54 protein-coding genes and 1 pseudogene (1 of these 55 running past the window's edge) are annotated in these 56450 nt (G+C 72.3%); 36 read left to right on the top strand and 19 right to left on the bottom strand.

Translation table 11 applies throughout. The features are described 5' to 3' along the window. Positions 1-782: the start of a transketolase gene (gene tkt, locus ABZ573_RS27855; RefSeq protein WP_358121974.1), read on the bottom strand. The gene continues 1357 nt to the left of window position 1, outside the view; only the first 782 of its 2139 coding nucleotides appear in the window; the start codon lies at positions 780-782; its stop codon lies off the left edge, out of view. Between the two features lie 265 nt (positions 783-1047). On the opposite strand from tkt, the gene ABZ573_RS27850 reads away from it, so the two are divergent. The 3 genes from ABZ573_RS27850 to ABZ573_RS27840 all read left to right on the top strand — a co-directional run bounded on the left by ABZ573_RS27850 (position 1048) and on the right by ABZ573_RS27840 (position 3639). Further along, positions 1048-2007, top strand: a complete 960-nt coding sequence (locus ABZ573_RS27850; RefSeq protein ID WP_151453353.1) for a heme o synthase — start codon at positions 1048-1050, stop codon at positions 2005-2007. Positions 2008-2372: 365 nt separating this feature from the next. Further along, complete coding sequence (locus ABZ573_RS27845; RefSeq protein WP_132240329.1) at positions 2373-2705, top strand: hypothetical protein; 333 nt, start codon at positions 2373-2375, stop codon at positions 2703-2705. Between the two features lie 10 nt (positions 2706-2715). Continuing rightward, entirely contained in the window at positions 2716-3639 is a 924-nt protein-coding gene (locus ABZ573_RS27840; RefSeq protein WP_358121972.1) for a hypothetical protein, read from the top strand. Positions 3640-3694: 55 nt separating this feature from the next. On the opposite strand, the gene ABZ573_RS27835 is transcribed toward ABZ573_RS27840, so the two are convergent. Next, the gene (locus tag ABZ573_RS27835; RefSeq protein WP_192581298.1) at positions 3695-4657 is read right to left on the bottom strand and encodes a COX15/CtaA family protein; all 963 of its coding nucleotides are present in this window, start codon (positions 4655-4657) and stop codon (positions 3695-3697) included. Positions 4658-4755: 98 nt separating this feature from the next. Here ABZ573_RS27835 and ABZ573_RS27830 point away from each other — a divergent pair, with 98 nt between their 5' ends. The 9 genes from ABZ573_RS27830 to ABZ573_RS27790 all read left to right on the top strand — a co-directional run bounded on the left by ABZ573_RS27830 (position 4756) and on the right by ABZ573_RS27790 (position 12009). Next, positions 4756-5514: an ArsR family transcriptional regulator gene (locus ABZ573_RS27830; protein WP_151453356.1), complete on the top strand. Its 759-nt coding sequence runs from the start codon at positions 4756-4758 to the stop codon at positions 5512-5514. Next, a complete protein-coding gene (gene sufB, locus ABZ573_RS27825) occupies positions 5511-6941 on the top strand; it encodes a Fe-S cluster assembly protein SufB (protein WP_151453357.1) in 1431 nt (476 codons plus the stop codon). The genes ABZ573_RS27830 and sufB overlap by 4 nt, the downstream gene beginning before the upstream one ends. 141 nt (positions 6942-7082) lie before the next feature. Continuing rightward, entirely contained in the window at positions 7083-8225 is a 1143-nt protein-coding gene (sufD, locus tag ABZ573_RS27820) for a Fe-S cluster assembly protein SufD (RefSeq protein ID WP_151453358.1), read from the top strand. Continuing rightward, a complete protein-coding gene (locus tag ABZ573_RS27815; protein ID WP_151453359.1) occupies positions 8225-8551 on the top strand; it encodes a non-heme iron oxygenase ferredoxin subunit in 327 nt (108 codons plus the stop codon). The genes sufD and ABZ573_RS27815 overlap by 1 nt, the downstream gene beginning before the upstream one ends. Beyond that, positions 8551-9324 carry a Fe-S cluster assembly ATPase SufC gene (gene sufC / locus ABZ573_RS27810; RefSeq protein WP_151453360.1) on the top strand — a complete coding sequence of 258 codons (774 nt, stop codon included), beginning with the start codon at positions 8551-8553 and terminating at the stop codon, positions 9322-9324. Before ABZ573_RS27815 ends, sufC begins: the two co-directional genes overlap by 1 nt. Before the next feature lie 32 nt (positions 9325-9356). After that, positions 9357-10661, top strand: a complete 1305-nt coding sequence (locus tag ABZ573_RS27805) for a cysteine desulfurase (RefSeq protein ID WP_358121968.1) — start codon at positions 9357-9359, stop codon at positions 10659-10661. Positions 10662-10703: 42 nt separating this feature from the next. Beyond that, a complete protein-coding gene (sufU, locus tag ABZ573_RS27800; RefSeq protein ID WP_151453362.1) occupies positions 10704-11180 on the top strand; it encodes a Fe-S cluster assembly sulfur transfer protein SufU in 477 nt (158 codons plus the stop codon). Further along, positions 11177-11623, top strand: coding sequence for a metal-sulfur cluster assembly factor (locus tag ABZ573_RS27795; protein ID WP_327029049.1), 447 nt, complete (start codon positions 11177-11179; stop codon positions 11621-11623). The genes sufU and ABZ573_RS27795 overlap by 4 nt, the downstream gene beginning before the upstream one ends. Before the next feature lie 176 nt (positions 11624-11799). Further along, positions 11800-12009 carry a hypothetical protein gene (locus tag ABZ573_RS27790; protein WP_358121965.1) on the top strand — a complete coding sequence of 70 codons (210 nt, stop codon included), beginning with the start codon at positions 11800-11802 and terminating at the stop codon, positions 12007-12009. Here ABZ573_RS27790 and ABZ573_RS27785 read toward each other — a convergent pair. The 3 genes from ABZ573_RS27785 to ABZ573_RS27775 form a co-directional block, all read right to left on the bottom strand. Next, positions 11958-14348 carry a sulfatase-like hydrolase/transferase gene (locus ABZ573_RS27785; protein ID WP_358121963.1) on the bottom strand — a complete coding sequence of 797 codons (2391 nt, stop codon included), beginning with the start codon at positions 14346-14348 and terminating at the stop codon, positions 11958-11960. The genes ABZ573_RS27790 and ABZ573_RS27785 overlap by 52 nt on opposite strands. A gap of 132 nt (positions 14349-14480) precedes the next feature. Then, on the bottom strand, positions 14481-15503 hold the full coding sequence (locus ABZ573_RS27780; protein ID WP_358121961.1) for a formylglycine-generating enzyme family protein: 1023 nt from the start codon (positions 15501-15503) through the stop codon (positions 14481-14483). Next, the gene (locus ABZ573_RS27775; protein WP_358121959.1) at positions 15500-17098 is read right to left on the bottom strand and encodes a sulfatase; all 1599 of its coding nucleotides are present in this window, start codon (positions 17096-17098) and stop codon (positions 15500-15502) included. Before ABZ573_RS27775 ends, ABZ573_RS27780 begins: the two co-directional genes overlap by 4 nt. A gap of 584 nt (positions 17099-17682) precedes the next feature. Between ABZ573_RS27775 and ABZ573_RS27770 the strand changes: the two genes are divergently transcribed. Further along, on the top strand, positions 17683-18246 hold the full coding sequence (locus tag ABZ573_RS27770) for a hypothetical protein (RefSeq protein ID WP_358121957.1): 564 nt from the start codon (positions 17683-17685) through the stop codon (positions 18244-18246). Between the two features lie 157 nt (positions 18247-18403). On the opposite strand, the gene ABZ573_RS27765 is transcribed toward ABZ573_RS27770, so the two are convergent. Both ABZ573_RS27765 and ABZ573_RS27760 read right to left on the bottom strand, forming a co-directional pair. After that, positions 18404-19369: a CU044_5270 family protein gene (locus ABZ573_RS27765; protein ID WP_358121955.1), complete on the bottom strand. Its 966-nt coding sequence runs from the start codon at positions 19367-19369 to the stop codon at positions 18404-18406. A gap of 18 nt (positions 19370-19387) precedes the next feature. Continuing rightward, a complete protein-coding gene (locus ABZ573_RS27760; protein ID WP_358121953.1) occupies positions 19388-19957 on the bottom strand; it encodes a sigma-70 family RNA polymerase sigma factor in 570 nt (189 codons plus the stop codon). Positions 19958-20326: 369 nt separating this feature from the next. Here ABZ573_RS27760 and ABZ573_RS27755 point away from each other — a divergent pair, with 369 nt between their 5' ends. Beyond that, positions 20327-20938, top strand: a complete 612-nt coding sequence (locus ABZ573_RS27755) for a tyrosine-type recombinase/integrase (protein WP_358121951.1) — start codon at positions 20327-20329, stop codon at positions 20936-20938. A gap of 193 nt (positions 20939-21131) precedes the next feature. On the opposite strand, the gene ABZ573_RS27750 is transcribed toward ABZ573_RS27755, so the two are convergent. Beyond that, positions 21132-21686: a nucleotidyltransferase family protein gene (locus ABZ573_RS27750; RefSeq protein WP_358121949.1), complete on the bottom strand. Its 555-nt coding sequence runs from the start codon at positions 21684-21686 to the stop codon at positions 21132-21134. 187 nt (positions 21687-21873) lie between these two features. Here ABZ573_RS27750 and ABZ573_RS27745 point away from each other — a divergent pair, with 187 nt between their 5' ends. The 5 genes from ABZ573_RS27745 (at position 21874) to ABZ573_RS27725 (ending at position 25826) form a co-directional block, all read left to right on the top strand. Further along, positions 21874-22245, top strand: a complete 372-nt coding sequence (locus tag ABZ573_RS27745; protein WP_358121947.1) for a VOC family protein — start codon at positions 21874-21876, stop codon at positions 22243-22245. Between the two features lie 538 nt (positions 22246-22783). Beyond that, a complete protein-coding gene (locus ABZ573_RS27740) occupies positions 22784-23116 on the top strand; it encodes a PadR family transcriptional regulator (protein WP_358121945.1) in 333 nt (110 codons plus the stop codon). Continuing rightward, complete coding sequence (locus ABZ573_RS27735) at positions 23113-24171, top strand: hypothetical protein (protein WP_151453371.1); 1059 nt, start codon at positions 23113-23115, stop codon at positions 24169-24171. Before ABZ573_RS27740 ends, ABZ573_RS27735 begins: the two co-directional genes overlap by 4 nt. Before the next feature lie 243 nt (positions 24172-24414). Then, on the top strand, positions 24415-25041 hold the full coding sequence (locus ABZ573_RS27730) for a LysE family transporter (RefSeq protein WP_358121942.1): 627 nt from the start codon (positions 24415-24417) through the stop codon (positions 25039-25041). Between the two features lie 131 nt (positions 25042-25172). After that, positions 25173-25826, top strand: coding sequence for an acVLRF1 family peptidyl-tRNA hydrolase (locus ABZ573_RS27725; RefSeq protein ID WP_327029041.1), 654 nt, complete (start codon positions 25173-25175; stop codon positions 25824-25826). A 157-nt stretch (positions 25827-25983) separates the two neighbouring features. Here ABZ573_RS27725 and ABZ573_RS27720 read toward each other — a convergent pair whose 3' ends face one another. Continuing rightward, positions 25984-26901 (bottom strand): neutral zinc metallopeptidase, encoded by a 918-nt coding sequence (locus tag ABZ573_RS27720; protein ID WP_151453376.1) that lies wholly within the window; start codon positions 26899-26901, stop codon positions 25984-25986. A 245-nt stretch (positions 26902-27146) separates the two neighbouring features. On the opposite strand from ABZ573_RS27720, the gene ABZ573_RS27715 reads away from it, so the two are divergent. Then, the gene (locus tag ABZ573_RS27715; protein WP_151453374.1) at positions 27147-28751 is read left to right on the top strand and encodes an ABC-F family ATP-binding cassette domain-containing protein; all 1605 of its coding nucleotides are present in this window, start codon (positions 27147-27149) and stop codon (positions 28749-28751) included. Between the two features lie 228 nt (positions 28752-28979). Here ABZ573_RS27715 and ABZ573_RS27710 read toward each other — a convergent pair whose 3' ends face one another. Continuing rightward, positions 28980-29579 carry a cadmium resistance transporter gene (locus ABZ573_RS27710; RefSeq protein ID WP_358121940.1) on the bottom strand — a complete coding sequence of 200 codons (600 nt, stop codon included), beginning with the start codon at positions 29577-29579 and terminating at the stop codon, positions 28980-28982. A gap of 210 nt (positions 29580-29789) precedes the next feature. Between ABZ573_RS27710 and ABZ573_RS27705 the strand changes: the two genes are divergently transcribed. The 3 genes from ABZ573_RS27705 to ABZ573_RS27695 all read left to right on the top strand — a co-directional run bounded on the left by ABZ573_RS27705 (position 29790) and on the right by ABZ573_RS27695 (position 32927). Beyond that, positions 29790-30017 (top strand): helix-turn-helix domain-containing protein, encoded by a 228-nt coding sequence (locus tag ABZ573_RS27705; RefSeq protein WP_007462679.1) that lies wholly within the window; start codon positions 29790-29792, stop codon positions 30015-30017. Between the two features lie 46 nt (positions 30018-30063). Then, a complete protein-coding gene (locus ABZ573_RS27700) occupies positions 30064-30831 on the top strand; it encodes an enoyl-CoA hydratase/isomerase family protein (RefSeq protein WP_151457493.1) in 768 nt (255 codons plus the stop codon). Positions 30832-30947: 116 nt separating this feature from the next. Continuing rightward, entirely contained in the window at positions 30948-32927 is a 1980-nt protein-coding gene (locus ABZ573_RS27695; RefSeq protein ID WP_358121999.1) for an ABC transporter ATP-binding protein, read from the top strand. Positions 32928-32974: 47 nt separating this feature from the next. Here the strand turns inward: ABZ573_RS27695 and mug are convergent, their stop codons facing one another. The 6 genes from mug to ABZ573_RS27665 all read right to left on the bottom strand — a co-directional run bounded on the left by mug (position 32975) and on the right by ABZ573_RS27665 (position 37380). Beyond that, the gene (gene mug / locus ABZ573_RS27690) at positions 32975-33544 is read right to left on the bottom strand and encodes a G/U mismatch-specific DNA glycosylase (RefSeq protein WP_225852529.1); all 570 of its coding nucleotides are present in this window, start codon (positions 33542-33544) and stop codon (positions 32975-32977) included. Between the two features lie 110 nt (positions 33545-33654). Beyond that, positions 33655-34422: an SDR family oxidoreductase gene (locus ABZ573_RS27685; protein WP_327029038.1), complete on the bottom strand. Its 768-nt coding sequence runs from the start codon at positions 34420-34422 to the stop codon at positions 33655-33657. Positions 34423-34519: 97 nt separating this feature from the next. Further along, positions 34520-34966, bottom strand: a complete 447-nt coding sequence (locus tag ABZ573_RS27680; RefSeq protein ID WP_151457342.1) for a hypothetical protein — start codon at positions 34964-34966, stop codon at positions 34520-34522. Further along, complete coding sequence (locus ABZ573_RS27675; protein ID WP_358121936.1) at positions 34963-35781, bottom strand: DUF692 domain-containing protein; 819 nt, start codon at positions 35779-35781, stop codon at positions 34963-34965. The genes ABZ573_RS27680 and ABZ573_RS27675 overlap by 4 nt, the downstream gene beginning before the upstream one ends. Next, positions 35778-36689 (bottom strand): TIGR04222 domain-containing membrane protein, encoded by a 912-nt coding sequence (locus ABZ573_RS27670; RefSeq protein ID WP_151457344.1) that lies wholly within the window; start codon positions 36687-36689, stop codon positions 35778-35780. Before ABZ573_RS27670 ends, ABZ573_RS27675 begins: the two co-directional genes overlap by 4 nt. 118 nt (positions 36690-36807) lie before the next feature. After that, the gene (locus tag ABZ573_RS27665; RefSeq protein WP_151457345.1) at positions 36808-37380 is read right to left on the bottom strand and encodes a TetR/AcrR family transcriptional regulator; all 573 of its coding nucleotides are present in this window, start codon (positions 37378-37380) and stop codon (positions 36808-36810) included. 109 nt (positions 37381-37489) lie between these two features. On the opposite strand from ABZ573_RS27665, the gene ABZ573_RS27660 reads away from it, so the two are divergent. The 3 genes from ABZ573_RS27660 to ABZ573_RS27650 all read left to right on the top strand — a co-directional run bounded on the left by ABZ573_RS27660 (position 37490) and on the right by ABZ573_RS27650 (position 40247). Next, entirely contained in the window at positions 37490-38356 is an 867-nt protein-coding gene (locus ABZ573_RS27660; RefSeq protein ID WP_327031253.1) for a carbon-nitrogen hydrolase family protein, read from the top strand. A 59-nt stretch (positions 38357-38415) separates the two neighbouring features. Beyond that, entirely contained in the window at positions 38416-39060 is a 645-nt protein-coding gene (locus ABZ573_RS27655; protein ID WP_151457346.1) for an HAD-IA family hydrolase, read from the top strand. Between the two features lie 251 nt (positions 39061-39311). Further along, a complete protein-coding gene (locus ABZ573_RS27650; RefSeq protein ID WP_327029037.1) occupies positions 39312-40247 on the top strand; it encodes an RIO1 family regulatory kinase/ATPase in 936 nt (311 codons plus the stop codon). A 45-nt stretch (positions 40248-40292) separates the two neighbouring features. Here ABZ573_RS27650 and ABZ573_RS27645 read toward each other — a convergent pair whose 3' ends face one another. After that, on the bottom strand, positions 40293-40541 hold the full coding sequence (locus ABZ573_RS27645) for a DUF2630 family protein (protein ID WP_132240301.1): 249 nt from the start codon (positions 40539-40541) through the stop codon (positions 40293-40295). 82 nt (positions 40542-40623) lie between these two features. Between ABZ573_RS27645 and ABZ573_RS27640 the strand changes: the two genes are divergently transcribed. The 9 genes from ABZ573_RS27640 (at position 40624) to ABZ573_RS27600 (ending at position 52650) form a co-directional block, all read left to right on the top strand. Continuing rightward, positions 40624-41538, top strand: a complete 915-nt coding sequence (locus ABZ573_RS27640) for a GNAT family N-acetyltransferase (protein ID WP_327029036.1) — start codon at positions 40624-40626, stop codon at positions 41536-41538. A 243-nt stretch (positions 41539-41781) separates the two neighbouring features. After that, positions 41782-43107: a cytochrome P450 gene (locus ABZ573_RS27635; RefSeq protein ID WP_151457156.1), complete on the top strand. Its 1326-nt coding sequence runs from the start codon at positions 41782-41784 to the stop codon at positions 43105-43107. A gap of 53 nt (positions 43108-43160) precedes the next feature. Next, positions 43161-44036 (top strand): terpene synthase family protein, encoded by an 876-nt coding sequence (locus tag ABZ573_RS27630; RefSeq protein ID WP_327031252.1) that lies wholly within the window; start codon positions 43161-43163, stop codon positions 44034-44036. Then, a complete protein-coding gene (locus tag ABZ573_RS27625; RefSeq protein WP_358121932.1) occupies positions 44033-45607 on the top strand; it encodes a prenyltransferase/squalene oxidase repeat-containing protein in 1575 nt (524 codons plus the stop codon). The genes ABZ573_RS27630 and ABZ573_RS27625 overlap by 4 nt, the downstream gene beginning before the upstream one ends. Before the next feature lie 154 nt (positions 45608-45761). Next, positions 45762-48353, top strand: a complete 2592-nt coding sequence (locus tag ABZ573_RS27620; protein WP_358121930.1) for a nitrate- and nitrite sensing domain-containing protein — start codon at positions 45762-45764, stop codon at positions 48351-48353. Between the two features lie 91 nt (positions 48354-48444). After that, positions 48445-48867 carry a roadblock/LC7 domain-containing protein gene (locus ABZ573_RS27615; RefSeq protein ID WP_091629996.1) on the top strand — a complete coding sequence of 141 codons (423 nt, stop codon included), beginning with the start codon at positions 48445-48447 and terminating at the stop codon, positions 48865-48867. Between the two features lie 5 nt (positions 48868-48872). Further along, a complete protein-coding gene (locus ABZ573_RS27610; protein ID WP_358121927.1) occupies positions 48873-49259 on the top strand; it encodes a DUF742 domain-containing protein in 387 nt (128 codons plus the stop codon). Next, entirely contained in the window at positions 49240-49851 is a 612-nt protein-coding gene (locus tag ABZ573_RS27605; RefSeq protein WP_132240296.1) for an ATP/GTP-binding protein, read from the top strand. Before ABZ573_RS27610 ends, ABZ573_RS27605 begins: the two co-directional genes overlap by 20 nt. Positions 49852-50562: 711 nt before the next feature. Continuing rightward, a complete protein-coding gene (locus ABZ573_RS27600) occupies positions 50563-52650 on the top strand; it encodes a hypothetical protein (RefSeq protein WP_358121925.1) in 2088 nt (695 codons plus the stop codon). A gap of 55 nt (positions 52651-52705) precedes the next feature. Here the strand turns inward: ABZ573_RS27600 and ABZ573_RS27595 are convergent, their stop codons facing one another. Continuing rightward, the gene (locus ABZ573_RS27595) at positions 52706-55561 is read right to left on the bottom strand and encodes an aconitate hydratase (RefSeq protein ID WP_358121923.1); all 2856 of its coding nucleotides are present in this window, start codon (positions 55559-55561) and stop codon (positions 52706-52708) included. A gap of 159 nt (positions 55562-55720) precedes the next feature. Here ABZ573_RS27595 and ABZ573_RS27590 point away from each other — a divergent pair, with 159 nt between their 5' ends. Continuing rightward, positions 55721-56077, top strand: coding sequence for a VOC family protein (locus tag ABZ573_RS27590; protein ID WP_132240294.1), 357 nt, complete (start codon positions 55721-55723; stop codon positions 56075-56077). Positions 56078-56356: 279 nt separating this feature from the next. On the opposite strand, the pseudogene ABZ573_RS27585 reads toward ABZ573_RS27590, so the two are convergent. After that, positions 56357-56450: pseudogene (locus ABZ573_RS27585) on the bottom strand (phytochelatin synthase); the annotation flags it as partial.

Below are 56450 nucleotides of genomic sequence, written 5' to 3'. Positions count from 1 at the left end.
GTCTCGGCCTTTGCCGCCAGCAGCGCCCGGTGCAGGGCCTCCACGTCCTCGTGGTAGTCGCCCTGGTCGGCGTCGCCGGCACGCCAGTCGACGGTCTGCACGTGCCAGCCGTACGCCTCGTAGCGGGCCGCGACGTCCTCGCTCTTGGCGATGCGGGTGTCGTCCTCGATCGAGATCTCGTTGTCGTCGTAGATCACCGTGAGGTTGCCGAGCTGCTGGTGCCCGGCGAGCGCGCTGGCCTCGTGGCTGATGCCCTCCTCGATGTCACCGTCCGAAACGATGCACCAGATGTCGTGGTCGAAGACCGACCGGCCCGGCTCCGCCTCCGGGTCGAACAGGCCGCGCTCACGGCGGGCCGCCATCGCCATGCCGACCGCGTTGCCGAGGCCCTGCCCGAGCGGCCCGGTGGTGGTCTCCACGCCTGGGGTGTGCCCGTGCTCCGGGTGGCCCGGGGTCAGCGAGCCCCACTGCCGCAGCGACTTGAGGTCCTCCAGGGCCAGCGGGTAGCCGGAGAGGAAGAGCTGGATGTAGAGGGTGAGGCTGGAGTGACCCGCGGAGAGCACGAAGCGGTCCCGGCCGGGCCAGTTCGGGTCGGCCGGGTTGTGCCGCATGACCCGGTTGAAGAGCAGGTACGCCGCGGGCGCGAGGCTCATCGCGGTGCCCGGGTGGCCGTTGCCGGATTTCTCCACGGCGTCCATGGCCAGCACGCGGACGGTGTCGACGGCCCGGCGGTCGAGGTCGGACCAGTTGAGTGCGGGGTGCTCGGGTCGGTTGGCAGCCACGATGGTTGTGCTCCTCGGCAGATGGGCGGAACCCTCAGTGATGACCCTATCGAGCGGTCCTAAACGTCCGCCCAGGGATCTCTGCATGCCGGTCTGTACTGGTCCGCGCCGGTGCGCGGTGGTGCCCCGACGGTGTGACGGCCCGCACCGTTGTCGGGTCGCCCGGGCAGCCAAAACGACGACGCGTAGTCTGTGGTCCGGCGTGTGGCCCCAGTCGGGTCCGGCCGATCCGACCTCCCCTGCCGACGCCGGAAGGTGGCAATCCGTGAGCATGATCACCGAGCGCCCCGTCAGCAACTCTGCCGGGCAGCCGCCGGTGCGGACTGCGGCGGAGGCGTCGGCGGTGGCCCGCCGGGACGTCCGCGCGGTGGTCGCGGCCTACGTGACGCTGACCAAGCCGCGGATCGTCGAGCTGCTCCTCGTCACCACGGTGCCGGCGATGATGCTCGCGGACGGCGGGATGCCGTCGCTCTGGCTGGTGGCCGTGGTGCTGGTCGGCGGCTCGCTCGCCGCGGGCGCGGCCAGCGTCATCAACTGCTACATCGACCGGGACATCGACCAGTTGATGCGGCGCACCAAGCGCCGCCCGCTGCCGACGCACACCGTGACACCGCGCAACGCGTTGATCTTCGGGCTGGTGCTGGCGGCGGTGTCGGTCGCGATGATGGCGGCGTTCACCAACCTGCTGGCCGCCGGGCTCACGCTCGCCGCGATCGTCTACTACGACGTCGTCTACACCCTCTGGCTCAAGCGCACCACGACGGCGAACACGTTCTGGGGCGGGGCCTGCGGGGCGGCGCCGGTGCTGATCGGCTGGGCGGCGGTCACCGGGACGCTCTCCCCGGCCGCGTGGGCGCTCTTCGCGGTGGTCTTCTTCTGGCAGATGCCGCACTTCTACCCGCTGGCGATGAAGTACAAGGACGACTACGCCCGGGCCGGCATCCCGATGCTGCCGGTGGTGGCCTCCACGCGGCGGGTCAACGCCGAGATCATCGGCTTCGCCTGGCTGACCGTGGCGTCCTCGCTGGCCGTGTGGCCGCTGGGGATGAGCCTCATCTACGGCGTGCCCGCCGTGGTGGTCGGTGCCATCTTCGTGGTGGAGGCGCACAAGCTCGCCCGCCGGGTGGCGCGGGGGCAGGCCGTCAAGCCGATGCGGCTGTTCCACTGGTCGACGACATACCTGACCATCCTCTTCGCCGCCGTCGCGCTCGACGCGCTGATCTGACCCGGCTGCGCCCGCCGCTCCGGCGGGTCGCCGCGCCGAACCGGGTTCCGGCCTGGTCCCGTCCCGCCCCGGTCCCGGCCGGGGGCCGTGCCGCCCGGTCCCGACGGCCCGGAGGCCGTACCGGCAAATCATCATCGTGTATGGCTTGTCCGGGTTTCTTGTCACATCGGTGACGCCGTCGGTATGGTTCCAGAACCGCTCGGATGCCCTGGGCCGGCCCGGTTCGGGCCGCCCTTTTGGCGGGATAAGTCCGGACAAGAACGGGCATTCCGCCTGTGGTTCTCCTTAAACCTGCGGGTAATTGGCATCACAAAAGGTTCATGGTTCTCGCCCGCCCGGGTGCAAGTCTGCTTACGCTTCCCGACATGGCAGATGGTTCCGATACGACGCTGACGGCCGAGCAGACCCCCGGGCAGGCCCCGCAGGGCCTGGTCGCGGGCATCAAGTCGTTCGCCGCCGGTCACGGCGGGGCGAAGGCGGTCATCGAGTACGTCGGCAAGCGTGGCGCGCGCATCGTCCTCGTGGGCGAGGACGGGGTGTGGGGCGACCAGTTCGCCGACGACACCGTCGTGGCGCGGCAGGCCTGCGCGAAGGCGGGAGTCACCGTCGAGAACGCCTGGGAGCGTGAACTGATGGACCAGATGCGTCCGAGCAACGACCTCTGGCGGTCGATGGCCCGGCGCACGATGGCCCGTTGACATAAACAACTTGACCGATCAACACCAGCCGACCCGGGGGAAACCCCGGGTCGCTCTCGTCACCTGTGCCGACCTGCCCGACCTCGACCCCGACGACCGGCTGCTGCTCGACCCGCTGGCGCGCCGCGGCGTGACCGCCGAGGCGGTGGACTGGGCCGACCCGACCGCCGACTGGACCGCGTACGACCTGGCGGTGCTCCGGTCGCCGTGGGACTACGCGCTGCGCCGCGACGAGTTCGTCGCCTGGGCGTCGCGGGTGCCCGCCCTGGCCAATCCGGCCGACGTGGTGCGCTGGAACACCGACAAGCGGTACCTGGCCGAGCTGTCGGCGGCCGGGGTGCGCACCGTGCCGACGTCCTGGGTCGCGCCGGGGGAGGACTGGCGACCGCCCGCCGCCCACGGCGAGTACGTCGTCAAGCCGGCCGTCAGCGCGGGCAGCCAGGACACCGGCCGCTACGACCTGGCCGATCCGCACCACCGGGAACTGGCCGTGGCGCACGTGCGGCGGCTGTCGGACGCCGGGCGGCTGACCATGGTGCAGCCGTACCTCGACGCGGTCGACACGGCCGGCGAGACGGCGCTGCTCTTCCTGGCCGGACCGGACGGCCCGACGTTCAGCCACGCCATCCGCAAGGGCCCGATGCTGATTGGCCCGGACCTCGGCGCCGACGCGCTGTACCGGCCCGAGGAGATCACCGCCCGCACCGCCACCCCGGAGCAGTCGGCGGTGGCGGAGCGGGCCCTCGCGGCGGTGCCCGGCGGGCCGGGACGGCTGCTCTACGCCCGGGTGGACCTCATCCCGGACCCGGACGGCGTGCCGGTCCTGGTGGAGCTGGAACTCACCGAGCCGTCGCTGTTCCTCGGCCACGCCGACGGCGCCGCCGACCGCCTGGCCGACGCGATCCTCACCCACCTGGGCCGCGCCGCCGGCTGACCGTCGGGGCGGGTGGGGGAGCGCTCAGGTGCACAGCCGGCTGGGCCGGGCGCGGTCAGGCGGCGACGGGGACGGCCCAGTCGGCGTCGTCCGGGGCCGGGGCCGGCCCGACCGGGCGGCGCTCGCGGGTGGACCACTGCACCGAGAGGGTGGCCAGCAGCACCAGGCAGGAACCCAGCATGTGCGCGCCCACCAGCAGCGCCGGCAGGTTGGTGAAGTACTGCACGAACCCGATGAGGCCCTGGCCCAGCTCGACTGCGACGAGCACCAGCGCGGCCCGCGCGGCCCGCTGCGCGCCGACCGCGCGGAAGGCGAAGACCAGCGCCACGGACAGGCCGATCAGCAGGAAGACGCTGTCGGCGTGCACCTGGGAGATCGTCTCCGGGTCGAGCCCGTTGCGGGCGGCGCCGTGGTCGCCCGCGTGCGGGCCGCTGCCGGTCACCCAGGTGCCGATCACCAGCACCGCCGCGCTGACCACGGTGGTGATCGCGGTGAGGGTCCGCAGCGGGGCGGGCACGACGGCCTCCGCCGGGCCCACCGGGTCCTTGATCCGCCGCCACAGCGCGTACGCGGCCGCGATCACCAGCATCGAGGCGAGGAAGTGCAGGCCGACCACCCACGGGTTGAGGTCGGTGAGCACGGTGATCCCGCCGATGACCGCCTGTGCGGGGATGCCGAGGAGCACGGCGACCGCGAGCGGGACCAGGTCCCGGCGCCGGGGGAGGTGCAGCAGCACGGCCAGCAGGACCGCCAGCGCGATGAAGCCGACGGCGAAGGTGAGCAGGCGGTTGCCGAACTCGATCACTCCGTAGATGCCCATCTCCGGTGTCGTCACGTACGACTCCTCGGTGCACCGGGGCCAGGTGGGGCAGCCGAGGCCGGACCCGGTGAGCCGGACGGCCCCGCCGGTGACGACGATGCCCACGTTCGCGATGATCGAGGCGAGCGCGAGACGGCGCAGCAGGGCGGTGGAGACCGGGAACCGGACGGATTGCTTCACGGCGCAAATCCTACGCACCGTAGTGGAGCCCGATCGGGTGACTCCGTCCGTGCGGTGGTTCGGATCACCGCGACCCGGGTTTGCGGGCCCCGGACGAATTACGTAACGTTGGCGTTGTGAAAAACGCGGCGGCGCTCTCCGGGCACCAGCCGGCGGTCGTCCCGGCCGCCGGTCAGTCCGCGTCCGTCGCGGATCTCTCCACCCGTGACCGGGTCACCCAGCTGCTGCTGGAGCGGGGCGCGACAACCGCCGCGCAGCTCGGCTCGGCGCTCGGGCTCAGCCCGGCCGCGATCCGCCGGCACCTCGACGCGATGCTCGCCGACGGCGACGTGCTCGCCCGCGAGCAGACCGTCCGGGGCCACCGCGGCCGGGGCCGGCCGGCGAAGGTGTTCGTGCTGACCGACGCGGCCCGGGTCCGCTGCGGCACCCACCACTACGACAACATGGCCACCGCCGCGCTGCGCTGGATCGCCCGCAACGGCGGCGCCGCGGCGGTCGAGGCGTTCGCGACCGACCAGGTCGCCGCGCTGGAGACCCGCTGCCGGGCCGCCATGGAGGACGCCGGCGACGACCCGCTCGCGCGGGCCGAGGCACTCGCCGGAGCGTTGACCGCCGAGGGTTACGCTGCGAACGCGTCCACGATCGCCACCGGCGGCCAGCTCTGTCAGCACCACTGCCCGGTGGCGCACGTGGCCGCCGAGTTTCCCCAGCTGTGCGAGGCCGAGACCGCGGTGATCTCCCGCCTGGTCGGCACCCACGTGCAGCGCCTGGCCACCATCGCGCACGGCGACGGAGTGTGCACCACGCACATTCCCGCCCAGCCGGGGCGTGCCCGTTCCGGTAAGACCGTCACCACTGTGAGGACAGATAGATGACCGAGCAGATCGTCCAGCCCCTGACGCAGGAAGAGCAGCTCGCCGCCCTGGGGCGCTACGAGTACGGCTGGGCCGACCCCGACGTCGCCGGGGCGGTCGCCCAGCGCGGCCTCAACGAGGCGGTGGTGCGGGACATCTCGGCCAAGAAGAACGAGCCGGCCTGGATGCTCGACCTGCGGCTCAAGGGCCTGCGGCTGTTCGGCCGCAAGCCGATGCCGGCCTGGGGCGCCGACCTCACCGGGATCGACTTCGACAACATCAAGTACTTCGTGCGGTCCACGGAGAAGCAGGCCACCAGCTGGGAGGACCTGCCCGAGGACATCAAGAACACCTACGACCGGCTGGGCATCCCCGAGGCGGAGAAGCAGCGGCTGGTCGCCGGCGTCGCGGCGCAGTACGAGTCCGAGGTCGTTTACCACAAGATCCGTGAGGACCTTGAGGAGCAGGGCGTCGTCTTCCTGGACACCGACACCGCGCTGCGCGAGCACGAGGACGTCTTCAAGGAGTACTTCGGCACGGTGATCCCGGTCGGCGACAACAAGTTCGCCGCGCTGAACACCTCCGTGTGGTCCGGCGGCTCGTTCATCTACGTGCCGAAGGGCGTGCACGTGGAGATCCCGCTGCAGGCCTACTTCCGGATCAACACGGAGAACATGGGCCAGTTCGAGCGGACGCTGATCATCGTCGACGAGGGCGCGTACGTGCACTACGTCGAGGGCTGCACCGCGCCGCTCTACTCCTCCGACTCGCTGCACAGCGCGGTCGTGGAGATCATCGTCAAGAAGAACGCCCGGTGCCGCTACACGACCATCCAGAACTGGTCGAACAACGTCTACAACCTGGTCACCAAGCGTGCCGTCTGCCACGAGGGCGCGACCATGGAGTGGGTCGACGGCAACATCGGCTCCAAGGTCACCATGAAGTACCCGGCGGTCTACATGACCGGCGAGCACGCCAAGGGCGAGGTGCTCTCGGTGGCCATGGCCGGCGAGGGGCAGCACCAGGACGCGGGCGCCAAGATGGTGCACGCCGCGCCGCACACCTCCTCCACGATCGTCTCCAAGTCGATCGCCCGGGGCGGCGGCCGGACGTCCTACCGGGGCCTGGTCCAGGTGCTGGAGGGCTCGCACAGCAGCCGCAGCACGGTCAAGTGCGACGCCCTGCTGGTCGACACCATCTCCCGCTCGGACACCTACCCGTACGTCGACATCCGCGAGGACGACGTGTCGATGGGGCACGAGGCGACCGTCTCCAAGATCAGCGATGACCAGCTCTTCTACCTGATGAGCCGGGGCCTGAGCGAGGACGAGGCGATGGCGATGATCGTTCGTGGGTTCATCGAGCCGATCGCCAAGGAGCTCCCGATGGAGTACGCCCTGGAACTCAACCGCCTGATCGAGCTCCAGATGGAGGGCGCGGTCGGCTGACGCGCCCCGACCCGCTGCGGGCCGCGCGAACGCCAGCCCGCTGCGGGGGCCGGTGGACGCCGACCCGTCCGACCGGGCCGCGCGAACACCGACCGACCTCCGACCAATGACACCGTCGTCGTAGAACAGACCAAGGAAGAGATGACTACCCAGGCTTCCGCGCCGCCCAGCACCAAGTCGCAGGCGCTCCGCTCGTACGACGTCGCCGACTTCCCGGCCCTGACCGGCCTGGAGGAGGAGTGGCGCTTCACCCCGCTCAAGCGGCTGCGCGGGCTGGTCGGCGCGTCGCCGGCCGCCACCGGCGCGGTCCGCCACGAGCACGGCGACCTGCCCGAGGGTGTCACCGTCGGGCGGATCGGCTCCGACGACCCGCGGGTGGGCAGCGTGCTCACCCCGGTCGACCGGGTCAGCGCGCTGGCCTACGGCGGGGCCGACCAGGCGCTGCTGGTCCAGGTCGCCCGCGACGCCGTGGTGGCCGAGCCGGTGAGCCTGCGGGTGGTCGGTGAGGGCGTCGAGGGCCTGGCCTTCGGGCACACCTTCGTCGAGGTGGGCCGGTTCGCCGAGGTGACCCTGGTGGTGGAGCACGTCGGCTCGGCCACGCTGGCCGACAACGTCGAGGTGTCCGTGGCCGACGGGGCGAAGCTGACCCTGGTCACCGTCGCGGACTGGGCCGACGACGCCGTCCAGGCCCAGCACCTGAAGGTCCGGCTGGGCCGCGACGCGAAGGTGGTGCACGTCCAGGTCTCCCTCGGCGGCGACCTGGTCCGGCAGTACACCTCGGTGGAATACACCGACCGGGGCGGCGAGGCCGAGCTGTACGGCCTCTACTTCGCCGACTCGGGGCAGCACCTGGAGCACCGCCAGCTGGTCGACCACACCGTGCCCGACTGCCGCAGCTACGTCGGCTACCGGGGCGCCCTGCAGGGCGAGAGCGCGCGCACCGTCTGGGTGGGCGACGTGCTGATCGGTGCCGAGGCGACCGGCACCGACACGTACGAGATCAACCGGAACCTGCTGCTGACCGACGGCGCGCGGGCGGACTCCGTACCCAATCTGGAGATCGAGACCGGCGAGATCGCCGGCGCCGGGCACGCGAGCGCGACCGGCCGCTTCGACGACGAGCAGCTGTTCTACCTGATGGCCCGGGGCATCCCGGAGGCCGAGGCGCGGCGCCTGGTGGTCCGCGGCTTCTTCGCCGAGCTGATCAACAAGATCCCGGTCGAGTCGCTGCGGGAGCGCCTGGGCGACGCCATCGAGGCCCGGCTCACCAAGGCCGGCGCCTGATGATCCGCCTCTGCGCCACCGAGGACGTGCCGAAGGGCACCGTGGTCAGCGCGGACGTCGACGGCACCCCGATCGCGCTGGTGCACGGCGAGGACGGCGTCTTCTACGCCGCCTACGACGAGTGCTCGCACGCCGCGGTCGCCCTCTCCGAGGGGGAGGTCGAGGGCTGCACGCTGGAATGCTGGCTGCACGGATCCCGTTTCGACCTGAGGACCGGCGAGCCGACCGGGCTGCCCGCCACCGAACCCGTTCCCGTCTATCCCGTCGAAGTCCGAGACGGCGACATCTACGTCAGTCTCACGCCGAGCAATGGAGTGACCCGATAATGAGCACCCTGGAGATCCGCGACCTGAAGGTGTCGGTCAAGCTGCCCGAGGGTGAGCTCAAGCCGATCCTGGCCGGTGTCGACCTGACCGTCCGCTCGGGTGAGACCCACGCGATCATGGGCCCGAACGGCTCCGGCAAGTCCACCCTGGCCTACTCGATCGCCGGCCACCCCAAGTACGAGATCACCGGCGGCTCGGTGACCCTCGACGGCGAGGACGTGCTGGCCCTGTCCGTGGACGAGCGCGCCCGCGCCGGCCTCTTCCTGGCCATGCAGTACCCGGTCGAGGTCCCCGGCGTCTCGGTGGCGAACTTCCTGCGTACCGCCAAGACCGCCATCGACGGCCAGGCGCCCAAGCTGCGCACCTGGGGTGGCGAGCTGCGCGGGGCCATGGAGCGCCTCCAGATGGACCCGGCCTTCGCCCAGCGCAACGTCAACGAGGGCTTCTCCGGCGGCGAGAAGAAGCGGCACGAGATCGTGCAGCTGGAGCTGCTCAAGCCGAAGATCGCGATCCTCGACGAGACCGACTCCGGCCTCGACGTGGACGCGCTGCGCGTGGTCAGCGAGGGCGTCAACCGGGTCCGCGACAACGGCGACACCGGGATGCTGCTGATCACCCACTACACCCGGATCCTGCGCTACATCAAGCCGGACTTCGTGCACGTCTTCGTCGCCGGCCGGATCGTCGAGCAGGGTGGCCCGGAGCTGGCCGACAAGCTCGAGGAAGAGGGCTACGAGCGCTACGTCGCCGGGGCCGGCGCGGCGCGGGCCTGAATCCTCTCGGAAGAATGGGTGGGCCGGTCGACATGACTTCCATCGCGATCCCGTCGGGGATGCCGCAGTACGACGACGTGCCGCGTTACGACGTGGCGAAGGTGCGCGCCGACTTCCCGATCCTCGACCGGGAGGTCAACGGGCACCGGCTGGTCTACCTCGACAGCGCCAACACCTCGCACAAGCCGCGGCAGGTGCTCGACGTGCTCGGCGAGCACTACGCGATGCACAACGCCAACGTGTCCCGCTCGGTGCACACCCTGGGCACCGAGGCCACCGAGGCGTACGAGGGCGCGCGGGCGAAGATCGCCGCGTTCATCAACGCGCCGAGCGTGGACGAGGTGGTGTTCACCAAGAACTCCACCGAGGCGATCAACATCGTGGCGTACGCGTTCTCCAACGCGTCGCTGCGGCCCGACGCCGACCCCCGCTTCCGGCTCGGCCCCGGCGACGAGGTGGTGATCTCCGAGATGGAGCACCACTCGAACATCGTGCCGTGGCAGCTGCTCTGCGAGCGCACCGGCGCGACCCTGCGCTGGTTCCCGGTCACCGACCAGGGGCGGCTGGACGAGTCGGGACTGGAGGACCTGGTCACCGAGCGGACGAAGATCGTCTCGCTGGTGCACACGTCCAACATCCTCGGCACGGTCAACGCCACCTCGCGGATCACCGCGCGGGTCCGCGAGGTGGGCGCGCTGCTGCTGCTCGACTGCTCCCAGTCGGTGCCGCACATGCCGATGGACGTGGTCGACTACGACGCGGACTTCATCGTCTTCACCGGGCACAAGATGTGCGGCCCGACCGGCATCGGCGTGCTCTGGGGCCGGACCGAGCTGCTGGCGGCGATGCCGCCGGTGCTGGGCGGCGGGTCGATGATCGAGACGGTCACCATGGCCCGCTCGACGTTCGCCGCGCCGCCGGCCCGGTTCGAGGCGGGCACCCCGCCGATCGCCGAGGCGGTCGCGCTCGGCGCGGCCGTCGACTACCTCGCCGGCATCGGGATGCGGGCCATCCAGTGGCACGAGAAGGAGCTGACGGCGTACGCGCTGGACGCCCTCGCCACGGTGCCCGGCCTGCGGATCTTCGGACCGGCCGTGCCGGTGGGCCGGGGCGGCACCATCTCGTTCGCCCTCGGCGACATCCACCCGCACGACGTCGGGCAGGTGCTCGACTCGCTCGGCGTGCAGGTGCGCGTCGGCCACCACTGCGCCAAGCCGGTGTGCACCCGCTTCGGCGTGCCGGCCATGACGCGGGCCTCGTTCTACCTCTACACCACCACCGGGGAGATCGACGCCCTGGTGGCGGGCCTGGAGAAGGTGCGGAAGGTGTTCGAGTGAGCGGCGACGCGGGAGCCCGCGGATCGACGGGAGTTCACCCTGATGCAGCTTGAATCTCTTTACCAGGAGATCATCCTGGACCACTACAAGCACCCGCACGGTCGCGGCCTGCGCGACCCGGACGCCACGGGCGCCCGGGTCGCCGAGGCGCACCACGTCAACCCGACCTGCGGTGACGAGGTCACCGTGCGGGTGGCGACCGACGGCGACGTGCTGCACGACGTCTCGTACGACGGCATGGGCTGTTCCATCAGCCAGGCGTCGGCGAGCGTGCTGCACGAACTGCTGGTCGGCCGGGACGCGGGCGACGCGTTCCGGGTGCACGAGGCGTTCGTCGAGTTGATGTCCGGCCGTGGCCAGGTCACGCCGGACGAGGACGTGCTCGGTGACGGGGTAGCGTTCGCGGGCGTCGCCCGCTACCCCGCCCGGGTCAAGTGCGCGCTGTTGCCGTGGATGGCGTTCAAGGACGCCGCGGCACGCGCCGGTGTGGGCGTGAGCCCGACGGAGGTTGAGGCATGAGCAGCGAGGACACCGCCACCGCGGCGAACCCGGCGACCGAGGACGCGGCCGTGCCGGCCACGGACGCCGCCGCACCGGCCACGGACGGGGCGCCGGCCGCCGCGTCGGCGGCCAAGGGCAAGGCCGCCGTCGCCGACGTCGAGGAGGCGATGAAGGACGTCGTCGACCCCGAGCTGGGCATCAACGTGGTCGACCTCGGCCTGGTGTACGGCGTGCACGTCGGCGACGACAACGTCGCCACCCTGGACATGACGCTGACCTCGGCGGCGTGCCCGCTGACCGACGTGATCGAGGACCAGGCCCGGCAGGCGCTGACCACGGGACCGGGCGGCGGCCTGGTCGACGACATCCGGATCAACTGGGTGTGGCTCCCGCCGTGGGGGCCGGACAAGATCACCGACGAGGGGCGCGACCAGCTCCGCTCCCTCGGCTTCAACGTCTGACACGTTTCTCGTCGAGCGCGTCGCCCCTCCGGGGCGGCGCGCTCGACGTTTTTCTCGGCGCGATCATCCTGCTGTTCCGCTACCACAACGGGCTGCACCGGGAGGGCTGGGATCTACGCGTCAACGGCTCCCTGATCACAGCGGGTGTCGAACCGCTGGACAACCTGGACGGCACCGTGGACCTGACCGGTCCGGACGCCCGTTACGCGTTCGTGCTCCGCGGCCACGTGGCGACGGCGTACGTCGACCAGGGCAGCGGATGGGAGTTCCTCTTCACCGCCGACACCGGCGGCGCGATCGACTTCAGCGACCCTGTCGTACGCGCCCAGTACCGCTATGCCGCAAGCGTCCGTCTCGACAGCGGCACCGTCACCCTCGACGGCTGACCGCCCGCCGCGCCTGACCCAACGGCCGATCCGCAGAGCAGTGGATCTGCGGATCGGCGACCGACGTCGACGCCGGCAGCACGCCGGCGTCGACATCGCTCTGGCGCGAGGGCGGACCCGCCAAGGTGGCTCGTCAGCCCAGCCGGACGAAGGCGTCTGCCCCAGGACGTGTGGTTGAAGCCGTTTCCGGAGTCGGCGGCACGCACGACCAGCCGTAGCAGCCGGGCCTCCCGAACGTCGACGTCCACCGGTTCGGGTCCGGTGGACGCCCGCAGCACGCCGCTGGTGTGGACGAGCTGGTCGTCGGCCCATACCTCGGCGATCGTGTTGCCCCGCGAGCTCTGCCGGGCGCTGAAGTCGTCGATGCCCACCACCGAGGTGAACCGGGCCACCCGGCCTCCGAGGTGGTAGGTGACTTCGGAGTGGGAGTGGACACCGAGGCCCTTGTCGTAGGCGGTGCCACCGAGGGAGATCGGTGGGCCGTCCCCGGCGGCCTGCTTGCCGTTACTGGTGTCCAGTTCCACCGGGCCCCAGCCGTTGACCGCGGTGAGCCAGGGCAGATCGCTCAGGTACGAGTCGGTGGCCGGCGGCGGCGGCGGGGTGAAGCGGCGCTCGGCGCGGAAGGTGAGGGGCGCGTCGCGGGCGACGGCGTAACCCGACACGGTCAGCGGCCACTCCTTCGCCGTGGTCTCCCCGGGCACCCGGACCCGCCAGGTGGTGCTCACCCGGGCGCCGGGGGAGAGGCGTCCGAGCCCCCGGCTGGTCGCCGGCTCGACGGTCCACCCCCGAGGGGCGGAGAGCACCAGCCGAGCGCCGGTCCAGGCCGCCGCCGAGCCGTTCGCGAGGGTGGCGGTGAGCTCGTAGGTGACGCCGGGAAGCAGCAGGTCCGGGGTGTCGAGTTCGACGCCGTAGCTTTCGCGCGTGACCTCGTCGATCCAGGACTGCCGCAGGAGGCCCACCAGTCGGTTCGCGACCTCGGGGTGGGTGGCTGCCAGGTCGGTCGTCTCACCGAGGTCGCGGGCAAGGTCGTAGAGTTCGACCTGCCACTGCTCGTCCGGGACGGTCCGATCCTTGCCCGGCGCCCAACGGATCGCCTTCCAGTTGCCTTCGCGTACCGCCTCCGCTGCCCGCTGCAGGCGGCCGGCATCGATTTCGCGGGCCCGCCTGGTGTTGCCGTTGTCGAGCCGCCAGAAGTAGAGGTACGGCTGCGCGGGGGCCGCAGTCGGACGCGGCTCGAGCAGAGAGCTGAACGACCGGCCGTCGATGTCGCGCGGTCCGGGGACGCCGGCCAGGTCGGCCAGCGTGGGGAGCAGGTCGGTCTGCTGGGTGAGCCGGTCGGTCACGCCGGGCCGGATCCGGCCCGGGGCCCAGGCTATCAGCGGGATCCGGACACCGCCCTCGTACAGGTTGCGCTTGTAACCGGTGAGGGGGCCGTTCGCGTCGAACCGGTCCGGGTCGAAGCCACCCTCCTCGTGCGGACCGTTGTCGCTGGTCACCAGGACCACCGTGGACCCGAGCAGTCCCTGCGCGGCGAGCTCGTCGACCAGTTCACCGACGTACGTGTCGATCCGGGTGACCTGGGCCGCGTGGCCCCGGTCCGCCGAGGGCCAGTCCTCGTCGGCGTACGGCTCCTGGCTGGGGACGTCGCTCGGGGCGTGGGGAAGGTTCGGGGTGACCACGAGCAGGAACGGCTCGGAGCGGTGGGTCCGGATGAAGTCGAGAGCCCGGTCGTGGAAGAGGTCGGGGGCGAAGGTGGTCTTGTCGGACCCGGCGTTCTCGGGCAGTTCGAACCGCTCTCCGTTCCGCCACAGGTACGACGGGTAGTAGTCGTGGGCGTGGCCGTGCGTGAGGTAGCCCAGGAACTCGTCGAACCCGCGGGCATTGGGGTGGCTTGGCTGGTCGCCGCGCTCGGGACCGAAGCCCCACTTGCCGAACAGTCCCGTGTGGTAACCCCGGGCGCGCAGCACCTCGGCGAACGTGGTGTCGCCGTCGGAGAAGGCGATTGAGTCGGGGTCGCCCCCAGGGTTGTTGCGCACCGCCCCGTGGCCCGCGTGCAGGCCGGTGAGCAGTGCCGAGCGTGAGGGCGCGCAGACGGCCGCGGCGGAATACGCGTCGGTGAAGCGCAGCCCTTCGGCGGCGAGCCGGTCCAGGCGCGGCGTCGCGATGGTGCGCTGCCCGTACGCGCCGAGCTCGCCGTATCCGAGGTCGTCGGCGAGCACGAGCACGATGTTCGGCCGGGGCCGCCCTGTGGTCTTCGGCTCGGCTGTTGCGGTGGACGGGAGCGCTGCGACTCCGAGACCGGCGGCGGTGCCGGCGAGGAGCTGACGACGAGTGATCAAGGAATGGCCTCCGATGCAGAGGAAGCGGCAGGAAGAGACAGCGCTCGCCGTGAGCGAGCGTGGACGTGGTGTTGAATGCCGGCGGGATGACGCGAGGGCGCCTCCGAGCAGGTGGGTCGCCCGGATGGACGTTCAGGCGCAGCGGAAGCCGATGTTGGAGGCTGCGGAGTCAGGGGTGTTCCCGGAGCGGGCCGCGACCCGGTAGCGGTAGCAGTAGGAGTCGTGGCACAGGAACGATCCGCCGCGCATCACGCGCCGGCCTGAGACGTCCGGGTTCGCTGGCCCGCGAGGGTCGACGACACCGGTGCCGGCGCGCCGTGCGTAGGTGTCGGTGGCGAACCAGTCCTCGCACCACTCCCACACGTTCCCGACCATGTTGAACAGGCCATGGCCGTTCGGGGCGTACTGCTTGACAGGTGCGGTGCCGATGAAGCCGTCGTCGGTGGTGTTGAGGCGGGGGAACTCGCCCTGCCAGATGTTGCAGTTCCACCGGCCGCGCGGGAGCAGATCGTTGCCCCAGGGGAACCGTGCCCGGTCGAGGCCGCCACGGGCGGCGTACTCCCACTCGGCCTCGGTGGGCAGGCGCTTGCCCGCCCACGCGGCGTACGCGCGGGCATCGTTCCAGGTCACCTGGACCACAGGGTGGTTCTGGAGGTCCGCGATCGAGGAGGCCGGCCCGTAGGGGCGACGCCAGTCGGCGCCGCGGACCACGAGCCACCAGGGGGTACCGGTGGCGGCCCCGACGACGTCGCTACGTTCAGCCTTCACCTGGAGATGGAAGACGGCGGAGACGCCGAGCACCTCGGCCTCGGTGACATAGCCGGTGGCCTTGACGAAGGTCGCGAAGGCTGCGTTGGTGACCGTCGTGGCATCGATGGTGAAGGCTCTGACGGTGACCTCGTGCACCGGACCTTCCCCGTCGCCCGGGTAGCCCTCACCGAATGCGTCGCCCATGGCGAAGCTTCCGCCGGGCAGGCTGACCTGGCCGCGCGTGGAGCGCGACCGGCCAGCCTCCCAGTCGACGGGGTCGGGCTGCCGCGGCCGGCGGCCGACCTGCAGCAGCCCGCCGGTCGCCGCGGTCTGCTGCGGGCCGCCGGGTGCACAACAGCTCGGCGTGGTGGACCCGGCGGTACGGTGGTGATGGTCGGAGGTCATCGGTCGGTGACCGCCGTGGGCAGCAACGCCGGCACCTCGTCTCCCGGCTGGAACGTCAGCTGTGTCGGCTCGTCGTAGTGGGTGATCTTCCCGTTGGAGTACGCCGTGCCCCGGAAGGTGACGGTGATCGGGGCCTTGCCCTCGCGCAGCGTGGCCAGCGGCGCGTCGACGTCGTCGAGCCAGCGGATCAGCCGGCTGCCGAGCCGCTTGGTGACATCGGGGTACGCTGCGGCCAGGTTGGTGGTCTCACCGATGTCGCTGTCCAGGTTGTAGAGCTCCCAGTCCTGGGTCTCGTAGCGGTAGCTGAGCTTCCACGGCCCCGACCGGATCGCCGTCTCGGGGCGCTGGTCCCGCGCGCCCGCGATCAGGTACCCAGGCAGGTGCCAGAAGAGGTGCCGCGTGCCGAGCTCGGCGCTTTCGTTGCGCCAGATTCCGCTCAGGTCCACACCGTCGGGGCGCAGGCCCTTGGGCAGCTTCGCACCGGCCAGCGATGCGAACGTCGGCAGGTAGTCGACCGCGTGGATCGGTGTCGAGTCGACCACGCCACCGTCGACCAGGCGCTCGTTCCCGCTCCACACGATGGCCGGAACCCGCAACCCTCCCTCCCGCAACTCGCCCTTGTAGCCGCTGAGCCAGCCGTTGTCGGCGTCCGCGGTCCCACCGTTGTCGGAGGTGAACACCACGATGGTGTTGTCCGCCAACGGATGCCCGGGGTTACGTGGATCCGGGGTCGTTTCGAGGTGGTGCACGATGCGGGCCAGCCCCTGGTCGAGGCCTTCCAGCAGCGCCGAGTACGACGCATTAGCCGGGTGACCGGGAACAGCCGGCTTGGCCTGGTACTTCGCGAGCAGGTCGGCGCGTGGCTGCTTGACGCCGATCGGGGTGTGCACCGCGTAGTTGCTGACCCAGGTGAAGAACGGCTCGTCCGCGTGGCGGTCGATGAAGTCGACGGTCGCGTCCGTCACCGCGTCGGTCACGTGCTTGTCGGTGCCGACGAGGGCGTCCAGGGCCGTGTCGTCCGCGCCGTGGGAGTAGGGCTTGATGTTCTCGTCGACGTACTTCTGGGTGTAGTCGGCCGCGAACCTGTCCAGCGCCGGGCCGATGCTGTTGTTGAACGTCCCGTCGATGGCGTGGTACTGGCTGGCGTGTCCCGAGTTCGAGCCGCCCAGGTTCTCCTCGAACCCGAAGTCGGCCGTGATCTGGTCGGCGCTCCTGGTCACGTGGAACTTGCCGACGTACCCGGTCGCGTAGCCGGCGTCACGCAGCGCCTTGCCGACGGTGTAGGCCTCACCCGGCAGCGCGTCGTCGCCGTCTGGGAGCCCCTGCGGTGCCCCGTCCAGTAGCGTGCCGTCCCCGCCGCGGTCCAGGTCGCCGACCAGGTAGAGGTTGTTCGTCGGCCGGGGCGCGTAGAGCCCGGTGAGGAGAGCGGCTCGGGTCGGCACGCAGTTGGGACCGCCGTAGGCGTTGTCGAAGGCGACGCCCTCAGCGGCGAGGCGGTCGACCGTGGGGGTTTCGTTGTAGGTGTTGCCCGACCCCTTGTTCGTGAGGCCGGTGCTGAGATCGGCCCACCCCAGGTCGTCGGCCAGTACGAACACGATGTTCGGCTGCCCGGGGCCGGCATGAGCGGCTGCGGCGCCGAGCGGAGCAGCGGCGGTGCCGGTGGCAGCGAATGCAGTGCAGCCCAGGGCGGCGGTGGCGGCAACTGCGCCCAGTCTCAGTGTCAACGGTGACATCAGGGGACGTCCTCTCAGTAGTTGGGTATGCGCTCAGATCTGACGAGTAACCGCACTTTCACGACCGCCGCGCAGAGCGGGACGCGCAGTCTCCGGCCATGCGTCGGCGCGGCGAGCGGCTGTTGGTCGGGCTTGCGGAAAACGCTGCCGTGTCGTCTTGAGTCGGCGACGCGGCGGTAGGCGAGAAGTCAGGGGACGCAGGCTCAGCGGCAGCAGCCGCAGGCGGCGGTCCAGCCACGGCAACATCCCCGCGACACTGCGACTGCGGTGCCGTCAAGCGGGGCTTCCCGACCAGTCATGACGGTGACGCTAACCTACTTTGCCTACCTGACAAATAGGGATTCTACCTTCTGGGACGGAAGCGTGGGCAGAAGGCGATCACCGCAGTACGCGAGAGCTGGTCGACGCCGAGCTGACGGCCCGCGCCGCCCGGCTCGTCGGCCCGGATGCTGCTGCCGATGGTCGTGGATGTGCACGTCCGGTGCCTGCTGGACGACCTGACACTGACCGGGCGCGGCTACGGCCACAGCGTCGGCCGGCACGGCGACCAACTCGCCCGAGCTGCCGCCGACCAGTGGGAGCTCCGCATCCCCCGTACTGCGCTCGACGCCTTCGTCGCCGAGGCAAAGTTCACGGCGGCTCCCGCACCGGGAGTTCGGGCAGTCGACGCGAAACGCAACGTCGGCGGCGGCAACCTGTGGGACCCCGAAACCGCCAAGACCGTCTCCGGAATCGTCGAGGAACAACCCACCGCCGACGGCACGCGCCGATCGGTCCTGCTCAACCTTCGACGCACCCGACGTGGTCACCGTGTACCTGTACGCCAGCCGCGGCTGAATCTCGCGGACGTCCTCTTCTGCCGCGAAGCACCCGTCACGCAGGGTAACCAGGTCGCGGGGGCATGCATCCGGACGTGCCGATGTGCGGATGCCGACAGCTTGGGGACGAAGGGACGCGCTGAGGGGATCGGCAGCAGATTTCCCCTAGCCAATCTGCTGCCGATCCCTTGACCGATCCGGTCAGCGGCCCGACTGGGTAACCCGTCCTCGCCGGGTCCCGCGCCGGAGGCAGGCCGCCGTCATCTGCTCGCCCACACAGAGCGACCCAGCCGTAAGCCGTAGCGGCATAGCGCGGGATCCGATCCGGCTGGGGCGAGCCCATCACTGGTCAGGGCAGCTGGCCCGGCCGGTCGACGATTGCGACCCGGAGCAGCGCGGCAGCCGATTGCAGCGACTCCTTGCCGTTCCGCACCACCGACCCACGGATGCCAAGGTAGACGTGGGTGTCTCGGTCGAAGATGAAGTCTTCGTTACCACCGATCACACCGGGCATCCGAATCGCCACCCCATGCCGGCCTGCGGCGTCCACCACGTCGCCCGATATGACGACCGCTCCGGGCTCCCGTGCCAGCAGTTCGAACAGCGCCGCCAGCGCTCGGGGCGGCACGTAGCCGTCGAGCATCGACCGCGCGGTGGTGTACGGCATGCTCTCGCCCCCGTACACGGCCTGCTCATCGGCTGCCTCGGGGAGATGCAGGTCAACCGGGTGTTCCCGAAGGTATTGAAGCAGCTCGTCCGGATCGGTGGGCAAGTCGCCGTGGTACGCGGGCGACGGGAATACATCGAGCTCCTTGTCGGGATCGGCGGGATCGTTCGGGCGGAGCACCTTCAGTTCGCTCCACCCGTTCGGATCGGTCTCCGGTCGGTAACGTGCCTGCGTGTGCGCAACTCCCCCGGCCGACTGCCAAATCTGCGTCCGTACGGTGGTGTACGGGCCGCTGTCCGGCTTCTCCCGCGTCGTCGCCAGGACTTCCGTGAAGACGTACTGATCGGGTCGGGCGGTGAGCTCGGGCTGTTGCCGGGCGGCATCGGCCGCCATACGGAGGATCTCCGACGCGCTGGCCGTGGGCGGCGGCTGGTTGCCCACCCTCATCGTCTGGACCGCCAGGCCACCGCCGGTCAGTGCGACTGCCAGCCCGAATGCTCCGGCGAGGCGCCAACCGCGCAGGAACCGGGTACGGCGTCCGACCGGACGGGCTGCCGAAACCATCTCGGCCCGCCGGACGACGTGTGCCGTCAGATCCGTGAGGAGCTGCTCCTCGAAACCGTGCGGCGACTGTTCGATCTTGTTCATAGCGTCATCTCCGTCTCATCAGACGAGGGTGTTGGCCGGGTGGGCGAGCCCGGCGCGGACGACGCGACGGGCACGATGCAGGCGGACCCGAGCGGCGACCGGGGACATCCCGAGCGCGGTCGCCGCCTCCGCGACGGTGAGGCCGTCCACGGCGACGAGTTCGACCAGCGTCCGGGTGCCCTCGGGTAGCTCGCTCAGCGCTCGATGGGTACGGCGGGCCGCCGACTCGGCGTCGATCCGCTCCTCGATGCGGGCGATGTCGTCGGCGCCCAGGTCCCGTCGTCCGGCCAGTCGGCCGGTCACCCGCAGCCGTTGGGCCGCCCGACGCCGCTCGTCGCCGATGACGTTGCGGGCCACCCCGAACAGCCAGCCGATCTGGCTACCCCGGTCTGGCCGGTAGCCGGCCGCCGATTCGATCACCGCCAGGAACACGTCGGCGGTCAAATCGGCGGCGAGGTGTGGGTCGTCGACCCGCCGCGCCACGAACCGGCCCACCGCCTCCAGGTGCCGCCGGTAGAAGACCTCGAAGGCCACCGGATCGACTCCGATGCCGGAGATGTCACCCTCCGCTTGGCTAGGGTCATTCACAGGCCGTCCTCTCTCGTATCCGCTACACCCCTTCTTCGTAAGGCGGAGCGCGGGTGTTACCGAACCATCCGGCACGACAAACAGGTGGATGGCGGGTAGGGAGGACGACCGAACAGCAAGACCGGGCGCACTGATCTGCCGCTCAGGGCGGACTGGCGTTCATCGCTGCTGGTGACGCACGGTGATGTATGACTACCTCTCCTGCTCCCGCTTCCAGCGTCGCACCGACCGATCAGCTCGTTCTACGTGCCGCGGTGTCCGCCTTTCTGGGCCGCTACCGTGGGCAAACTCGCGTCCATACTGAGTCCAACCTGCGAGTCTTCCTCCGCTGGTGCACCGACCAGGCCCTTGATCCGCTCGCCATGGCGGATGGACGTCGAGCGGTACGTGCGCTGGCTGCAGGACGTACGCCGCTACCAGCCCTCGACGGTCTCGCGGCGCCTGTCGGTCGTGGTCGGGTTCTATCGGGTCTGCGTCATCGACGCCATCCTGGAGCATTCGCCGGCCGACTACGTCCGCCGGCCCACGGTGCCGTCCGAGTCGCCGACCCTTGGGCTGGGGCACCTACAGTTCGAGGCTCTAATCACTACCGCCCGGCTGTCGGCCAACCCGAACGACTTCGCCCTGGTCGCGCTCCTGGGTCTGCTCGGGCTGCGGATCTTCGAAGCTTGCGGGTCGAACATCGCCGACCTGGATGAGGAGCACGGGCACCGGGTCCTACGCGTGCGCGGCAAGGGAGGCAAGGTCGTCCTCGTCCCGCTGCCACCCGCGGTGGCCCGAGCCATCGACCGGGCCGTCGACGAGCGCACCAGCGGGCCGATCCTGCGCAATACCCTCGGTGTTCGGATGGACCGGCATGCCGCCACCCGCCGGCTCAAGCACCTGGCCCACACGGCGGGTCCGGATGCCGAGGATGCACCCACATATGCTGCGGCACACGTTCGTGACCACCATGCTCGACGCCGGCGTCAGCCTGCGTGACGTGTAGATCGCCGCCCGCCATGCCGACCCGCGAACCACCATGCGCTACGACCGCGCCCGTAAGAACCTCGACCGGCACCCCAACTACATCCTCGCCGCGTACATGGCCTCTGGAACATGATCAGCCGCTCACGGCTCTGCCGAGAGGAGGACGTCCTGTCGGGGCTGCCCTTCCCTTCGCCCGGCGTGAGCGCTAGATCTCCAGCCGCAGTCCGGCCCATCGGTCGAGCCATCCCTTGACCTGCACGCGGCGCTGTACCTTCGCGCGGCCCGCCGCATTGTTGAAGGCTGGAGAGGGGCGGACAACCATTCCTACAAGGTCAGCCAACCCATGGCAGGACACCAGGCGAACAGAGTCACCCCGCAGGGTAGCCGCGACGCACGTTGCCGTTTCGGGCCAGCGCGATATCGCGTCCATGGCGGACGTGTAGGGCTCATCGCCATTGCGCAGATGCATCCGTGCTTGATTACGAATTTCCCACGGCACCCCAGGCAGGGCCACCATGGCCTGGGCTTCGGCACGTGCGTCCTCGCGTGGGTCCAGCTTTTCCGGGTCGAAATAGGCGACATCCACGTCGCGCTCCGGCGAGGCCGAGATGTTGCTGATCGCGTCCCAGACGCGGTTGCGTACGAAGCCGGCACCGATCCACCAGTCCGACAATCCAAGGTCGGCCGTAACCCGAAGGACTTTCATTGCTCCCGGGTCTGACTCGATTACGCCCACAACGTCCTGCGCGCTCCTGACCACCCCAGGGACCCTAGACCAGCGGACGTACGCGGAATGCCTTCCACGCCGCCTCGACGTTGTCCACCCGGTCCGGAGCCAGGCCCCGTCGGCGTGGCAGTCCGGCCAGTTCTTCCGGCGAGTCACGCCACGCGATACCCACGCTTCAACCGCCCCGCTCGGAACCGCAACCATGTCCTACGGTGGGTCCATGGACTGGAAGATCGAACTCATCCCCGTTCCGGTGACCGATGTCGACCGGGCCAAGGCGTTCTACCAGAAGGTGGGCTTCAACGCCGACCACGATCACAGGGTGCACGAGGGCCTGCGGTTCGTCCAGCTCACACCACCCGGCTCGGCCTGCTCCATCGTGATCGGCGAGGGCATCACCGACAAGACTCCCGGCACCCAGGAAATCCAGGTTGTGGTCGCCGACGCCGAGGCGGCGCGCCGGCAACTGCTCGACGCTGGCGTCGATGCCAGCGAGATCGAGGTGCAGCCATGGGGCAGCTTCGTCTACTTCGGCGATCCTGACGGCAACAGGTGGTCGCTGCAGGCGATCGAATCACGCCCCAACGGCTGATCGATGGCCCACGACAGCCCTGGCAATGCCTTGACGTACTGCTGACTGTGCGCCGATCTGCCAAGATCAGCGCACGTTCGTCCGCCCATCGCTCGTCATGCAAGGCGACGCGCGGTCTTGCCGACGTGCGGGCGTTTGCCAGCTTCCAACCCCGTTACGGATGATCGTCGGCCGCTGCCCGTGAATCCTCTCCAGCGCCGCCGCCAAGGTCGCCGCTCGCAACTGGGGGTAGTGGCCGAACCCGTTGCGGAGCCCGGGGCAGCAGGACCTGACCGCTGTATCCGGGGCCCAGGACGATGGCCGCCCCGTTGGGGGGCGGGGCGCCGACGACGCTGCTCTCCGCCGCCGGTATCGCCGGAGCGAAGTCCGGCCCGCCCAGGTCGCCGGCGTCCGCCGCGTCACCGTCGCCCATGGTCACTCCTTCTTGGCGTGGGCTCCGCGCATGCCGGGGCCCGGTGAAACCCGCTGGCACCAGCCTGGCTCCTGACGGGAAGGATATCTTGTCTTCCACTATATTAGGCCGATGAGTTCTCGGGCCATGACAGAGCCAGCCTTCTTCATCCTCACCGCGCTGCTCGACGCTCCGCGGCACGGCTACGGGATCGTCGCGGACGTGGCGGAACTGTCGCGGGGCCGCGTGCAGCTGAAGATCGGCTCCTTGTACGGGGTCCTGGACCGACTCGTCGGTGACGGCCTGGTCGAACTGGACCGCGAGGAGGCATGGCAAGGACGGTTACGCCGGTACTACCGGGTGACCGAGCGGGGCCGCCAGGCCCTCGAAGCGGAGGCGCAACGGCTGGCCGCCAACGCGCGCCTCGCCTCCACCCGGTTGCGCGAGCGGCGGAACCCGATCACGGGAACGCCGTCGTGAACCGGCTGGAAGAGCGCTACCGGTTCGTCCTCCGGCTGCTGCCCGCCGCCTACCGGCAGGAATGGGAAGACGACATGGTCGCCGCCTTTCTGGACAGCATGGACACCGGCGACTCCGAGACCACCGCGTATGTCACGGACTACGGCCGGCCGAGCCTGTCCGAGGTCGCCAGCATCGTCTCCCTCGCCGTTCGGTTGCGTCTCGGCGGGGCTGACGCGCCACCCCGCTCGTTCGCCTGGGGACAAGCCGTACGCCTGGCGGCCCTGATGGCGATGCTGGCCAACGCCGTCATGGTCACCGCCAGCATCGCCGTCACGCTGTGGCTCTCCCGGAAGATCGCCTGGTTGCCGGCTCCTGAACTGGAATGGCCACTCAGCCCGTCGTCGAACATCTGGCACACCGCGTGGAATCTCGCCGACTACGCGTGGTTGCCGGCCTACGTCGCGCTCGTCCTCGGACACCGGCGGGTGGCCCAAGCGGTCGCCCTGCTCGCCATCGTGCCTCCGGCCATCACCACCGCCTTCGAACAAGGCGTCGGTGACGTACCGCTGTCCGTGACGCCCTGGGCGATGCGATTCGTCGACGTGCTCCTGCTACTCGCGATGGCGGCTTTTCACCGAGGCGCCCCACCGGTGCCGCGCCGCCCCTGGCTCCTCGCGCTGCCGATCGGCATCTTCCTCGTCCCCGTGCCGCTGTTCACCATCCAGGCGGCGAGACCGGCGCTGAGGCTGCTGGACTGGCCGGGCCTGTCCTGCGCGGTGGTCACTGTCGCCATGGTGGTCCACCTGGCCGGTCGAGTGTCCAGCCGCCAATCTCGGAGGCTGCCATGGTCACTGGCGCTCACCCTGCTCGCCGTGACCGCGCTCGCCCTGCGAACCGCAACCCTGCCCGACTACAGCAACCAGGCACAGCGGACGACACTCGCCACGATCGCCTCCGTAGAGGTTGTCGCCGTGCTGGCGGTAGGCGTACCGCTCGCCGTACTGGCCATCCGAGCACTGCGCCGACTTCCACCGATCCCCACCGTCGCCCCAAGACCCACCACACCGACGTAGGAACTCGTCCGGCGGGGCGACTGTGACCCTCGGGTAACGCCACCCCAGCCGAGCCCTGCGGTCGCGTCCACCTGCGGATGAACGGCGTCGGTGGGGAATTCGGTGGCAGGGCCGCGGTGGCGGGGCCGAGGATGAGCGGGTGATCGAGACGTACCCGACGAAGACCGTCCCCGTCGCCGCGGCCGCCGCCGCACGGCGACAGCGGACCGCGTCCGGTCGCGTCCCGACCCGCCGCCGACCGTCGTGACCGGCGCGTTCCTGGCCGGTCTGCTCGCCGGCTACGGCGTCGCCATCCCGGTCGGTGCGATCGCGGTCCTCATCCTCGGGCTCAGCGCCCGCACGTCGTTCCGGGTCGGCGCCTCCGCCGCGTTCGGGGTGGCCACCGCCGACGGGCTCTACGCCGCCGTGGCGGCCCTCGGCGGGGCCGCCGTCGCCGGGCTGATCGCCCCGGTCGCCGGGCCGCTGCGGCTGGCCGCCGCACTGGTGCTGCTCGTCCTCGCCGGCCACGGCGCCTGGCGCGCGCTGCGCCCCCGCGCCGCGACTGGTGCCGCCGGCGTCCGCCGGGGCCTGGACACCCCGGTCCGCGCCTTCACCGGCGTGCTCGCGCTGACCCTGCTGAACCCCGCGACCGTTGTCTACTTCGCCGCGCTCGTGCTGGGCCGTACGGACCATGCCGAGCCGGATCCGCTCGCCGCCGGCCTCTTCGTGCTCGGCGCGTTCGTCGCCTCGGCGAGCTGGCAGCTGTTGATCGCCGGCGGAGGCACCCTGGTCGGCCGGGTGCTGACCGGACCGCGCGGTCGGCTCGTGACCGCGCTGCTCTCCAGCGCCATCATCGCCGCCCTGGCCGTGGCGATGCTGCTGCCCGGCTAGCCGAGCCGGTCGTCCGCTGCCCGGCTGGGTCCGGGTCGGTGGCCTGCCGCCCGGCGGGGGCGGCGGCCCGCCGCGGGCGTCCACCCACCCACGGCGGTCAGTTGGCGTCGCCGTGCCGTAGGTTCGGGCGTATGAGCAGCCGACCGGCCGCCGGAGGCGGCCGCTGGGTCGAGGTGGACCCCGCCCGGGCCGCCCGGTGGGTCGAGGGCTTCGCCGACCGGCACGGCCCGCCCACCACCACCGTCGAGGCGTACGGGCTACTGCTCGCCGCCCCGGACGGCGCGACCGCCGAGCTGCACACCCCGCCCGGCGCGCCGGCCACCCCGGATGTGCCCGGCTTCGTGGCCGCCGCGACCGCGCCGCGCCGGATCGGGCTGCTGCTCGCCCGCAAGGGCGCGGTGGCGGTCGGCGTCGCGGCGGGGGAGGAGCTGGTGGTCTCCAAGGTGGACACCCGCTACGTGCAGGGGCGCACCGCCGCCGGGGGCTGGTCGCAGCAGCGCTTCGCCCGGCGGCGCGACAACCAGGCGAAGGCGGCGCTGGGCGACGCGGCCGACCTGGCCGTACGGCTGCTGCTGCCGGAGGCGTCGTCGTTGGGCGCGCTGGTCTGCGGCGGCGACCGGCGGGCGGTGGACACCGTGCTCGCCGACCGGCGGCTCGCCCCGCTGGCGGCGCTGCGTGCCGACCGTCTGCTGGACGTGCCCGAGCCCCGGCACGCCGTGCTGGTCGGCGCGATCGCGGCGGCCCGGGCGGTCCGGATCCTGGTGCGCGATCCCGCCCCGTCCTGAGCGGCGACCGCGTCGGGAGCGACGCTGGCTGCACTGCGGACACCCGCCCCTTCCCACGCTGGGACGGACCGCCAACGACCGGCCGGTCGACCCCACGCACGACGGCGGCCGGCGGGCGAGGCCCGCCGGCCGCCGAGGGCGGTCTCCGGTCCGGTGCTCAGAGGCTGCCGCGGAAGGTGTCGCAGGACTTCGGGTCGCCGGTGTCGTAGCCCCGGGTGAACCACTCCTTGCGCTGGGCGGAGGAACCGTGGGTGAACTCGTCCGGGTTCACCGGCCGGTTGGCCCGCTTGGAGATGGCGTCGTCGCCGATCTTCTCGGCGGCGTCGACGGCCTGCTGAATGTCCTGCTCGCTGATGCTGGTGAAGATCTTCTGGCCGCTCGCGTCGGCGGTGCCGGTGGCGTTCTTCGCCCACGCGCCGGCGTAGCAGTCGGCCTGCAACTCCAGCTTCACCGAGAGCGCGTTCGCGCTGTCCGGGTCGCGCTGCTGCTGGCGGCGCATCTGCGCCTCGGTGCCGAGCAGGTCCTGCACGTGGTGGCCGTACTCGTGGGCGAGCACGTACGGCTGGGCGAACTCGCCGGAGGCGCCGAGCTGCTGGGCGAGCACCTGGTAGAAGGTGAGGTCGATGTAGACCTGGTCGTCGGCGGGGCAGTAGAACGGGCCGACGCCGGAGTCGGCCTGCCCACAGGCGGTGTTGACGCCCTGGCTGAAGAACACCGTCTTCGACGGGCGGTACTGCTCGCCGAACGCCTCGGGCAGGGCCTTCTGCCAGTACGCCTGGATGGAGTTGACGTAGAGCGCGTTGCGGCAGTCGAGCTGCTGGAGCGCGTCCTCGGCCGAGCACTTCTGCTCCAGTGACGAGTTGTCGCCCTGCGGCTCGTCGCCGCCGTTGGTGGCCGCGTTCAGGCCGAAGCCGCCGCCGACGAGCGCGACGAGCACGGCGATGACGATGCCGACGATGCCGCCCCGACCGCCGCCGATCGGGATGGGTATGCCGCCCAGCCCGCCGCCCCCGCCGGATCCTCGCCGATCGTCCACCTGGCTGGTGTCGACCCGCGCGTTCTCGTTCAGCTCCATGTCTACCCCGATCACCGATTTGATCCGTTTTGGTGGTTGCGGTACCGGACCGGGTCCGGACGGCGATTCGGTACCCGATGATCTTGATCGGTAATCCGGCGGGGCGATCCGGCGGGGCCCGGTACACTTGGGCCCGTGCTGCTCTGCGAAGGCTGAATCGCCCCGCGCCGACGGGCCTCGTGCTCGCCGGCGCTTTCGCGTGCCCTGAGTCAGCCCTTCCAGACCCCGAGAGCGAGTCCTCCGACATGATCACTGCCACCGGCCTGGAGTTGCGCGCCGGCGCCCGGATCCTGCTGTCCGACACCACGCTGCGGGTGCAGCCGGGTGACCGGATCGGCCTGGTCGGCCGCAACGGCGCCGGCAAGACCACCACGCTGAAGGTGCTCGCCGGCGAGGGCCAGCCGTACGCCGGTCAGCTCGATCGCCGCAGCGCCATCGGCTACCTCCCGCAGGACCCCCGCACCGGCGACCTGGAGGTCACCGGCCGCGACCGGGTGCTCTCCGCCCGGGGCCTGGACGTGCTGATGGCCCAGATGAAGGAGATCGAGGCCAAGCTCGCCGACGACGCCGACGACCGGCTGGTCCGTCGCTACGGCGCGCTGGAGGACCAGTTCGCCTCCCTCGGCGGGTACGCGGCCGAGGCCGAGGCCGCCCGGATCTGCGCCAACCTCGGCCTGCCGGACCGGGCGCTCGCCCAGACCATCGGCACGCTCTCCGGCGGTCAGCGCCGCCGCATCGAGCTGGCCCGGATCCTGTTCCGCGACGCGGGTGAGAACGGCGGCGGCATCCTGCTGCTCGACGAGCCGACCAACCACCTCGACGCCGACTCGATCACCTGGCTGCGCAGCTTCCTCGCCAACCACAAGGGCGGCCTGATCGTGATCTCCCACGACGGCTCGCTGCTGGAGTCGGTGGTCAACAAGGTGTGGTTCCTCGACGCCACCCGCTCCGTGGTCGACGTCTACAACCTGGGCTGGAAGGCGTACCTGGAGGCCCGCGAGACCGACGAGCGGCGCCGCCGCCGGGAGCGGGCCAACGCCGAGAAGAAGGCCGGCGCGCTGATGGCGCAGGCCGACAAGATGCGGGCCAAGGCCACCAAGACCGTCGCCGCGCAGAACATGGCCCGCCGGGCCGAGAAGCTCATCTCCGGCCTGGAGGAGGTACGCGTCTCCGACCGGGTGGCGAAGGTGCGCTTCCCGAACCCGGCCCCCTGCGGCAAGACCCCGCTCACCGCGACAGGCCTGTCGAAGTCGTACGGCTCGCTGGAGATCTTCACCGACGTGAACGTGGCGGTCGACCGGGGCTCCCGGGTGGCCATCCTGGGGCTCAACGGCGCCGGCAAGACCACCCTGCTGCGGATGCTCGGCGGCCTGCTCGAGCCGGACACCGGCGAGGTGCACGCCGGTCACGGCCTGCGGCTCGGCTACTACGCGCAGGAGCACGAGACGCTCGACGTGGACCGTACGGTGCTGGAGCACATGCGCAGCGCCGCCATCGAGCAGACCGACACCGACCTGCGCAAGATCCTCGGGGCGTTCCTGTTCTCCGGCGACGACGTGGACAAGCCGGCCGGGGTGCTCTCCGGCGGCGAGAAGACCCGGCTCGCGCTGGCCACCCTGGTCTGCTCCGGGGCGAACGTGCTGCTGCTCGACGAGCCGACGAACAACCTCGACCCGGTCAGCCGGGAGCAGGTGCTCGACGCCATCGCCCGCTACCCGGGGGCGATCGTGCTGGTCACCCACGACCCCGGCGCGGTCATGGCGCTGAAGCCCGACCGCGCCATCCTGCTCCCCGACGGCGACGAGGACGCCTGGAGCGACGACCTCCTCGAACTGGTCGAACTGGCCTGACCGCCCTGCCCTGCCCTGCCCCGCTCCCGTCCCGCCCCAGTCCGTTGATCATGAGGTTGTTGCCCTCCGCCCCGGCGTGTCGTGACAACAACTTCATGATCGACCAAGCGGGGCGGCCAGGCGGACGGCCAGGTGGGGCGGCCAGGCGGGTGGCCAGGCGGGGCGACCTGCGTGGGTGGCACGGTGGGGTGGGTGCGCGGGTTGCGGTGGGGCGGGTGGGGCGTGCGGTCAGCGCAGGAGGTCAAGGAGGCGGGGCAGGACGCCCGAGGTGGCCAGGATGACCACGCCGATGGCGATGAAGACCGCCGGGACGAGCCAGTGGCCGACGCGTCCGACGAGCCGTGTCACCCGGGGGTGCCCGCCCAGCCACGCCCCGGCGGCGCACCACAGCGCGATGAGTACCACGAAGACCAGCAGGAAGACCGCGCCGTCGGCCGGGCCGAGCGCCCGGAACACCGGCACGTAGACGGCGATGTTGTCGGCGCCGTTGGCGATCGTCACCCCGGCCACGCCGAGCGTCGAGCCGACCACCGCCGGGGCGTCGTCGGCGTCGTCACGCAGCAGCGCGCGGACGCCGAGGGCGACCGGCAGCAGGCCGAGCAGCCCGGTCCACGGCTCGGGCACCACCAGCAGCCCGGCCGCGACCACCGTGCTGGCCAGCGCGAGCGCGCCGATGCCCAGGTACTGCCCGGCGACGATCTGCCAGGTGCGGGGCCGGCCGGTGGTGCGGGCGGCGACGAAGAACAGGGTCAGGACGACGATGTCGTCGATGTTGGTGGCGGCGAACACCACGGCGGCGCCGGCCGCGGCGCCCAACAGGTCGATCACGCCAGCAGGGTACGGCTCGGTCACCCGTCACGCCCGGCGCCGGGGGCGGGCGGGGCCCCGGGCCGCGTCGGGAGCATCACGCTATCGGGAAGCTGACATTGCATAGCGTGTCGGTTGGCGAAGAGTTGATATCTGGCGCATGATCGTTCGAGGCGGTCTAATAGGTGGGACCGTATCCGAACCGCACAGTCTGGGACGTGAGGACACAGCATGGCAGCCACTGGCACAGCCACCAGCACTGAGAAGGGTCGCCGGATCGTCGGAGCCGAGCGTCAGACGCTCGCCAAGGACCTGGTAAAGCGGTACACCTCGGGTGAGAGCATCCGCGCGCTCGCGGCCTCGACCGGCCGTTCCTACGGGTTCATCCACCGGGTGCTCACCGAGTCCGGGGTCCAGCTGCGGCAGCGTGGCGGCGCCCGACGCCGCAAGAAGGCGTGACCCGCCCACCAGCGTCGTCCATCAGCGCCGCTCCCCGGATCGCTCGGTGACCGCCGAGACGACCGGGGTCCGGCTGGAATGCGACGGGCCGGTCGCGACGGTCACGTTGTGCCGGCCCGACGTGCTCAACGCGCAGACCCCGGCGATGTGGCGCGCGATGAGCGACTTCTCGCGGGACCTCCCCGGCGACGTCCGTGTCGTGGTCGTACGCGGCGAGGGGCGGGCATTCTCCGCCGGCCTCGACCTGTCGGTGGCCGGTGCCTCCGGTCCCGGGTCGTTCGCCGAACTGGCCACCCTGCCCGAGCAGGAGTGCGCCGACCGGATCGCGGAATACCAGGGCGGCTTCACCTGGCTGCACCGTCCCGACGTCGTCTCCGTCGCCGCCGTGCAGGGGCACGCGATCGGCGCCGGCTTCCAGCTGGCGCTCGCCTGCGACCTGCGCGTGCTCGCCGAGGACGCGAAGCTCTCCATGGCCGAGGTGACGCTCGGCCTGGTCCCGGATCTCGCCGGCACCGGCCGCCTGGTCGACCTGGTCGGCTACAGCCGTGCCCTGGAGATCTGCGCGACCGGCCGGCGGATGGACGCCGCCGAGGCGGACCGGATCGGCCTGGCCACCCTGGTGGTGCCGAACGCCGAGCTGGACGCCGCGGTGCGTGACCTGACCGCCGGGCTGCTGGCCAACGACCGCAACGCGGTGGTGGAGATCAAGGCTCTGCTGGCCGGCGCGACTGGTCGGTCCGCCGCCGACCAGCAGCGGGCCGAGCGGGAGGCGCAGACCCGCCGGCTGCGTGATCTCGCCGGGCGCGGAGAGTAAGTCGTAAGGACCGTTCGGGAAGATCAGGGTTACGGCCGAGGTTGTCAGAGTCGTCGGGAGAATTGACCTGACGGTGCGGTCAGCCCGACGACCCGGAGGTGAACGTGTCCCACTCGATGTCGGGCGGCGGCATGACCGGTTGGAGCATGCTCCGGTCAATGCGCAACCGCGACGAGATCTCCACCCACCGACTCAAGCGCGGGGTGGCCCGCAGGATCGTGGCCTTCGCCGGGCCCTACCGCCGTGACATTGTCGTCTTCCTGGTCACGGTGGTGCTGGCCGCCGTCATCGGTGTCGCCACCCCGGTACTCGCCGGCGACGTCATCGACACGATCACCCGGGGCGGCGCCGACGCCGGCAACGCGGTGGTCCGGCTGGCCCTCGTCATCGCCGGGCTCGCGGTGTTCGACGCGCTGCTCTCCCTCGCCCAGCGGTGGTACTCGGCCCGCATCGGCGAGGGCATCATCCTCGACCTGCGCACCCGGGTCTACGACCACGTCCAGCGGATGCCGCTGCAGTTCTTCACCCGCACCCAGACCGGTGCGCTGGTCAGCCGGCTCAACAACGACGTGCTCGGCGCGCAGCGGGCGTTCACCTCGACGCTGTCCGGGGTGGTCAGCAACGTCATCCAGCTCGTGCTCACCGCCGCGGTGATGTTCACCCTCTCCTGGCAGATCACCGCGCTCTCCCTGGTGCTGCTGCCGGTCTTCATCATCCCGGCCCGCCGGGTCGGCAAGCGGCTCGCCGAGATCACCCGCGAGTCCTACAACCTCGACGCGAAGATGAACGCGACGATGACCGAGCGGTTCGGCGTCTCGGGCGCGTTGCTCGTCAAGCTCTTCGGCCAGCCCGAGGAGGAGGCGCGACGGTTCGCCGGGCGGGCCGAGCGGGTCCGCGACATCGGCATCCAGTCCGCGATGTACTCGCGGACCTTCTTCGTGGCGATGCTGCTGGTCGCCTCGCTGGCCCAGGCGCTCACCTACGGGCTCGGCGGCTGGCTGGCGGTCACCGGCAACGTCAGCGCCGGCACCGTGGTGACCCTCGCCCTGCTGCTCACCCGCCTCTACGGCCCGCTGACCGCGCTGTCCAACGTCCGGGTCGACGTGATGAGCGCGCTGGTCTCCTTCGACCGGGTCTTCGAGGTGCTCGACCTGAAGCCGACGATCGAGGAGAGGCCCGACGCGGTGCCGGTGCCCCGGGCCAGCGGCCGGGTCGAGTTCCGCGACGTCCGGTTCCGCTATCCCAGCGCCGCCGAGATCTCGCTCGCCAGCCTGGAGGAGGTCGCCGCCCTCGACCGTACGATCAACGAGCCCGTGCTCAAGGGCGTCTCGTTCGCGGTCGAGCCGGGGCAGATGGTGGCGCTGGTCGGCCCCTCCGGCGCCGGCAAGTCGACGCTGTCCATGCTGATCTCCCGCATCTACGACGTCACCGACGGGCAGGTGCTGGTCGGCGGGGTCGACGTCCGCGACGCCACCCTCGCCTCGCTGCGCGACGAGATCGGCGTGGTCACCCAGGATTCGCACCTGTTCCACGAGACCATCGCCGAGAACCTGCGCTACGCCAAGCCGGACGCCACCGACGACGAGATCTGGGCGGCCCTGGCCGGGGCGCAGGTCGCCGACCTGGTCCGGTCGCTGCCGGAAGGGCTGGAGACCCTCGTCGGCGAGCGCGGCTACCGCTTCTCCGGCGGCGAGAAGCAGCGCATCGCCATCGCCCGGCTGCTGCTCAAGGCCCCGTCGATCGTGATCCTCGACGAGGCCACGGCGCACCTCGACTCGGAGAGCGAGGCCGCCGTGCAGCGGGCGCTGTCGGTGGCGCTGACCGGGCGTACCGCGCTGGTGATCGCGCACCGGCTCTCGACCGTCCGCGACGCCGACCAGATCCTGGTGCTGGACGACGGGCGGATCGTCGAGCGGGGGCGGCACGAGGAACTGGTGGCCGTGGGCGGGCTCTACGCCGAGCTCTACCGCACCCAGTTCGCGGTCGCCGACTCGCCCACCCCGTACGTCGACGCGACCGGGCCCGAGCCGGTGGCCGTGCCGCCGCTGCGGCCCTACCTCGCCGACGAGGCGCTGCCGCCGGCGGCGGCCAACTGACGCTGCCGCCGGCTGCGCCAACTTGCCGGCTGCGGCCAACCGACGTCTCACCCGGTCTCGACTGCCGCCCGCAACTCCCCGAACGCGGCGCCGAGCGTTTCGGGGGTGAAGTGCGCGTTCAGGCCGCTGGGGTTGGGCAGCACCCAGAGGCGGGCGCCGGCCAGCCGCTGCGGCTGCGGCCCGAAGGCGGCCTTCGGCCGGGCGAACCCGATCCGGTACGCGGTCACCCCGACCACGGCCACCCACCGGGGGCGGTGCCGCTCGACCTTGCCGGTGAGGATCTCCGCGCCCTCGACCAGCTCGGCCGGGGTCAGCTCGTCGGCCCGGGCGCTGGCCCGCGCGACCATGTTGCTGATGCCCAGCCCGTACCCCGGCAGCTCGTCCTGCTCGCTGGGATGCAGCAGCCGGGGCGTGAACCCGCCCCGGTGCAGCGCGGGCCAGAACCGATTGCCCGGCCGGGCGAAGTGCCACCCGGTCGCGGCCGACCACAGGCCCGGATTGATGCCCACGAAGAGCACGTCCAAGCCGGGGGCGATGACATCGGGGATGGTGCGCTCCGCCGCCGCGGCGAGTTCCTCCCGCGTCGGCCGCGGATACCGCCCGGCCTCCCGCGCCACCCGCGTCCGTCGCCGGAGCGGCGATCCGGCGGGCGATCCGTCGGCGGGGGGACCGGCGGGCGATCCGTCGGCGGGGGGACCGGCGGACGATCCGTCGGCGGGCGCGGCCATCACAGGCTCCGCAGCACGCCGCCGTCGACCGGCACGGTGACCCCGGTCAGGTAGCTCGCGGCGGGGGAGAGCACGAACGCGGCCACCCGGCCGAACTCGTCCGGCGCGCCGATGCGGCGCAGCGGAATGGCGGCCTCGGCCTCCGCGCGGGCCCGGTCGGGGTCGCCGGTGGCGGCGAAGAGTTCCACGTTGCGGTCGGTCATGATCCGCCCGGGCAGCAGGCCGACCACCCGCACGCCCCGGGGCCCGTACTCGTCGGCGACGTCCTTGGCCATGCCCACCAGGCCGGGCCGCAGGCCGTTGGAGATGCCCAGGCCGGGCACCGGGCCGCGCGCCGAGGTCGACAGGACCAGCCCGACCGCCCCGCCCCCGCCCCCGGCCAGGTGCTCGGCGACGGTGCGAACCATCCGGACGGTGCCGAGGAAGACCGTCTCGAAGGAGCGGCGCCACTGCTCGTCGGTGACCGAGGCGGCGCTGCCCGGCGGCGGCCCGCCGACCGAGACCAGTGCCCCGTCGAGCCGTCCGAAGTGCTCCCGGGCCACCGCCACGAGGCGCTCCGGCGTCTGCGCGTCGGCCAGGTCGGCGGTCAGCCCGACCGCCCGCTCCGGCCCGCCGAGGCGCTGCGCGGCGGCGGCCACCGCGTCGGCGTCGCGGGCGGAGAGCACCACCCGGGCGCCGTCGGCGACGAGACACTGCGCGGTGGCGAAGCCCAGCCCTCGGGAGGCGCCGGTGAGTACGTACACCCGATCGGTCAGTCCGAGATCCATGCCGTCGATCCTGCCGCACCCGGCCGGATCCGCCAGCGGGGCCCTCGGGCCGGTGCGCGGTGGGCGCTCAGCGGCGGGCGGTCCGGTGGCGGGCGGTTCAGCTGCGGGCGGGACGCAGCAGGCGTACCCGACCGGCGAGCTGGACCGCGACGGCCCCGCCGGCGCGCCCCCACGCCGGCAGCCGACGCGGGCGCGGCGGGGTGTGCCCGTCGTAGCGGTGGGCGGCCTCGCGCGCGGCCAACTCCTCCGCGCCGAGCGGCGGCAGCGCGCCCCGGTCGCGCAGGTCGCGGGCCAGGTCCCAGCCGTCGCGCAGCGAGCCTCCGGTCGGCCGCCCGGCCGCCCAGCGGGCGAAGGTCTCCGGCCACCGGGGACCGAGACCGGCGGCGAGCAGCGGCCAGTGCCGGGCCACCTCCCCGGCGCGCTTGCGGAGCAGCGCGGTCCCGGCGGCGGCGAGCGCCGCCGGGTCGAAGCCCGCCGGCACCGGGCCGCCGGCGACCAGCGCCGCCACCAGCGCCGCCTGCCGCTCGGCCAGGTCGCCGCTCACGTCACCACCGGGAAGCCGGACACGGCGGCGAGGGCGTCCAACTCGGCGCGGAGCACCGGGGCGGGCGGGTAGTGCCCGTCGCGTTCCAGCAGGAACGCCGGCGGCCGGCGGCGGGCGCACAGCTCGCGGATCAGGTCGAGCACCGCCGGGGGCACCGGATCGGTGTGCGTGTCGTGGTAGTAGCCGCCGTGCTCGGCGCCGCCCGCCACGTGCACGTAGGAGACCCGCTCCAGCGGCAGCCGGTCGAGCAGCGCCAGCGGGTCGGTGCCCCGGTTGCGGGCGTTGGCGTACACGTTGGCGACGTCCAGCAGCAGGAACGCGCCGGTGCGGTCCAGGATCTCGGTGAGGAAGTCGGCCTCGTCCAGCTCGTCGTCGGGCCAGCCGAACAGGGCCGCGATCGGTTCCAGCGCGAGCGGCACCGGCAGCGCGGCCTGCGCGCGGGCGACGTTGGCGCAGACCGCGTCGACCGCCTCCCGGCTGCGGGGCAGCGGCAGCAGGTGACCGGCCTCGACGCCGCCGGCCCGGACGAAGGCGATGTGCTCGCTGACCAGCGGCGCCCCGACCAGCTCCGCCACCGCGCCCAGGTGGGCGACGCGCGCCGGGTCGACCGGTTCCGCGCCGCCGAGGGAGAGGCGCACGCCGTGCGGTACGACCGTCACGCCGCGCTCGCGCAGCGCGGCCAGCCCGGCGGGCGGTGGCCCGGTCGCGGCGACGCTCTCCGCGACCACCTCCACGAAGCGCAGCCCGGGCAGGTCGGCGACGAACCCGGCGATCTCCGGCCGCCAGCCGATGCCGACGCCGGCGGGGCCGGTCATCCGCCGCACCCGCCTCCGCCGCAACCCCCGCCGCCGCCGCACGAGCTGCCCCCGCTGCACGAGCTGCCGCCGCCGCATCCGCCGCCGGTCGAGGAGGCGCCGGAGCCGCTGATCGCCTGGCGCTGGATCTCGGCCTGGCTGGCGAAGCCGGGGTCCATGGCGTAGAGCGACGCGGTGCCGAACAGCGCGACCCCCATCGCGGCGCCCGCCGCGCCGTAGGTGGCGTAGGCGGGGGCCGAGGCGGGCGCGAGGTAGGTGTGCTGACGCCGCAGGCCGCGCAGGGCCTGGGTGGCGGCGCGGGTGCGCCACGGCACCCGGTACAGGAGGACGGCCACGACGATCAGCGGGAGCTGGCTCAGCACGAGCCAGCCCACGGGACGGTCGTTGCCCAGGCCGGCGAAGATGCGCAACACGCCGACCAGCAGCAGGGCGGTGAGCAGGAACGCGCCCCGGCGCAGCGCGGCCCGGCGGGCCGGCGGGAGCGCGAGTCCGCGCTGCTCCAGACTCGTCCGGAGCTGGTCGAGCGCCCGGACCACCCACTCGTCGCGGGCCAGTTCCCGGGTGGTGGCGTTCCGGCCGGCCGCGAAGTGGATGGCCTGGTCCAGTGGCGTGATCCCGGCCGGCAGCGCACCGCCGGTGGTGAGCCGCCGGTCCGGGCGTACGCCGATGGCCCCGCTGCTGCGCAGCCCGCCGAGCGAGGCCCAGATCGCCAGTTGCTGCCCGCCGTTGAGGTAGGCGACCTGCTGCGGGCCGAGCTGACCCACGTCGCCCACCTGCGGCCCGGCGAGGACCGAGAGCCGGTGGACGACCGTGCCGACGATGATTACGACGGCTGCGAGGAGATAGACCCCGAGGAAGGCGGGACCGGAGATGCCCCAGGTGTCACCAGGTGCGGCGAGGACGGTCATGTGCTGCTCCTGTCGGGCGAGGGGGATCGCGACCCAATTGTGGAGCAGGCCCGCCAGGGTGGACCCACCGCGTGGACCGAGTTACCGGACCGATACTCAGTGGCGCGAGGGCGGCCGGTCAGCGGCGGCGGACGGCCTCCTCGACCAGGTCGAGCACCGGGCCGAGGTCGCCGGCGGGACGGCCCATCGCCAGGTGCAGCACCAGGCCGTCGTAGGCGAGTTCGAGGAACTGGGCCAGCACGTCGATCGGCATGTCCTCGCGGAGCACGCCCGCCTCCCGCTGCCGGGCGAGCCGGTCGCGGGTCGCCTCGGCGATCGCCGCCGACCGTTCCGCCCACCGCCTGGCGAACGCCGGGTCGGTCCGGAGCCGCCGGGACACCTCCAGTTGGCTGCCCAGCCAGCCGGTGGTGTCGGGGGAGACCGCGCCGGCCAGGAGGTCCCGCATGACCTGGACCAGGCCGTTGCGGGCCACCGTCTCCACCATGGCCGCGGCGTCGTCCTCGGCCACCGCCAGGAAGAGCGAGTCCTTGTCGCGGAAGTGGTGGAAGATCGCGCCCCGGGACAGCCGGGTGGCCTCCTCGAGCCGGCGGACGGTGGCGCCCTCGTAGCCGTGCCGGGCGAAACAGGCCCGCGCGGCGGCGAGAATCTCCTGCCGGCGCGCGTCGAGCTGGTCCTGACTTACTCTGGGCACGGGTCGATCGTGACAGCTCGCCCCCCGCCATGCAAACCGTACGTACGGCTTGGTTTGGCCGCGCGCATGATCATCCAAGGTCGGCGCGTCGGATTAGGATCGGCCCGTGATGCCACTTCCCACCGCCGTCGCGGTCCCCGCCGCACCGCTGATCGTCGCGGCCGTGCAGGCCGAGCCCGTCCCCGGCGACGTGGCCGGCAACGCGGCGAGCGCCGCCCGGCTGGTCCGCCAGGCCACGGAGCGGGGCGCCCGGGTGACGGTGCTGCCCGAGCTCTTCCTGCCCGCGTACCACCTGCCGACGCTCGCGGCCGATCCGGCCGGCACCGATGTCGCGGCCGACCCGGCGGCCCGGGTGGACGACCCGCGGCTGGACCCGCTGCGCGAGGCGGCCCGCGACGGTGGCGCCGCCGTGGTGGTCGGCGCCGCCGTCCGGCACCCGGACGGCCGGCGGACGATCTCCGCCCTGCTGGTCGACCGCTCCGGCGAGGTCCGCGTCGGCTACGACAAGCAGCAGCTGTGGAGCGGCGAGCGGGAGCTGTTCGTCGCCGGTGACCGGGGTACCACCCTGCTCGTCGACGACTGGCGGCTCGGGCTCGGCATCTGCTACGACGGCTGCTTCCCCGAGCACGGCCGGGCAGCGGCGGCCGACGGGGCGCACGGCTACCTCTGCCCGAGCGGCTACCTGGCCGGCTCCGAGCACCGCCGCGACCTCTACTACGCCGCCCGTGCGCTGGACAACACGATGTACGTGGTGTTCGCCAACCTCGTCGGCGGCGCCGACCCGTGGCGGTTCAACGGCGGCGCGGCGGTCTACGACCCGGAGGGCCGGCCGCTGGCCCGGGGCGCGGACACCGGCGAGGCCGTACTGGTCGTCGCGCTCGCCCCGGAGGCCCTCGCGGCGACCCGGGCGGCCCACTGCATGCTGCTCGACCGTCTGCCCCACCAGGGCGGCGCCCGCTCCGCGCTGCCGGCCTGACGGGCGCGGGGAGGAGTCGGCACTGTCGCCGGGCGGTCGCGCTCCCGTAAGGTGCCCGAGTGCCGCTGCTCCTGCTGGACCTGGACAACACGCTGCTCGACCGGGCCGGTCCGTTCCGCGCCTGGGGGGAGCGTTTCCTGGCCGGTGTCGGCGCGCCGCCGGCCGACATCGACTGGCTGCTGTCCATCGACGCCGACGGGCTGACCGACCGGTGGGACGTGGCCGACGCCGTGCGTGACCGGTACGGGCTGCGGATCCCGTCCATCGACCTGGTCGAGGAGCTGCACGACGGCGTGGTGGCCAACATCCGGCTCGACCCGCTGGTCGCCTGCGCGCTGCGGATCGCCGACGGGGCCGGCTGGACGCCCGTGGTGGTCAGCAACGGCGGGGTACGCCAGCAGGAGGCCATGATCCGGCGTACCGGGCTGGACCGCTTCGTCGCCGACTGGGTCATCTCCGAGGAGGTCGGCGTCAGCAAGCCCAACCCGAGGATCTTCGCGCTGGCCGCCCGGCGGGTACGGCTGCCCCTGCGCGGCGCCTGGGTGGTCGGTGACGGCCCGGAGGCGGACATCGGGGGCGCCGCCGCCGTGGGCCTGCCCAGCGTCTGGCTGCACCGGGGGCGGAGCTGGGTCGACGACCGGTTCGCCCCCACCCGCACGGCGGACGGCGTGATCGCCGCCGTCGCGACGGTGCTCGCCGCCTGACGGGGGAGCGCCACCAGCCGCCCGGTGAGCCGGCGCGGCGGCTGGCCAAGGGGTTTCCGCCCAGCCCCGGCGGGGCGCCGGACCTGGGCTGGCGTAATTCGGTTGACCGGGGCGGCGTCGGACCGCGAGCATGGTCGGCGCATCGTGCAACCGGGTCCGCGCCCGGTCGAGGAGAGGGGGTCGGTCATGGCCGTCTTCGCAGGTCACTACCACCTGCCCCCATCAGCCTCGAGCAAGGGATCACCACCGCAGTGCGCGATCACGACCTTCCGGCGCGCGAGCGCCGTACCCGCGGCAAGCGCCGCTTCGACGACGACGAACAGCTCTTCCTGAAGCGTGGCCGGGCCGCCGAGCCCGCCCTCGCCGACCCCGACGCCGAGCCCGACCCCGACACGGGGGAGCGCTGGTCGTCCTGGGACGACGCCGTGCACGGCCCGCAGCCCCACCCCGAGTGGCTGGTCACCGAACTGGCCGCCAAGGACACCGAACTCGGGATGCTCAAGACCGGCAAGGAGGCGGACGTCCACCTCGTCCGCCGGGCGGTGCCCGGCACCGACCGGTCCTGCCTGCTGGCGGCCAAGCGGTACCGGGACCCCCAGCACCGCCTCTTCCACCGCGACGCCGGTTACCTGGAGGGCCGCCGGGTCCGCCGGTCCAGGGAGAACCGGGCGATGGCCGGTCGCACCGCCTTCGGCCGGCAGATGATCGCCGGGCAGTGGGCGGCGGCCGAGTTCGCCGCGCTGGCCCGGCTCTGGGAGGTCGGCGCCCGCCACGGCACGATCACCGTCCCCTACCCGGTGCAGCTGCGCGGCACGGAGCTGATGCTGGAGTTCCTCGGCGACCAGGAGGAGGGGCTGGCCGCGCCCCGGCTGGCCCAGCTGCGGCCGGAGGCGGGGGAGCTGCGCGAGCTGTGGGGGCAGCTCGTCGACGCCCTCGTGGTGCTCGCCCGCGCCGGCCTCGCACACGGCGACCTGTCGCCGTACAACCTGCTGGTGCACGCGGGGCGGCTGGTGCTCATCGACCTGCCGCAGGTGGTCGACGTGGTGGCCAACCCGCAGGGGCCGGAGTTCCTGGCCCGCGACGTGCGGGTGGTCGCCACCTGGTTCGCGGCCCGGGGCCTGCCCGCGGCGGACGCCGACCCGGCCGCGCTGAGCGCGCTGCTGCTGCGGGAGGCGGGGATCCGCTGACCGCGACGTCCCGGGTGGCCAGGCACCGGCCACCCGGGACCCGGGTCACTGGAGGTAGCGCTCGACCGCCGGCTTGGGGCGCGTCCCCTGGGCGTCCGGGTCGCCGTGGGTCTCCCGGGCGGCGCGTCGCCGACGCAGCAGGTCCCAGCACTGGTCGAGGGACTCCTCCAACTCGCGCAGCCGGGTGCGGGCGTCGTCGTCCGTGCCCGACTCGCCGGCCTGCGCGTCGGCGCGCAACCGGTGCTCCTCGTCGACCAGTTCCGAGATCCGGTTGAGGATCGTCTTGTCGTCCATGCCCTGAGCCTGGCACAGGCCGCGCGGGCGCGCCCGGGTTCCACCGCCGCCCGCCCCCGCCGCTGCGGTAGGTTGCCCAGCCATGGTTCCCACCGTCCGGGCCGCCGGCCCCGCCGACCTGGCGCCGGTCGCCGACCTGCTCCGCGCCGCCCGGCCCCACCTGGTGGTCACGCCGGAGCTGCTCGCCTGGCAGGCGACCGGCAAGCCGGCCGAGCGCTTCGGGATGCTCGTCGCCGAGGCGGGCGACGGGATCGCCGGCGTCGCCCGGACGGGGCTGCTGTACGAGAGCGCCGAGCCGGGGCTCGGCTTCGTCAACCTGGTCGTGCGCCCCGAGGGGCGGGGGCGGGGCGTCGGGTCGGCGCTGCTCGCCGCCGCCGAGGAGCGGCTCGCCGGGCTGGGGGTGCGCCGGGCGTACGCGCGGGTCGTCGACGAGCCGGCGCCGCTCGCCTTCGCCGAGCGGCGCGGCTACCGGCCCGGCCGGCGCAGCGTGATCCTGGGCCTGGACCTGGCGGCGGCGCTGCCGGCCGCGCCCGATCCGCCGGCCGGGGTGCGGCTGGGTACGGCCGCGGACCTGGTCGACCCGCGCCCGTTGTACGAGGCGGACCTGGCCGCCGCCGCGGACGAGCCGGGCGACGTCGGGATGGACGAGATCGGCTTCTCCGACTGGCGGGCCGCGTACTGGGACCGGCCGGACCTGGACCGGGCGCTGAGCACGGTGGCGACGGCCGACGGCGTGGTGGTGGCGTTCAGCCTCGCGCTGACCGACGGCCGGGACCGCTACCTGTCGGGAATGACGGGCACCCGCAGCGGGTGGCGGGGCCGGGGTCTCGCCCGGTCGGTCAAGCACGCGTCGCTGCGGGCGGCCCGGTCGGCGGGCTTCCGGTGGGCGTCCACGATCAACGACGCCGGCAACGACGCGATGCGGGCGGTCAACGCGTGGTTCGGGTACCGGCCGGTGGCCGCCGAGTGGCGCCACCTGCGCACCCTTCCGAAGTGACGCCCGACACGAAATCCTTCATGGACGAGCATTCCCATGAGCAAAATTCTCATTCGACGGCTAGCGGAGTCTCGACGGGTGATGGCATGCTTCCCGAATCGTGACGCAAGGCAGCCGTTCGCATGACGGTCCGTCACAACGGAGCGTGACCGACGGGAGGAGCCACGGGTGCGGGATGCCATTGCTGAACGGGGTGCCGACGACTCACGAAGTCGTCCGGCGCGGTCCGCGCCACTGTGGAGGATGCTGCCGGGCCTGCTGCGTGACCCGCTGGGCCAGCTCGTCGCGATGGCGGACGCCGCCCCGGGCGAGGTCCTGCGGCTCAACCTCGGGACGATCCGCCCCTACCTGGTCACCGAACCCGCCCACGTGCAGTACGTGCTGCGGGACAACGCGGCCAACTACACCCGCGGCGGCCAGAGCATGCTGTGGCGGCCGGTACGACGGCTCACCGGCGACGGCATCATGTCCGACGGACCGGAGTGGCAGGCCAGCCGCGGGCGGATGCAGCCGCACTTCACCGCCAAGCGCATCGACTCCCTGGTGGACTCCATGAGCCAGGCCGTCAGCGAGGCCGTCGACGAGTTCGACGAGCCGGCCCGCACCGGCCGGTGGCTGGACGCCGGCGCCGAGCTGGGCCGGGTCATCTGCCGGGCGATCAGCAGCGTCTTCTTCGCCGACCGGGTGAGCCTCGCCGACCAGCTGCGGATCGTGGCCGCCCAGGACACCATCGTGACGGCGCTGCGGGCCCGCCTGCTCCTGCCCTTCGTGCCCGACGCCGTACCGGTGCCGGGCGACCGCGCCCTGCGCCGCGCCATCGGCGTCGTCGACGACATCATGCTGCCCCTGGTGCGGGCCGAGCGGGCCCACCCGCGCGACGGCGACGACCTGCTCGCCGCCCTGGCGAACGCCCGCGACGACGACGGCCGCCCGCTCGGGGAGCGACGGGTCCGCGACGACGTGGTGTCCATGTTCGCCACCGCGACGGAGACGACGTACGCCGTACTGACCTGGCTGTGGCCGATCCTGGACGCCAACCCGGAGGTGGCCGGCCGGCTCTACGCCGAGCTGGACGAGGTGGTGGGCGCGGACCGGGTGATCAGCCGGGAGCAGCTGCTCGCCCTCACCTACACCCGGTCGGTGGTCGACGAGCTGCTGCGCATGTACCCCGCCGGGTGGCTGGTGCCCCGCACGGCGGTGGCGGACGACGTCATCGGCGGCGCCAGGATCAGAGCCGGCAGCATCGTCGCCGTCAGCTCCTACGTCACCCAACGGCTGGCCCGGTACTGGGACCGCCCGGACACCTTCGATCCCGACCGGTTCCGTGGCGACCAGCCGCGGCGGGAGCACCGGTACGCGTACTTCCCGTTCGGCGGCGGCCCGCACCAGTGCCTCGGCATGTACCTGTTCAACCTGGAGGCTCCGCTGGTGGTCGCGACGATCCTCAGCCGGTACCGCTTCCGGCTGCGCGACGCCGGGATGCCGCCCAAGCAGCTGGCGGCGACCCTGCGTCCGGGCCGGCCGGTGGTCATGGCGCTGACCCCGGTCCACGAGCGGCGGCCGGCGTGACCGCGGTGACGCCCGACCGGTCGCGCGACGCGACGCCGGGCGGGCGCGACGAGATGCGGGACGCGCAGGAACAGGGCCGGATCTGCGGCCTGGCGGTACGCGGCCAACGCGACCTCCAGGCGTCGGCCGCGGCGCACCCCGAACTGTTTCCCGCCGACCCGTTCGACACCATGTTGTTCGCCAACATCTCGCTGGCCATCGCCTTCGGCGCCCCGTGGTGCACGGCCGGGCAACTGCGCGCCGCGAACCGGACCGTGCTGTGGGGTTTCGCCCTCGACTGGCTGATCGACCACCGGGCGCGCTCCCGCGACGAGGTCGACGGCCTCGTCGCGCGCTGCCTCGCGGTGGCCGCCGGCGAGCCGCCCGCCGCCGACGACCACCTCGGCGGCTACCTGGCCGCGCTCCAGGGTGAGCTGGCGACGTCCGACGCCTTCGCGGCGCACCGTCCGCTGTGGCGGGACCGGGTGGACGCGACGGTGCGGGCGATGGCCCGCGAGTGGGAGTGGAAGGCGGCCTGGCGGCCCGGGGACCGGTCGTCCCTGCCGAGCCTCGACGCGTACCTGGACAACGCCGACAACCACGCCTGCACGATCGTCAACGTCGCGCACTGGCTCTACACCGGCGACGAGGCCACCCTCGCCCGGCTGGACGAGCTGGTCGCGGTCAGCGACCAGGTGCAGCGCGCCCTGCGCCTCGTCAACGACCTCGGCACCTACGAGCGGGACGTGCGCTGGGGCGACCTGAACGCGTTGCTGCTGGTCGAGGACCGCGCCGAGGTGGAGCAGCGGCTCGCCGAGCTGGTGGACACCTGCCACCGGATGCTGGACCCGCTCCGGGAGACCTGCCCGCGCGAGGCGGACTACCTGGCCCGGCAGGTCGGCTTCAGCAGCGGCTTCTACCAGCTGGCCGACTTCTGGGGCATGTCGTGACGGCGGCCCCGGTCGCCGTCCGGGACTCGGGGGGCGCCGCGCTCGCCGTCGCCGGCCGTGAACTGGTGGCGGCGATGCTGGCCGCCCCCGACGGCACGGTCTCGCCCTCGGTCTACGAGACCGGTCGGCTGGTCAGCGACGCCCCCTGGCTGCCGGGGCACGCCGAGCGGCTGCGTCACCTGCTGGCCGCCCAGCGCGCCGACGGCGGGTGGGGGGCGCCGGGCGCGTACGGCCTGGTGCCGACCCTGAGCGCGGTGGAGGCGCTGCTGAGCGCCCTGCGCACGCCGGGGCGCGCCCGCCCACGGGAGGCGCACCGGCTCTCGACGGCCGTGGACCGGGGCGTCGCGGTGCTGCGGGACCGGCTGCTGGTCGCCGCCGAGCCCGTGCCGGACATGCCGGGCGTCGACCTGATCGTGCCCGCCCTGATCGACCGCGTCGACGCGCTCCTCGACGGCACGGCGGCACCCGGGCGGCCGGCGGCGCTGCCGATGCCGCACGGCATGACCCGGCACCGGGCCGAGGCGGTCGGGCGGCTCCTCGCCGCGGGCGGGCCCGTACCGGAGAAGCTGTGGCACGCCTTCGAGGTGCTCGACGAGCGGGCACGGGTGAGCCTGCCGGCCCGGCCCGTGTCCGGCGCCGTCGGGGCCTCGCCCGCAGCCACCGCGGCCTGGCTGGGCGATCCCGCCCGTCCCGGCGCGGACCGGAGCGCGCTGGAGTACCTGACCGGAGCCGTGGTGCGGGGCGGCGGGCCCGTGCCGTGCACGACACCCATCGCCGTGTTCGAGCGGGCCTGGGTGCTCAGCGGGCTGGCCCGGGTCGGCGCGGCGGCGGACGTCCCCGCCGAGCTGACCGGCAGCCTGGCCGCCGCGCTCGGACCGACGGGCGCGGCCACCTCGCCCGGCCTCCCGACGGACGCCGACACCACCGCCGTCACCCTCTTCGCGCTGGCCCGGCTCGGCCGCCCGATGGCGCCCGACAGCCTCCTGGCGTACGACACGGGCACGCACTTCTGCACCTGGCAGGGCGAGGACGGCGCGTCGGTCACCACGAACGCCCACGTCCTGGAGGCGCTCGGCTGGCATGCCCGGCACCGTCCGGGCCGCCCGTACGCCGACGTGGCGCGGCGGGTGGCCGGCTGGCTGGTGGACGGTCAGCTCGCCGACGGCAGCTGGACGGACCGCTGGCACGCCTCGCCGTACTACGCGACGGCCAGCGTCGCGGCGGGCCTCGCCGAGTACGCGCCCGACACCACCGGCGGCCGGCTCGACCGGGCGGCCGACTGGGTGCGCGACACCCAGCGCGACGACGGCTCGTGGGGGCTGTGGACGGGCACGCCGGAGGAGACCGCGTACGCCCTCCAGGTGCTGCTCGGCACGGGGCGAACGCCCCGGCCGGGCCTCGCCACCGCCGTGCGCCGCGCGCTCGCCTACCTCGATGAGCATCGCGACGAGGACGGTGACGGCGTTCCACTGTGGCATGACAAGGATCTCTACCACCCGGTGCTCATCGTGCGGGCCGCCGTGCTCGCGGCGCGGCACCTGGCGCGGCTGAGCGGCCACGCAGGACGGTGAGCCCCGCGACCCGGTGCCCCCGATGACGCACCGGTCATGATCAGCACTGCTTGAGTGATCGTCGGGACACTGCTACCGTGCGCCGGGTCGGTCGAAGCGCCATGCGGAAACCGCCGATCGGATGAATCAGACTCCCCGCCAGGGATGGTTTTAAATGGGTTCCCGCAGCTCCAATCTGCGCCGGAAAGTCGTGGCTCTGCTGGCCTCACTCGTTGCGCTGTGGGCGTTCGCCGCGTGGGTGACCCTCCGGGAGGGCGTCAGTCTCCTCTGGGTGCAGGTGCTCGACGCCCAGGTCGCCCAGCCAGGTGAGCCGCTGGTGCTCGAGTTGCAGGCGGAACGCCGGGCGTCCGCGGCGTACCTGGGCGGTTCGGGCGCGGCCGAGCGGGAGCAGCTCGACGCGCAGTGGCGGCGGACCGAGGGCGTCGCCGACGACTTCCGCAAGTCCGTCAGCAGCTGGCGGGTGGACCTGGCAGCCGACGAGAGCCAGCGGCAGATCGACACGGTCGTCAGCGGGCTGGACCGGCTCGCCGCCGTACGCGAGTCCATCCGCGACCGCCAGGTGGACCGCGCCGCCGCCACCCGGGAGTACACCGAACTCATCGACTCGGTGCTGCGGATGTACGGGTCGCTGGGCAACCTGGACGACGAACAGTTCACGCGGGAGACCGCGGCGCTGATTCAGCTCGTCCGGATCCGCGAACTCATGTCGCAGGAGGACGCCCTCGTCACCGGCGCCCTGGCCGCCGGCCGGATGACGCCCGAGGAGACCGCCGCCTTCGCCCGCGCCACCGGCGCCCAGCGCTACCTGGACAGCCAGGTCCGTACCGACCTGTCGAGCGGCGACCGGGCCCGTTACGAGGCACTCGTCGGCGGCGAGGCGTACACCGCGTTCCGGTCCCTGGAGGACCGCGTCGTGCAGGGACGGGCGGGCGGCGCGCCACCCGTGTCGGCGGCGGAGTGGCGCGCGGCGGCCGACGTGGTGGTCGGCGAGCAGCAGCGCTTCATCATCGAGGCCGGTGACGCGCTCGTCGAGCGGGCCGCGCCGATCGCCGTCGGCGTCGTCCTGCGGCTGGTGCTGGCCGCCGGTCTGGGCCTGCTCGCCGTCGTCGCCTCGATCGTCGTGTCGATCACCACCGCGCGGGCCCTGGTGCAGCAGTTGGAGCGGCTGCGCGAGGCCGCCATCCGGCTGGCCAACGAGCGGCTGCCCAGCGTCGTCGAGCGGCTCGGCCACGGCGAGGAGGTCGACATCGCCAAGGAGGCGCCTCCGCTCGAGTTCGGCGACGACGAGATCGGCCAGGTGGGCAAGGCGTTCAACGCCGTGCAGGAGACCGCCATCCGCACCGCCGTCGAGCAGGCCGACCTGCGCCGCAACGTACGCGAGGTCTTCCTCAGCCTGGCCCGGCGCACCCAGGCGCTGGTGCACCGCCAGCTCACCCTGCTCGACGCGATGGAGCGTCGCGAGCACGACGCCGAGGAACTGGAGGACCTGTTCCGGGTCGACCACCTCGCCACCCGGATGCGGCGCAACGCGGAGAACCTCATCGTGCTCTCCGGCTCCACCCCGGGCCGCGCCTGGCGGCGCAACGTGCCCATGGTCGACGTCGTCCGGGGCGCTGTCGCCGAGGTCGAGGACTACACCCGGGTCAACGTGCTGCCCCTCGGCGCGGTCTCGCTCACCGGCCGCGCGGTCGGCGACGTCATCCACCTGCTCGCCGAGCTGATCGAGAACGGGCTGTCGTTCTCCCCGCCGCACACCTCGGTCGAGGTGCGCGGGCAGCAGGTGGCCAACGGCTTCGCCATCGAGATCGAGGACCGTGGCCTGGGCATGAGCGAGGAGGACCTCGCCGCCGCGAACCACCGGATCGTCGACCAGTCCGAGCTGAACCTGGCCAACGCCTCCCGCCTCGGCCTCTACGTGGTCAGCCGGCTGACCGAGCGGCACGGCGTACGGGTGCAGCTCAAGGAGTCCGCGTACGGCGGCACCACCGCCGTCGTGCTGATCCCGGCCGAGCTGGTCACCGCCGCCGACGAGGACCCGAGCACCTCCGGCGGGTTCCCGGCCGGCCTGCCCGCCAGCGTCCCGGTGGCCGGCGCGTCCGGTCAGGCGCCGCCCGCCGCCGAGCCACCGCTCGCCACGGCGCCGGTGGCACTGGCCGAGCCGCTCGCGCCCCGCCCCCGCCCGGCGTCGGACGCCGACGCCCCCGCCACGGGGGACGCCGACGGTGGCGCCCTGCCGACCCGGTCGCGCGGCCGGAGCCTGCCGACGACGGGCCCGGCCCTCGACCCGCGGCTGCCCGTGCGCCCCCGTGGCGGCTCCGAGCAGTACGCCCTGGACGGCCCGACCTTCCCGACCGGCCTGCCCGTGGCCGCCCGGCCCGCGCCGGCGGAGGCGCCCGACACGACGGGGACCCCCGCACCGGAGGCGGCCACCGGCTCCACGACGACCGGCGGTCCGGCGCCGACGGCCCGCCAGGTGACGGCGCGTACCGACTCGGGCCTGCCGGTCCGGGTCCGGCAGGCCAGCATCGTGCCGGAACTCCGCGACGATCCGGCCGCCGGCGGGGACGACGACGGGGACGACGACACGGCGCGCCCGCCGGAGCAGGTACGCCGGATGATGAGCTCCTACCAGACCGGCACCCGGCGGGGCCGTACCGACGCCGCCCGGCTGCTCGGTGGAGCGGGCGACAGCCGAACCGAGGCCGGCGAGGAACCCGACGCCGGCGACGACCTGCAAGCGACCTGACCGGTGCCGTCGCGGTGCGGGGGATCCCCGCACCGCAGCGGTCAGCCGAGACGAGCACGGCGACAACAGCCGGGGGAGAAGAGGACGACGAGTGGCGCAGAAGACGGCTTCGAGTGCCGACCTGACGTGGTTGCTGGATGATCTGGTCGGCCGGGTGAAGCAGGCCGACCACGCGGTCGCGCTCTCTACGGACGGCCTGTTGATGGCCGCCTCGCGAGGGCTGGGCCGGGACGACGCCGAGCACCTGGCGGCCATGGCGGCCGGCATCCAGAGCCTGGCCCGGGGCGCGGGCAAGCGCTTCGGCGGCGGGCAGGTGCAGCAGACCATCATCGAGATGCAGTCGTCGTTCCTGTTCGTCACGGCGGCCGGGCGCAACGCCTGCCTGGCCGTCCTCGCCAGCGAGGACGCCGACGTCGGCCTGATCGCCTACGAGATGGCGATGCTGGTCACCCGCGTCGGCAAGTACGTGGCGTCGCCCTCGCGGACCGGCGAGCAGCAGACCGGCGAGAAGTAGCCGCGATGACGGTGCAGGGGGAGTCCTCGGAGCACCAGTGGGTCGACGACCATGCCGGCCCGGTCGTGCGCCCGTACGCGATGACGCGCGGCCGGGCCCGGCCGGTCACCGGCACGTTCGACCTGATCTCCCTGGTGACGGCGACCCGTGCGGACGTGATCCCGGAGATCGGACTGGGCCCGGAGCACCTGGCGATAGTCGGGCTCTGCCAGCGGATCCAGTCCGTCGCCGAGATCGCCGCCCACCTGGACCTGCCGGTGGGCACCATCCGGGTCCTGCTCGGTGACCTGGCGGCCCGCAGCCTGGTGCAGGTACGTGAGCCGCACACCACAGCCGGCCTTCCCGACAACAGCGTTTTCGAGGCGGTAATCAATGGACTACGGGCACTCTGAGCGGCCGGCGGGAGCGACGCCACTGCCCACCGCGATCAAGATCCTCGTCGCGGGTGGCTTCGGCGTGGGCAAGACCACCATGGTCGGTGCGGTCAGCGAGACGCGTCCGCTGCGTACGGAGGAGGTGTTGACCGAGTCCGGCGTCGGCATCGACGACCTCTCCGGGGTGGAGAGCAAGACGACCACCACCGTGGCGATGGACTTCGGCCGCATCACCATCAGCGACGACCTGGTGCTCTACCTCTTCGGCACCCCTGGCCAGGACCGGTTCTGGTTCGTCTGGGACGAGCTGGCGCTCGGCGCGCTCGGCGCGGTGGTGCTGGCCGACACCCGGCGGCTGGCCGACTGCTTCCCCTCGATCGACTACTTCGAGGGCAGGGGCACGCCGTTCGTGGTGGCGGTCAACTGCTTCGAGGGAAGCCGGCAGTACCGGCTCGACGAGGTGCAGGCGGCGCTCAACCTCGACCCGGGCGTGCCGGTGCTGCTCTGCGACGCGCGGCAGCGGGAGTCCAGCAAGGAGGTGCTCATCACGCTGATGGAGCACGCCATGAAGACCCGCGAGGCCCGCCGCCGCGCCGCCGCCACCGACTGACCGGCCCACCGTCACCACCGCGTAGCAGCCGCTACGGTGCCGCAGCCGCCGTCGCGCGGGTAGCGGCCGTTGGGGCTGCCCCGCGTCGCTGCCCGCTGCTCGCGTCGTTGCGGCTGTTCCGTGTCTGCTGCGTCGCTGTTGGCTGCGTCGCGTCCCTCGACGCGCAGACCGGATCTTGGCGAGAAACGGCCCCTATGGGGGCACGTCCATACCAAGATCTCCGGGCCTGCACGGGTGCAGCGCACCCGTGGGTTGGCAGCTCGCTTCCTTAGGTGTCCGTGCGCGTGGTGGCGGATTGGTCGCGGGGCCAAAGTGTCGCTGGGCTGGTGCCTACTCGAGCACGGAGCACCCGCACAGAGCAGAGAGCGCACGCACAGAGCGCAGAGCACCCGCACGGAGCACACGTACGGAGTGCGGACCGCCAGGATCGACGGCGCGAGGTGCGCGCGACGGGGGCAGGGCCGATCGATTGACTTCGATCAGATGGGCTGCCTAGCATGGTGCTCGGAAAGCGCTTTCCGCCGTCCATCACCTGGCTGATCGCCGGTGCCGGTCCGCAACCCCGACGCGAACCAGTTCCCACTCGCGTCCGGTCCCGCGCGACCGCGCCCAGGCACCCGAACCCGCGCGACCGTGCCCCAGCATCCGAACGGCACGCGGCCCGTCGTGCGCCGGCTCCGGCGATCCGCCGTACGAGAAAGGCGGAACCTCATGCTCACGACCCTCAACCCGGACGGGCCGCCACGGCCCGGGCGTCGCCGACGGCTGCTCGCCGCCGTCGGCCTCGCCGCCGCCCTGGTGGCACCGGCGTCACCGGCCAACGCCGCGCTCCCGACCACCCCGCCGGCTCCACCCGCCCCGATGGCCGCATCCGGCAACGCTCCGGCCGCAGCGGCATCCGGGACCGCCCCGCAGGCAGCGGCCGGCACCGCCTCGCGGACGGCGCCCGGCCCCGCTCCGGCTGCGGCGGCGGACGGGTTCGCCAGCGTCCACGCCCTCGGCCAGAACGGGACCATCGGTGGCGCCGGCGGGCCGGTCGTCACGGTCACCACCACCGCGCAGTTCCTCGACCACATCGCCCGCCCGGGGCCGTACGTCGTCCAGGTCGCCGGCACCATCACGCTGCCCGCCGGCGGCAACGACGGGATGTGGAACGTCGCCTCCGACAAGACGATCGTCGGTCTCGGCGACGACGCGACGCTCTCCGGCGGCGGGCTCAACATCGGCGTGCCCGTCGACGACGACGTGACCTCGCCCCCGGCGAACGCGGTACACAACGTCATCATCCGGAACCTGCACCTCACCGGCGCGACCGACGACCTGATCAACGTCCAGATGTTCTCGCACCACATCTGGATCGACCACAACGAGTTCTCCGACGGCGACGACGGCGCGGTCGACATCAAGCGTGGCTCGGACTTCGTCACGGTCTCCTGGAACCACTTCCACGACCACGACAAGACTCTGCTGCTCGGCCACGACGAGGACGCCGGCCCGCAGGACATCGGCCGGCTGCGGGTCACGTACCACCACAACTTCTTCGACCGCTCCGACCAGCGCAACCCGCGGGTGCGCTTCTCCGCGCTCGCGCACGTCTACAACAACCACTACAACGACAACAGCTACGGGGTGGCCTCCACGTACGACGCCGCCGTGCTGATGGAGAACAACTACTTCTACAGCGTGAACAATCCGGGCCGGGTCGACTTCAGCGGCGACCTCGGGCGCATCGTCGAGCGGGGCAACATCCTGGTCGCCTGCAACCACGCGATCGAGACCCGGGGCACGGTGCCGGACCCGCGCGGGTACTACCCGTACACCCTCGACCCGGCCGCGAGCGTGCCGACCATCGTCCCGGCGGGTGCCGGGCCCGGCAGGACCACGGCCCTCGCCGCGCCGGCCTCCGTCGCGCCGGTGCCGGCCGTCGCGGGCCCGGACGGCTTCGCCGCCGTGGCGGCCCTCGGCCAGAACGGCACCACCGGCGGCGCCGGCGGGCCGACGGTGACCGCGACCAACGCCGCGGACTTCCTGGAACACATCGACACGGTGGGCCCGCTGGTCATCCAGGTGACCGGGCGGATCGCGATCACCAGCAAGCAGGGGGTACGCCCGAACAAGACCATCGTCGGGGTCGGCAACGCCGAGATCACCGGCGGCGGGCTGGACTTCTACCGGTCGTACAACGTGATCGTCCGCAACATCAACTTCACGAACGCGGAGGACGACGCGGTCAACGTCGGCCAGAACTCGCACCACATCTGGATCGACCACAACCGCTTCTCCGGCGCGGTGGACGGCTCGGTCGACATCGTCCGGGGCGCCGACTACGTGACGGTGTCGTGGAACCACTTCGACCACGCCGACAAGTCCATGCTGATCGGCCACTCCGACGGCTCAGCCTCCACCGACGTGGGCCGGCTGAAGGTCAGCATCCACCACAACTTCTTCGACAACAGCCGCCAGCGGCACCCCCGGGTCCGCTTCGGCGAGCCGGTGCACGTCTACAACAACTACTTCCTCGGCAACGCCCTCTACGGCGTGGCGTCGACGGAGAACGCCGGCGTGCTGGTGGAGGGGAACTACTTCCGCGACGTGCCGCACCCGCTGTGGTCGGCGAGCGGCTACGCCGACAGCGGACCCGGCCGGGCGGTGCAGCGCCACAACGTGTACGTCGGCTCGGGCGCGCCGGAGACGAACGGCACGGTGGTCGAGCCGCGCACGTACTACCCGTACAGCCTCGACCCGGCGGCGGACGTGCCCGCCCTGGTCCTCGCGGGCGCCGGCACCGGCCGCATCTGAGCGGACACGCGAGGGGCCCCCTGCCGTCGTGGCAGGGAGCCCCTCGTCCGTGTCGTCAGTTGGCGATCATGCGACGCAGCACGTACTGCAGGATGCCGCCGTGCCGGTAGTAGTCCGCCTCGCCCGGGGTGTCGATCCGGACCACCGCGTCGAACTCGACGCCGGTGTCGGTGCTGACCTTGACCGTACGCGGGGTCTGGCCGTCGTTCAGCGCGGTGACCCCGGCGATGGAGAACGTCTCCGTGCCGGTGAGGCCGAGCGACTCGGCGGTCTCGCCGGCCGGGAACTGCAGCGGGAGCACGCCCATGCCGATCAGGTTCGAGCGGTGGATCCGCTCGTACGACTCGGCGATGACCGCCCTGACGCCGAGCAGCATGGTGCCCTTGGCCGCCCAGTCGCGCGACGAGCCGGAACCGTACTCCTTGCCGGCCAGCACGACCAGCGGGATGCCCGCCTCCTGGTAGGCCACCGAGGCGTCGTAGATCGAGGTCTGCTCGCCGGTCAGGTGGTTGACCGTGAAGCCGCCCTCGACGCCGGGGACCAGCTGGTTGCGCAGCCGGATGTTGGCGAAGGTGCCCCGGATCATCACCTCGTGGTTGCCCCGGCGCGAGCCGTACGAGTTGAACTCGTGCCGCGGCACGCCGTGCTCGGCGAGGTACGTCCCGGCGGGCGAGTCGGCCTTGATGGAACCGGCCGGCGAGATGTGGTCGGTGGTCACCGAGTCGCCCAGCTTGGCCAGCACCCGCGCCGGACCGATGTCGACGACCGCCTTCGGCTCCCGCTCCATGCCCTCGAAGTACGGGGGCTTGCGGACGTAGGTGGACTCGTCCGCCCAGGCGAACGTGTCGCCGGTCGGGGTGGGCAGCGACTGCCAGCGCTCGTCACCGGCGAAGACGTCCTCGTACGCGGCGCTGAAGCCGGTGGCGCCGATCGCCGAGGCGATGACGTCCTGGATCTCGGCGCTGTTGGGCCAGATGTCCCGAAGGAACACCGGGTTGCCCTCGCCGTCCTCGCCGATCGGCTCGTTGGCCAGGTCGATGTCCATCGTGCCGGCCAGCGCGTACGCGACCACCAGCGGTGGGGACGCCAGGTAGTTCATCTTGACGTCCGGGTTGATCCGGCCCTCGAAGTTGCGGTTGCCGGAGAGCACGGAGACGACGGCCAGGTCGGCCTCGTTGACCGCGGCCGAGACCTCCTCCGGCAGCGGGCCGGAGTTGCCGATGCAGGTGGTGCAGCCGTAGCCCACCAGGTGGAAGCCGAGCTTCTCCAGGTAGGGCGTGAGGCCGGCCCGCTCGTAGTAGTCCATGACGACCTTGGAACCCGGGGCCAGGGTGGTCTTCACCCACGGCTTGCGGGTCAGGCCCTTGTCGACCGCGTTGCGGGCCAGCAGGGCCGCGCCGATCATCACCTGCGGGTTGGAGGTGTTGGTGCAGGAGGTGATGGCCGCGATCACCACGGCGCCGTGGTCCAGCTCGTACTCGACACCGTCGGCGCCGGTGACCCGGGTCGGGTTGCTGGCCCGCCCGCCGGAGCCGACCGCCGCCGTCTCCAGGTCGCGCGGCGCGTCGGCCGGGTCGCTGACCCCGTTGGCCGGGGAGTCGCTGGCCGGGAAGGACTCGGCGCTCGCCTCGTCGGCGTGGCCCTGCACGCCGAACGGCTTCTCCAGCTGCGGCACGCCCGACTTGCGGCCACGGTCGCCGCCGGTCTCGTCGGCGGCCACGTAGTCGGTCAGCGCCGAGCGGAACAGGGTCTTGGCGTTGCCCAGCGGGACCCGGTCCTGCGGGCGCTTCGGGCCGGCCAGGGACGGCTCGATCGTGCCGAGGTCCAGCTCCAGGCGCTCCGAGTACTCCGGCTCGGCGTCCGGGTCGTGCCAGAGGCCCTGCTCCTTGGCGTACGCCTCGACGAGCGCGACCTGCGCGGCGTCGCGGCCGGTCAGCTCCAGGTAGCGGACGGTCTCGGCGTCGATCGGGAAGATCGCGACGGTGGAGCCGTACTCCGGGGACATGTTGCCGATGGTGGCCCGGTTGGCCAGCGGCACGGCGCTCACGCCCGGCCCGTAGAACTCGACGAACTTGCCCACCACGCCGTGCTTGCGCAGCATCTCGGTGATGGTGAGCACCAGGTCGGTGGCGGTGGTGCCGGCCGGCATCTCGCCGGAGAGCTTGAAGCCCACCACGCGCGGGATCAGCATGCTGACGGGCTGGCCGAGCATCGCGGCCTCGGCCTCGATGCCGCCGACGCCCCAGCCGAGCACGCCCAGGCCGTTGACCATCGTGGTGTGCGAGTCGGTGCCGACGACCGTGTCCGGGTACGCCTGGCCGTTGCGCTCCATGATCGTACGGGCCAGGTACTCGATGTTGACCTGGTGCACGATGCCCGTGCCCGGGGGGACGACCTTGAACTCGTTGAACGCGGTCTGGCCCCAGCGCAGGAACTGGTAACGCTCCTTGTTGCGCTCGTACTCCAGCTCGACGTTGCGCTCGAAGGCGTCCTCGCGACCGAACAGGTCGGCGATGACGGAGTGGTCGATGACCAGCTCGGCCGGGGCGAGCGGGTTCACCTTGGTGGCGTCGCCGCCCAGGTCCCGTACCGCCTCGCGCATGGTGGCCAGGTCGACCACGCAGGGCACGCCGGTGAAGTCCTGCATGAGCACCCGCGCCGGGGTGAACTGGATCTCGACGCTCGGGTCGGCGTCGGATTCCCAGGCGCCGAGCTGCCGGATGTGGTCGGCGGTGATGTTCGCGCCGTCCTCGGTCCGGAGCAGGTTCTCCAGGAGGATCTTCAGGCTGTAGGGCAGCCGTTCGTGGCCGTCCACCTTGCTGATCTTGAAAATCTCGTAGCTCGCGTCTCCGACGCGTAGCTGGGTCTTCGCACCGAAGGTGTCGAGGCTCGCCACGTCGTACTCCTTCACACCAGCGACCGTGAGTAGTCCTGAGCAGTCTGTCGCACCGGTCGGGGTGCCGCCGTGGTTAGGGGACACTTACCGCCGATCTCGTCGTCAACAAAACCGTACGTCCGTCTTGCTAACTTCGCAACCTCGTGCCATCGTTCGGGACGAGGAGGTGCCACCATGATCCATCACGTACAGCTCGCTTGCCCACGCGGCTCCGAAGAGGCGTCGCGGGCCTTCTACGTCGGGGTGCTCGGGATGACCGAGAAGCCCAAACCGCCCGCCCTCGCGGCCCGTGGCGGCTGCTGGTTCACCGGGCACGGCGCGGAGCTGCACCTGGGCGTGGAGGACGACTTCCGGCCCGCCCGCAAGGCCCACCCCGGCCTGCTGTGGCCGGACCTGGACGCGCTCGCCGCCCGGTTGGTCGCCGCCGGGTACCCGGTGAGCTGGGGCGACGACGAACTGCCCGGGCTGCGCCGGTTCCACTCCCAGGACGCGCACGGCAACCGCCTGGAGTTCCTCGCCCCGATCGACTGACTCGGCCCCGGCCTGCCCGGCTGCCCTGCCGGCGGATGCTGGAGTTTCTCGCCTCGGTCTGTGCCCGCCTGGGGTGGGCAACGCGGGCTGGCCACCGCGGGTGCCCCCGGGCTCTGGCTGCGGCTCGGCCCCGGCTGCCGCCCTGGGCCTCGGCTTCGGCTCGGCCCGGCCTACCCGGCTACAGACGTTGGGTGAAGGTGAAGACGACAAGGGCCGGCCCCTTGTGGGGGCCGGCCCTTGTCGTTGGGGTGTTGCTGGGCGGCGCGTGTCGCTGTGGGGTCAGGCGGTGTAGCCGCGGGTGGCGATCCAGTCGGCGAGGTTGTCGACGCTCATGCGGTAGGAGGCCTGGTTGGGGTTGGCGGAGTCGGCGATG

The sequence above is a fragment of the Micromonospora sp. NPDC007220 genome (genome assembly GCF_040634035.1).
In the GTDB taxonomy this organism is placed as follows: domain Bacteria; phylum Actinomycetota; class Actinomycetes; order Mycobacteriales; family Micromonosporaceae; genus Micromonospora; species Micromonospora reichwaldensis.
Note: the sequence above shows the minus strand (reverse complement) of the source record. Positions and strands in the feature narration are given on the sequence as shown.

Bases quoted from the DNA above. Each gene is read 5' to 3' on its own strand.
- ABZ573_RS27845 (WP_132240329.1), top strand. From the start codon at position 2,373: ATGGCAGATGGTTCCGATACGACGCTGACGGCCGAGCAGACCCCCGGG.
- sufB (WP_151453357.1), top strand. From the start codon at position 5,511: ATGACCGAGCAGATCGTCCAGCCCCTGACGCAGGAAGAGCAGCTCGCC.
- sufD (WP_151453358.1), top strand. From the start codon at position 7,083: ATGACTACCCAGGCTTCCGCGCCGCCCAGCACCAAGTCGCAGGCGCTC.
- ABZ573_RS27815 (WP_151453359.1), top strand. From the start codon at position 8,225: ATGATCCGCCTCTGCGCCACCGAGGACGTGCCGAAGGGCACCGTGGTC.
- sufC (WP_151453360.1), top strand. From the start codon at position 8,551: ATGAGCACCCTGGAGATCCGCGACCTGAAGGTGTCGGTCAAGCTGCCC.
- ABZ573_RS27805 (WP_358121968.1), top strand. From the start codon at position 9,357: ATGACTTCCATCGCGATCCCGTCGGGGATGCCGCAGTACGACGACGTG.
- sufU (WP_151453362.1), top strand. From the start codon at position 10,704: ATGCAGCTTGAATCTCTTTACCAGGAGATCATCCTGGACCACTACAAG.
- ABZ573_RS27795 (WP_327029049.1), top strand. From the start codon at position 11,177: ATGAGCAGCGAGGACACCGCCACCGCGGCGAACCCGGCGACCGAGGAC.
- ABZ573_RS27780 (WP_358121961.1), bottom strand. From the start codon at position 15,503: ATGACCTCCGACCATCACCACCGTACCGCCGGGTCCACCACGCCGAGC.
- ABZ573_RS27770 (WP_358121957.1), top strand. From the start codon at position 17,683: ATGCTGCTGCCGATGGTCGTGGATGTGCACGTCCGGTGCCTGCTGGAC.
- ABZ573_RS27765 (WP_358121955.1), bottom strand. From the start codon at position 19,369: ATGAACAAGATCGAACAGTCGCCGCACGGTTTCGAGGAGCAGCTCCTC.
- ABZ573_RS27755 (WP_358121951.1), top strand. From the start codon at position 20,327: ATGGACGTCGAGCGGTACGTGCGCTGGCTGCAGGACGTACGCCGCTAC.
- ABZ573_RS27745 (WP_358121947.1), top strand. From the start codon at position 21,874: ATGGACTGGAAGATCGAACTCATCCCCGTTCCGGTGACCGATGTCGAC.
- ABZ573_RS27740 (WP_358121945.1), top strand. From the start codon at position 22,784: ATGACAGAGCCAGCCTTCTTCATCCTCACCGCGCTGCTCGACGCTCCG.
- ABZ573_RS27725 (WP_327029041.1), top strand. From the start codon at position 25,173: ATGAGCAGCCGACCGGCCGCCGGAGGCGGCCGCTGGGTCGAGGTGGAC.
- ABZ573_RS27720 (WP_151453376.1), bottom strand. From the start codon at position 26,901: ATGGAGCTGAACGAGAACGCGCGGGTCGACACCAGCCAGGTGGACGAT.
- ABZ573_RS27715 (WP_151453374.1), top strand. From the start codon at position 27,147: ATGATCACTGCCACCGGCCTGGAGTTGCGCGCCGGCGCCCGGATCCTG.
- ABZ573_RS27705 (WP_007462679.1), top strand. From the start codon at position 29,790: ATGGCAGCCACTGGCACAGCCACCAGCACTGAGAAGGGTCGCCGGATC.
- ABZ573_RS27695 (WP_358121999.1), top strand. From the start codon at position 30,948: ATGTCGGGCGGCGGCATGACCGGTTGGAGCATGCTCCGGTCAATGCGC.
- ABZ573_RS27685 (WP_327029038.1), bottom strand. From the start codon at position 34,422: ATGGATCTCGGACTGACCGATCGGGTGTACGTACTCACCGGCGCCTCC.
- ABZ573_RS27675 (WP_358121936.1), bottom strand. From the start codon at position 35,781: ATGACCGGCCCCGCCGGCGTCGGCATCGGCTGGCGGCCGGAGATCGCC.
- ABZ573_RS27670 (WP_151457344.1), bottom strand. From the start codon at position 36,689: ATGACCGTCCTCGCCGCACCTGGTGACACCTGGGGCATCTCCGGTCCC.
- ABZ573_RS27660 (WP_327031253.1), top strand. From the start codon at position 37,490: ATGCCACTTCCCACCGCCGTCGCGGTCCCCGCCGCACCGCTGATCGTC.
- ABZ573_RS27645 (WP_132240301.1), bottom strand. From the start codon at position 40,541: ATGGACGACAAGACGATCCTCAACCGGATCTCGGAACTGGTCGACGAG.
- ABZ573_RS27640 (WP_327029036.1), top strand. From the start codon at position 40,624: ATGGTTCCCACCGTCCGGGCCGCCGGCCCCGCCGACCTGGCGCCGGTC.
- ABZ573_RS27635 (WP_151457156.1), top strand. From the start codon at position 41,782: ATGCTGCCGGGCCTGCTGCGTGACCCGCTGGGCCAGCTCGTCGCGATG.
- ABZ573_RS27630 (WP_327031252.1), top strand. From the start codon at position 43,161: ATGCGGGACGCGCAGGAACAGGGCCGGATCTGCGGCCTGGCGGTACGC.
- ABZ573_RS27620 (WP_358121930.1), top strand. From the start codon at position 45,762: ATGGGTTCCCGCAGCTCCAATCTGCGCCGGAAAGTCGTGGCTCTGCTG.
- ABZ573_RS27610 (WP_358121927.1), top strand. From the start codon at position 48,873: ATGACGGTGCAGGGGGAGTCCTCGGAGCACCAGTGGGTCGACGACCAT.
- ABZ573_RS27605 (WP_132240296.1), top strand. From the start codon at position 49,240: ATGGACTACGGGCACTCTGAGCGGCCGGCGGGAGCGACGCCACTGCCC.
- ABZ573_RS27600 (WP_358121925.1), top strand. From the start codon at position 50,563: ATGCTCACGACCCTCAACCCGGACGGGCCGCCACGGCCCGGGCGTCGC.
- ABZ573_RS27590 (WP_132240294.1), top strand. From the start codon at position 55,721: ATGATCCATCACGTACAGCTCGCTTGCCCACGCGGCTCCGAAGAGGCG.